General features: G+C 59.4%; 52 protein-coding genes (1 of these 52 only partly in view). 34 read left to right on the forward strand and 18 right to left on the reverse strand.

Going from position 1 to position 57030, the window contains the following annotated elements; all coding sequences use genetic code 11:
* Positions 1-29 precede the first annotated feature (29 nt).
* From CLV87_RS22505 to CLV87_RS22530, 6 genes are all read left to right on the forward strand, one after another.
* A complete protein-coding gene (locus CLV87_RS22505) occupies positions 30-371 on the forward strand; it encodes a hypothetical protein (RefSeq protein WP_133840884.1) in 342 nt (113 codons plus the stop codon).
* A 30-nt stretch (positions 372-401) separates the two neighbouring features.
* Complete coding sequence (locus tag CLV87_RS22510) at positions 402-1322, forward strand: alpha/beta fold hydrolase (protein ID WP_099249542.1); 921 nt, start codon at positions 402-404, stop codon at positions 1320-1322.
* Positions 1323-1537: 215 nt separating this feature from the next.
* On the forward strand, positions 1538-2755 hold the full coding sequence (locus CLV87_RS22515; protein WP_099249544.1) for a type II secretion system F family protein: 1218 nt from the start codon (positions 1538-1540) through the stop codon (positions 2753-2755).
* Positions 2739-3128: a pilus assembly FimT family protein gene (locus CLV87_RS22520; RefSeq protein WP_099249546.1), complete on the forward strand. Its 390-nt coding sequence runs from the start codon at positions 2739-2741 to the stop codon at positions 3126-3128. Before CLV87_RS22515 ends, CLV87_RS22520 begins: the two co-directional genes overlap by 17 nt.
* Positions 3125-3505: a hypothetical protein gene (locus CLV87_RS22525; RefSeq protein ID WP_099249548.1), complete on the forward strand. Its 381-nt coding sequence runs from the start codon at positions 3125-3127 to the stop codon at positions 3503-3505. The genes CLV87_RS22520 and CLV87_RS22525 overlap by 4 nt, the downstream gene beginning before the upstream one ends.
* The gene (locus CLV87_RS22530; RefSeq protein ID WP_099249550.1) at positions 3502-4125 is read left to right on the forward strand and encodes a type II secretion system protein GspJ; all 624 of its coding nucleotides are present in this window, start codon (positions 3502-3504) and stop codon (positions 4123-4125) included. The genes CLV87_RS22525 and CLV87_RS22530 overlap by 4 nt, the downstream gene beginning before the upstream one ends.
* Positions 4126-4318: 193 nt before the next feature.
* Here CLV87_RS22530 and CLV87_RS22535 read toward each other — a convergent pair whose 3' ends face one another.
* The 3 genes from CLV87_RS22535 to CLV87_RS22545 all read right to left on the reverse strand — a co-directional run bounded on the left by CLV87_RS22535 (position 4319) and on the right by CLV87_RS22545 (position 5787).
* Positions 4319-4735, reverse strand: a complete 417-nt coding sequence (locus tag CLV87_RS22535) for a VOC family protein (protein ID WP_099249552.1) — start codon at positions 4733-4735, stop codon at positions 4319-4321.
* 20 nt (positions 4736-4755) lie between these two features.
* Complete coding sequence (gene gspG, locus CLV87_RS22540; protein WP_099249554.1) at positions 4756-5190, reverse strand: type II secretion system major pseudopilin GspG; 435 nt, start codon at positions 5188-5190, stop codon at positions 4756-4758.
* Positions 5191-5268: 78 nt separating this feature from the next.
* The gene (locus tag CLV87_RS22545) at positions 5269-5787 is read right to left on the reverse strand and encodes a prepilin peptidase (protein WP_099249556.1); all 519 of its coding nucleotides are present in this window, start codon (positions 5785-5787) and stop codon (positions 5269-5271) included.
* 239 nt (positions 5788-6026) lie between these two features.
* On the opposite strand from CLV87_RS22545, the gene repA reads away from it, so the two are divergent.
* The 4 genes from repA to CLV87_RS22565 all read left to right on the forward strand — a co-directional run bounded on the left by repA (position 6027) and on the right by CLV87_RS22565 (position 9929).
* Complete coding sequence (repA, locus tag CLV87_RS22550; RefSeq protein WP_099249558.1) at positions 6027-7205, forward strand: plasmid partitioning protein RepA; 1179 nt, start codon at positions 6027-6029, stop codon at positions 7203-7205.
* Position 7206: 1 nt separating this feature from the next.
* Positions 7207-8253 carry a plasmid partitioning protein RepB gene (repB, locus tag CLV87_RS22555; RefSeq protein WP_099249560.1) on the forward strand — a complete coding sequence of 349 codons (1047 nt, stop codon included), beginning with the start codon at positions 7207-7209 and terminating at the stop codon, positions 8251-8253.
* A 179-nt stretch (positions 8254-8432) separates the two neighbouring features.
* A complete protein-coding gene (gene repC / locus CLV87_RS22560) occupies positions 8433-9635 on the forward strand; it encodes a plasmid replication protein RepC (protein WP_099249562.1) in 1203 nt (400 codons plus the stop codon).
* A 51-nt stretch (positions 9636-9686) separates the two neighbouring features.
* Positions 9687-9929 (forward strand): hypothetical protein, encoded by a 243-nt coding sequence (locus CLV87_RS22565; RefSeq protein ID WP_133840885.1) that lies wholly within the window; start codon positions 9687-9689, stop codon positions 9927-9929.
* Here the strand turns inward: CLV87_RS22565 and CLV87_RS22570 are convergent.
* Positions 9891-11132, reverse strand: coding sequence for a urate hydroxylase PuuD (locus CLV87_RS22570; RefSeq protein ID WP_099249564.1), 1242 nt, complete (start codon positions 11130-11132; stop codon positions 9891-9893). The genes CLV87_RS22565 and CLV87_RS22570 overlap by 39 nt on opposite strands.
* A gap of 109 nt (positions 11133-11241) precedes the next feature.
* On the opposite strand from CLV87_RS22570, the gene CLV87_RS22575 reads away from it, so the two are divergent.
* A complete protein-coding gene (locus tag CLV87_RS22575) occupies positions 11242-12147 on the forward strand; it encodes a LysR family transcriptional regulator (RefSeq protein WP_099249566.1) in 906 nt (301 codons plus the stop codon).
* 10 nt (positions 12148-12157) lie between these two features.
* Here CLV87_RS22575 and CLV87_RS22580 read toward each other — a convergent pair whose 3' ends face one another.
* Complete coding sequence (locus CLV87_RS22580) at positions 12158-12385, reverse strand: helix-turn-helix domain-containing protein (RefSeq protein WP_099249568.1); 228 nt, start codon at positions 12383-12385, stop codon at positions 12158-12160.
* 195 nt (positions 12386-12580) lie between these two features.
* Here CLV87_RS22580 and CLV87_RS22585 point away from each other — a divergent pair, with 195 nt between their 5' ends.
* The 3 genes from CLV87_RS22585 (at position 12581) to CLV87_RS22595 (ending at position 15552) form a co-directional block, all read left to right on the forward strand.
* Positions 12581-13459, forward strand: coding sequence for a helix-turn-helix domain-containing protein (locus CLV87_RS22585; RefSeq protein ID WP_133840886.1), 879 nt, complete (start codon positions 12581-12583; stop codon positions 13457-13459).
* A gap of 93 nt (positions 13460-13552) precedes the next feature.
* On the forward strand, positions 13553-14308 hold the full coding sequence (locus CLV87_RS22590) for a hypothetical protein (RefSeq protein ID WP_133840887.1): 756 nt from the start codon (positions 13553-13555) through the stop codon (positions 14306-14308).
* 104 nt (positions 14309-14412) lie between these two features.
* Positions 14413-15552, forward strand: coding sequence for an MFS transporter (locus CLV87_RS22595; RefSeq protein ID WP_166652830.1), 1140 nt, complete (start codon positions 14413-14415; stop codon positions 15550-15552).
* Between the two features lie 337 nt (positions 15553-15889).
* Here CLV87_RS22595 and CLV87_RS22600 read toward each other — a convergent pair whose 3' ends face one another.
* Positions 15890-17146 carry a hypothetical protein gene (locus CLV87_RS22600; RefSeq protein ID WP_133840888.1) on the reverse strand — a complete coding sequence of 419 codons (1257 nt, stop codon included), beginning with the start codon at positions 17144-17146 and terminating at the stop codon, positions 15890-15892.
* Positions 17147-17281: 135 nt separating this feature from the next.
* Complete coding sequence (locus tag CLV87_RS22605; protein WP_099249578.1) at positions 17282-17632, reverse strand: hypothetical protein; 351 nt, start codon at positions 17630-17632, stop codon at positions 17282-17284.
* Between the two features lie 353 nt (positions 17633-17985).
* Between CLV87_RS22605 and CLV87_RS22610 the strand changes: the two genes are divergently transcribed.
* The 4 genes from CLV87_RS22610 to CLV87_RS22625 are packed head-to-tail and all read left to right on the forward strand — an operon-like array spanning position 17986 to position 23981.
* Positions 17986-18612: a hypothetical protein gene (locus CLV87_RS22610; RefSeq protein WP_099249580.1), complete on the forward strand. Its 627-nt coding sequence runs from the start codon at positions 17986-17988 to the stop codon at positions 18610-18612.
* Positions 18609-20732: a winged helix-turn-helix domain-containing tetratricopeptide repeat protein gene (locus CLV87_RS22615; protein WP_099249582.1), complete on the forward strand. Its 2124-nt coding sequence runs from the start codon at positions 18609-18611 to the stop codon at positions 20730-20732. Before CLV87_RS22610 ends, CLV87_RS22615 begins: the two co-directional genes overlap by 4 nt.
* 18 nt (positions 20733-20750) lie before the next feature.
* On the forward strand, positions 20751-21953 hold the full coding sequence (locus tag CLV87_RS22620; protein WP_099249584.1) for a phosphatase PAP2 family protein: 1203 nt from the start codon (positions 20751-20753) through the stop codon (positions 21951-21953).
* Between the two features lie 12 nt (positions 21954-21965).
* Positions 21966-23981, forward strand: coding sequence for a S8 family serine peptidase (locus CLV87_RS22625; protein ID WP_099249586.1), 2016 nt, complete (start codon positions 21966-21968; stop codon positions 23979-23981).
* Positions 23982-24470: 489 nt separating this feature from the next.
* Here CLV87_RS22625 and CLV87_RS22630 read toward each other — a convergent pair whose 3' ends face one another.
* From CLV87_RS22630 to CLV87_RS22645, 4 genes are all read right to left on the reverse strand, one after another.
* Complete coding sequence (locus tag CLV87_RS22630; protein ID WP_099249588.1) at positions 24471-25475, reverse strand: hypothetical protein; 1005 nt, start codon at positions 25473-25475, stop codon at positions 24471-24473.
* On the reverse strand, positions 25475-26794 hold the full coding sequence (locus CLV87_RS22635; RefSeq protein WP_099249590.1) for a hypothetical protein: 1320 nt from the start codon (positions 26792-26794) through the stop codon (positions 25475-25477). The genes CLV87_RS22630 and CLV87_RS22635 overlap by 1 nt, the downstream gene beginning before the upstream one ends.
* 3 nt (positions 26795-26797) lie before the next feature.
* Positions 26798-30214 (reverse strand): hypothetical protein, encoded by a 3417-nt coding sequence (locus CLV87_RS22640; protein ID WP_099249592.1) that lies wholly within the window; start codon positions 30212-30214, stop codon positions 26798-26800.
* 160 nt (positions 30215-30374) lie between these two features.
* Positions 30375-31397 carry an AraC family transcriptional regulator gene (locus tag CLV87_RS22645; RefSeq protein WP_099249594.1) on the reverse strand — a complete coding sequence of 341 codons (1023 nt, stop codon included), beginning with the start codon at positions 31395-31397 and terminating at the stop codon, positions 30375-30377.
* A 124-nt stretch (positions 31398-31521) separates the two neighbouring features.
* On the opposite strand from CLV87_RS22645, the gene CLV87_RS22650 reads away from it, so the two are divergent.
* The 5 genes from CLV87_RS22650 (at position 31522) to CLV87_RS22670 (ending at position 37108) form a co-directional block, all read left to right on the forward strand.
* Positions 31522-31986, forward strand: a complete 465-nt coding sequence (locus CLV87_RS22650) for a cupin domain-containing protein (RefSeq protein ID WP_099249596.1) — start codon at positions 31522-31524, stop codon at positions 31984-31986.
* 12 nt (positions 31987-31998) lie between these two features.
* Complete coding sequence (locus tag CLV87_RS22655; RefSeq protein WP_099249598.1) at positions 31999-33483, forward strand: flavin-containing monooxygenase; 1485 nt, start codon at positions 31999-32001, stop codon at positions 33481-33483.
* Between the two features lie 259 nt (positions 33484-33742).
* On the forward strand, positions 33743-35155 hold the full coding sequence (gene puuE, locus CLV87_RS22660; protein ID WP_235872040.1) for an allantoinase PuuE: 1413 nt from the start codon (positions 33743-33745) through the stop codon (positions 35153-35155).
* On the forward strand, positions 35152-35655 hold the full coding sequence (locus tag CLV87_RS22665) for an ureidoglycolate lyase (protein ID WP_099249602.1): 504 nt from the start codon (positions 35152-35154) through the stop codon (positions 35653-35655). Before puuE ends, CLV87_RS22665 begins: the two co-directional genes overlap by 4 nt.
* A gap of 34 nt (positions 35656-35689) precedes the next feature.
* The gene (locus CLV87_RS22670; RefSeq protein WP_099249604.1) at positions 35690-37108 is read left to right on the forward strand and encodes a uracil-xanthine permease family protein; all 1419 of its coding nucleotides are present in this window, start codon (positions 35690-35692) and stop codon (positions 37106-37108) included.
* A gap of 139 nt (positions 37109-37247) precedes the next feature.
* On the opposite strand, the gene CLV87_RS22675 is transcribed toward CLV87_RS22670, so the two are convergent.
* Entirely contained in the window at positions 37248-38483 is a 1236-nt protein-coding gene (locus tag CLV87_RS22675; RefSeq protein WP_099249606.1) for a calcium-binding protein, read from the reverse strand.
* A gap of 134 nt (positions 38484-38617) precedes the next feature.
* Complete coding sequence (locus CLV87_RS22680; RefSeq protein WP_099249608.1) at positions 38618-39526, reverse strand: LysR substrate-binding domain-containing protein; 909 nt, start codon at positions 39524-39526, stop codon at positions 38618-38620.
* A gap of 103 nt (positions 39527-39629) precedes the next feature.
* Between CLV87_RS22680 and CLV87_RS22685 the strand changes: the two genes are divergently transcribed.
* The 5 genes from CLV87_RS22685 to amaB are packed head-to-tail and all read left to right on the forward strand — an operon-like array spanning position 39630 to position 46594.
* Entirely contained in the window at positions 39630-40688 is a 1059-nt protein-coding gene (locus tag CLV87_RS22685; RefSeq protein WP_099249610.1) for a saccharopine dehydrogenase family protein, read from the forward strand.
* On the forward strand, positions 40678-41868 hold the full coding sequence (locus CLV87_RS22690) for a pyridoxal phosphate-dependent aminotransferase (protein WP_235872042.1): 1191 nt from the start codon (positions 40678-40680) through the stop codon (positions 41866-41868). Before CLV87_RS22685 ends, CLV87_RS22690 begins: the two co-directional genes overlap by 11 nt.
* Before the next feature lie 3 nt (positions 41869-41871).
* Complete coding sequence (locus CLV87_RS22695; RefSeq protein WP_133840889.1) at positions 41872-44061, forward strand: dehydrogenase E1 component subunit alpha/beta; 2190 nt, start codon at positions 41872-41874, stop codon at positions 44059-44061.
* Positions 44058-45080, forward strand: a complete 1023-nt coding sequence (locus CLV87_RS22700) for an ACP S-malonyltransferase (RefSeq protein WP_099249614.1) — start codon at positions 44058-44060, stop codon at positions 45078-45080. The genes CLV87_RS22695 and CLV87_RS22700 overlap by 4 nt, the downstream gene beginning before the upstream one ends.
* Positions 45081-45100: 20 nt before the next feature.
* Positions 45101-46594 (forward strand): L-piperidine-6-carboxylate dehydrogenase, encoded by a 1494-nt coding sequence (amaB, locus tag CLV87_RS22705; RefSeq protein WP_099249616.1) that lies wholly within the window; start codon positions 45101-45103, stop codon positions 46592-46594.
* A gap of 220 nt (positions 46595-46814) precedes the next feature.
* Here amaB and CLV87_RS22710 read toward each other — a convergent pair whose 3' ends face one another.
* The 5 genes from CLV87_RS22710 to CLV87_RS22730 form a co-directional block, all read right to left on the reverse strand.
* A complete protein-coding gene (locus CLV87_RS22710; protein ID WP_099249618.1) occupies positions 46815-47096 on the reverse strand; it encodes a type II toxin-antitoxin system RelE/ParE family toxin in 282 nt (93 codons plus the stop codon).
* A complete protein-coding gene (locus tag CLV87_RS22715; RefSeq protein WP_099249620.1) occupies positions 47093-47377 on the reverse strand; it encodes a CopG family ribbon-helix-helix protein in 285 nt (94 codons plus the stop codon). Before CLV87_RS22715 ends, CLV87_RS22710 begins: the two co-directional genes overlap by 4 nt.
* Before the next feature lie 94 nt (positions 47378-47471).
* Positions 47472-48290, reverse strand: a complete 819-nt coding sequence (locus CLV87_RS22720) for a bifunctional allantoicase/(S)-ureidoglycine aminohydrolase (protein WP_099249622.1) — start codon at positions 48288-48290, stop codon at positions 47472-47474.
* 305 nt (positions 48291-48595) lie between these two features.
* Entirely contained in the window at positions 48596-49615 is a 1020-nt protein-coding gene (locus CLV87_RS22725; protein WP_099249624.1) for a GlxA family transcriptional regulator, read from the reverse strand.
* An 8-nt stretch (positions 49616-49623) separates the two neighbouring features.
* A complete protein-coding gene (locus tag CLV87_RS22730) occupies positions 49624-50574 on the reverse strand; it encodes a GlxA family transcriptional regulator (protein WP_176556056.1) in 951 nt (316 codons plus the stop codon).
* Between the two features lie 99 nt (positions 50575-50673).
* Between CLV87_RS22730 and CLV87_RS22735 the strand changes: the two genes are divergently transcribed.
* The 6 genes from CLV87_RS22735 to CLV87_RS22760 form a co-directional block, all read left to right on the forward strand.
* Positions 50674-51609 (forward strand): GlxA family transcriptional regulator, encoded by a 936-nt coding sequence (locus CLV87_RS22735; RefSeq protein WP_235872043.1) that lies wholly within the window; start codon positions 50674-50676, stop codon positions 51607-51609.
* 368 nt (positions 51610-51977) lie between these two features.
* Positions 51978-53318: an NAD(P)/FAD-dependent oxidoreductase gene (locus tag CLV87_RS22740; protein WP_099249628.1), complete on the forward strand. Its 1341-nt coding sequence runs from the start codon at positions 51978-51980 to the stop codon at positions 53316-53318.
* 172 nt (positions 53319-53490) lie between these two features.
* A complete protein-coding gene (locus CLV87_RS22745) occupies positions 53491-54741 on the forward strand; it encodes a sarcosine oxidase subunit beta family protein (RefSeq protein WP_099249630.1) in 1251 nt (416 codons plus the stop codon).
* A gap of 10 nt (positions 54742-54751) precedes the next feature.
* Positions 54752-55237, forward strand: a complete 486-nt coding sequence (locus tag CLV87_RS22750; RefSeq protein WP_099249632.1) for a pyridoxamine 5'-phosphate oxidase family protein — start codon at positions 54752-54754, stop codon at positions 55235-55237.
* On the forward strand, positions 55231-55518 hold the full coding sequence (locus CLV87_RS22755; RefSeq protein ID WP_099249634.1) for a sarcosine oxidase subunit delta: 288 nt from the start codon (positions 55231-55233) through the stop codon (positions 55516-55518). Before CLV87_RS22750 ends, CLV87_RS22755 begins: the two co-directional genes overlap by 7 nt.
* A protein-coding gene (locus CLV87_RS22760) for a sarcosine oxidase subunit alpha family protein (RefSeq protein ID WP_099249636.1) crosses the window boundary here: on the forward strand, positions 55515-57030 show its 5' portion. Its footprint extends 1436 nt past the window's final position; the window shows 1516 of its 2952 coding nt (coding positions 1-1516); its start codon is at positions 55515-55517; its stop codon lies off the right edge, out of view. Before CLV87_RS22755 ends, CLV87_RS22760 begins: the two co-directional genes overlap by 4 nt.

Here is a 57030-nt window from a genome sequence, read left to right on the forward strand (position 1 = left end):
CATTTGACCCGATAGTGATGTAGCTAATCATGAATTCTCTCTTTTACATGAGCATATTGCGCGCCTCAAATTTAGACGCGAATTCAGAACCAAAGAATGGTTGTGTGGGAGAGGCTCAAGCAATCATGGTCATCCTGATAGCGACCAAAGGACAATGGGTCAACGGCAGCTTTGTCCGCACAGCCGACATTCGCTCTCCGTCTCTAACAGTACTTAACTGCGCCAATTTCAGCAAAAGCAAAGCCAACAAGCAACAAGGACGAAACCCCACAAGGCTCAAACAGCCCACAGTCTCTGAACTCCCCCAAAATCCACCTAATCGCAAAAACCCTCTTCCCAAAACTGAACCAATCGGTTTACAAGGCTTCTGAACTGTTCGGTTCACTTTGTGAGGAGAGAGTATGAAGCGCATTGTCCTAAGTGTGGTGATCCTGTTGGCGGGCCTGTTTGCCGCGTCCGAGATCTGGCCCTCCAAAGCTGCCAAAGTGATCCTGTCCGGCCTGCATCTCTTTACCGGGATGAGCCCGCAACAGGTCGAGACTCCCATCGGTCCGGTTGGTTATCTGCGCGGCGGGTCCGGCGAGACGGTCGTTTTGCTGCATGGCATCTTTGCCCGCAAGGAACACTGGCTCGACATGTCGCGCCAAGTGTCGGGCTATGATCTTGTCATGCTCGATCTGCCCGGTTTTGGCGATAATCCGGTGCTGGACGGGGCCGAATACGCCTATGACCGGCAGGTCGCCAATGTCTTTGCCACTCTGGATGCGCTGGGGATCAAGGACTTTCACCTTGTCGGCAATTCCATGGGGTCGCAGATCGCGACCATGATGGCCGCCGCGCGCCCCGATCAGATCAAGACGATTTCCTATATCGGCAGCCCGGTTGGCGTCACCGCCCCCACCCCGTCGGATATGGAGCGCGTCATTGCCGAGGGCACCGCGCCCCTGGTTGTGCGCACGGCGACCCAGTACCAAGACCGCATGGCCTGGCTCTTTCCCAAAGAGCCCTTCCTGCCCCGCCCTCTGGCGCGCGAATGGCGCGAGGCCGAGATCACCCGCGCCGATAGCAACCAGATGATCTGGGACCGGGTGAATGCCTCTCTGATCACCCCCACCGATCAAATCGCCCCGCAGCTGACCGTGCCGTCGCTGGTGATCTGGTGCCGCGATGATCGCATCTTTCACCCCACCGGCGCCGCAGTTCTGGATGCGGCCCTGCCCGATAACACCCTGATTACACCGTCCGGCTGTGGGCACCTGCCCATGCTCGACCGCCCCAAGGAAACCGGCCAGGAGCTGCGCGCCTTCCTCGACAAACACTGAGCTTTGCGACCTCCCTCGTCCCGTCTCCTGAGGTGTCGCAAAGAAAGGCAGGTGGCCCCCGGCCCCTGCCTTTTGTTTTTTGCACCGATGTTGCAGGTGAGACCGGCCATCAGGCCGGGCAAGCAGCGCCCGGAAACCCAGTGTTGCCGCACAAATCATTGACGCCCCCGCCCCCGCAGGCCACTCTATGCGTCGACCCGAATTTGTGAAATGACATGCCCCGCTTTGCCTACAGCGCCTATGACCCCTCCGGCAAGATCATCCACGGAGAGCTGACCTCGGCCAGTGAGCTTGAGGCGCTGGACAGTTTGGCGGCCAAGGGGCTGACTCCGGTGCAGGTTTCGGCGGGGGGCTCTGCGCTGCCCTGGTATCAGCGCGAGTTTTCCCTGTCGGGCACGTCCGGCGCGCTGAAACCTGCCGCGATCGAACGCTTTTTCAACGGGTTTTCCGCCCTGCTCTCCTCCAGCTTTCCGCTGGTCAATGCCTTGAAATACAGCGCCGAACAGGCGCAGGATCCGGCCACACGCCGCGCCCTGTCCCGCCTTGGCGACTCTATCGAAAACGGTGCCAGCCTGCAGGCCGCCATGGCCGAGATTGACCCGGCTTTCCCCCCGCGCCTGCAAACGCTGGTCGGGGTCGGCGAAAGCTCCAACACCCTGGCTGAGGTCAGCGCCCGCATCGCCGCCATGCTGGCCAGCCAGGCCCGCATGCGACGCGAGCTGCGCAGCGCCCTGATCTATCCGGCCATCCTGCTGGTCATGTCTGCCCTCGTGCTTGGCCTGATCGTCTTTTACCTTGTCCCAACCCTCGAACCGGTCTTTCGCAGCGCACAGGCCCCCCTGCCCTTGCCCCTGCAACTGATGTCGGGCTTTCGCCAAACGGTTCTAGACGCCTGGCCGCTGCTGTTAGGCCTTTTCGCCGCTTTGCTTGTGCTAGGCTTCGCCCTGCGCACACACATGCAACGGGGATTGGCAGCGCTGGCCACGCGCCTGCCGGTGATCGGCCCCTTTCTGCGCCAACGCGCGACGCTGGACATCTGCCAATCGCTCTCGCTCATGCTGGGCTCGGGCGCGACGCTCAGCCAGGCCCTGACCACCGCCGAGCAATCCAGCCTCAACCCGGCCTATACCGCCCTCCTCGCCCAAGCGAGCGAGCGGATCACCTCCGGCGGCACTCTGTCGCAAACCTTGCTTGGCAATCCCTTGATCGACCAAATGACTGCCACGCTCTTGCAGGCGGGCGAAGAGGCAGACCGCCTGCCCCAGGTGCTCGACACCGCCACCGCGGATCTCAGCGACCGCACCAGCCGCACCTTAGCGCAGCTGATCCAGATGCTGACCCCGGTTCTGACCCTGCTGATCGGCTTTAGCGTTGGCGCTGTGATCCTGTCGACCATTGCCGCGATCATGGATCTCAATGACATTGCGCTCTAAGCCCGCGCCGCGCCGCTCCCGCGCCGGCCTCACCCTGTTCGAGGCGCTCTTATCCCTCGCGCTGCTGTCCCTCATCACCGCCGTCGCCATTGCCGGTCTGCGTGGCCCCTCGCCAAGCGTGCGCCTGCACCGCGCCGCCGCCGAGCTGCAAACCCAAATCTCCGAGGCCCGCCTGCGCGCCATTGATCAAAACATCCTGCAGGTCCTCACCCTGTCCGAGGCCGCCTGTGACGCCATCGCGCCCAGTGTGACGCTCTACCCCGATGGCACCGTCCAAGGCGGGCCGTTTTGCCTGTTTGAGCTGGAACAGAGCCTGATTTTGCATCTCGACCCCGTCACAGGAAAGCTGAACAGGGACGAGGATCACCCATGATCCGCCGCTCCCCGCCCAAATCCCGCCGCGCCGGGTATTCCCTGTTTGAAACCCTGCTGGCCTTTGCGCTTTTGGCGGCGGTTCTGGCGGTGCTCTTGCCGGGGCAATCCCAGCTCTTGAAACGGTTCAGTCGCAGCTCCGAGGCGGTCCTGGCACAGGATTACACCCATTCCCTTTTGGACCTGATCGGCTTGGACGAGGCCCCGCAGCCGCGCGCCTCTCATTTCGCTTATCGGGATTGGACCATCAGCCAGGACATCACCGGCCATCCCGAGATTTCGGGGTTTTTGCGTGTCACAGTGACTGTTTTTGATGATCGCGGCCGGGTCTTGGCCGGGGGCAGCCGGGATGTGGCGCGGGGTGGGGTGTTGCAATGATCTTTCGCCGCTCTCACCCGCAGTCTGCCCCCCTGCCCCGCCGTTCCCGCGCCGGTCTCAGCCTTTTTGAGCTGCTCTTGTCCTTGGCTCTGCTTGCGGCGATTTCGGCGGCGATTGCCTCCAGTCTCGGCCTGTCCCTGCGGGTCTATGATCGCAGCCAAGAACTGGACAGTGCCAGCACGCCCATCACCGCTCGCCTGCATCTGCGCAGCTATCTGCACAAGGCCGCCGTGCCCTTTTTGATGTTGCCCTTTGAGACCGGATTTTCCGGACAGCCCGAGAGGTTCCGCTTTACTTCGCTGGCCACCTCCGGCCTTGCGCCTGACGCGGCCGGGCTGCGTGTTGCGGTGCGTCGAGACGGCGAAACCCTGGTGATGCAGGTCGATCAATTCAGCGATCTTGGCGCGGTGATGCGCAGCGAAACCCGTATTTTGGCCGAAACAGTGACTGATTTGCGCTTTGCCTATTACAACACTGCCGCCTCGCCCCCGGCTTGGCAAAGCACCTGGCCGACCTCAGACCCCAACCTCCCCCAAGCCATCCGCATCACCGCCGCCCCCGGCAGCACCCCGGACTGGCCGGATTTCGTGGTCCGCCTGCGTTTGGGGGTGCAGCCGTAATGGCTAAACTGGAATTCGAACGGAACAGAGGTTCGCGCCCGAGCCCGTGGGTGGGCCTTGCTCGGCTTCTGAACCACACAAAACACTTAAAACGTTACAAGGAAACGAGATGTGGCATCATTCGCGCCCGCCCTGGGGGGCGGGGTCGGGCGCGAACCGGATTGCAAGCAATCCGGTGCATCAATGCTTTTAGTTATCCTTCCCGCCCCGGTTCGTTCGGGTCACTGGAATACAGTGCGATCTTGTTGCCCTGCGGGTCGCGCAGATAGGCGACGTAGAAATACGCGCCGTAATCGGCGCGAAATCCCGGCGCGCCTTCGTCTTTGCCACCGGCCTTCAGCGCGGTGGCATATAAATCGCGCACCTGCTGCTGGCTTTGGGCCTCAAAGGCCACCATGGTGCCATTCCCGTTCGACGCCCTTTGCCCGTCAAAGGGCGGTTTCACGTAGAAATCTGGCGAAATGGGGCGCTCGCCCTCGGCCACGGGCAGGGCAAAGCTCAGCCCCTCGGGCCCTTCGCTGAATCCGTAGCCAAGCGCGGGAAGGAAGGCGTTATAAAACCGCTTGGCGGCCCCCAGATCATCCACTCCGACGGTCACATAGCCAATCATTCGCTTGCACTCCCCCAGGGTCAGCTCAGATCCGCATCCTCGCCACTACCGCCACGCACCCCGTCGCGCCCCAGGCTTTCGACCTTGAAATTGCCGTTGTCAGTGGGTGGTTCGTACAAATAGGCCCGTCCCCAAGGATCGCTCAGCGCCTCTTCGGCCTCCAGATAGGGGCCAGACCAGTCCGGGCTGGCCGCAGGCGCGGTGAACAGCACCGCCAGCCCCTCTTCGCGCGACGGATAGCGGCCCGTATCGATGTAAAACAACTGCAAAGCATTGCCGATCTGCTCGATCTGCAGCGCGGCGGTTTCCGATTTCGCCTTGCCGAGATACCCCACCAGACGCGGCCCCACCACGGCAGCAATCATGGCGATGATCGCCAGCACCACCAGCACCTCCAGAATGGTCGCCCCGCGGCGTTTTTGTCGGTCAACAATCTGGCGAGAAGTCATCATCATAAAATCGGTCCTTTATTCGCGCTGACCAAAGCGCAAACCCGCCCGCCGCGCAAGCCCCGCACCGCATTTACCCCGGTTCTACCCCAGTGCCAGCCAGACCGCCCAGCCCGAGGCAACCAGAAACGGCCCCAACGCCAAAGCCTGGTTTTCGACCCTATCACGGCGCAAAACCCCGTTGACCCCCATCAACAGCACCCCGGCCAGCGAGGCGATCAGCACCACATGCACGCTCGCCAAAGCGCCACATAGCAGGCCTATCGGCAGCATCAGTTTCACATCACCAAAGCCCAGGCCCACCTCACCGCGCGCCCGTTCAAACAGCGCCGCGATGCCCCAGAACAGCAGCGGCCAGATCACGCCCCCGGCGATATGGTCCCAGATCATCACGGGCCGCGCGAACCAAAGCCAGGCCGCCGCCAGCAGCGCCAACATGGCCGTCGCACTATCAGGGATCTCAAATGTCAGCATGTCCCAGACGCTGATCCAGATCATCACGCTCCCAATTCCCAGCGCAAAACCCAGCTCGTGATAGGGGAACAGCCAAAACAAGCCGGTATAGAGACTGATATGTATCGCAATCAGCAATCCCAGCTTCATCCCGGCCCCCTTTTCCCGCCAAAACACCCTATCGGCTCTTGTGCTATAGGCCAAGTCATCCACAAGCTGTGGAAAACCTCTTGCCAGAATCGCAATTTTGCGCGACTTATTTACGGAGAAAAGTGAATAAAACGCCCTAGAGCGTAACTTTGCAGTGGTCAGGCCCGGCCAGATCGCGCAAAACACCAAGATAAAGACCCCGAAAACGGGGCCATAAACAGAGGCAAGGCGGTGGCCAGATGAAGGATACAACCCTTCGCATTGATACCCTTGTGGGGGATCATGCACAAAAACTTTCCGAACGGCTGCAGGCGCATCGCGCCCAGCTCTTCCCCCCCAATGCGCAACGCACCCTGCGCACCTTCACCTCCGGTGAGGTTGCGACCCTTTTGGGGGTCAAGGATGCCTATCTGCGCAAGCTCCATCTTGAGGGGCGCGGCCCGCAGCCGGAAATCCGCGCTGGCGGGCGGCGCTATTACAGCCCGCAAGACATTCAGGCCCTGCGCACCCTTCTCGAACAAGGCGCAAAATCCCCCGGCACCTATCTGCCCGGGCGCCGCGAGGGGGATAAGCTTCAGGTGATCACCGTCATCAACTTCAAGGGCGGGTCGGGCAAAACCACCACCTCCGCCCATCTGGCGCAGAAAATGGCGCTGGATGGTTATCGCGTGTTGGCGATTGACCTTGACCCGCAGGCCAGTTTCTCGGCCCTGCACGGGTTTCAGCCGGAATTTGATCTGCTGGACGGCGGCACGCTGTATGATGCGATCCGCTATGACGACCCGGTGCCGCTGCGCGACATCATTCACAAGACCTATTTCACCAATCTCGACATTGTCCCTGGCAATCTCGACCTGATGGAATTTGAACACGAAACCCCGCGTGCTCTGGTCGACCGCGAGGGGTCGCTGTTCTTTACCCGCGTGGGCGAAGCCTTGGCCTCGGCCGAGGCCGATTATGATGTGGTGGTCATGGATTGTCCGCCGCAGCTGGGCTTTCTCACCATGTCGGCTTTGTCTGCTGCCACTGCCGTATTAGTCACTGTTCATCCCCAAATGCTTGATGTGATGTCCATGTGCCAGTTCCTGCTCATGACATCCAACCTGCTCGGAGTCGTGGCCGAGGCCGGGGGCGACATGTCTTATGATTGGCTGCGCTATGTGGTGACGCGCTACGAGCCCGGTGATGGCCCGCAGAACCAGATGGTGTCTTTCATGCGCTCGATGTTTGGCGAACATGTGCTGAATAACACGGTGCTGAAATCCACCGCCATATCTGATGCGGGGATCACCAAACAGACACTTTATGAGGTCGAAAAAACCGCCTTTACCCGGTCCACCTATGAACGGGCTATAGAATCGATCAATGCGGTGAATGGCGAAATCACTGATCTTATGCAACAGGCATGGGGGCGCTGATATGGCACGCAAGAACCTGCTTCAGGGATTGATGGGCGAAGAAAGCCCAGCCAAGGATGAGTCCAAGGCCCCCTCCCCTACCCCAGATGCCAAGGCCAAAACAGTCTCTAACTCTGCCAAAGGCGGCGATCAGATCGATCCGGCCCGCCCGCGTCGGTCTACCGGAGCGATTGGGGCGGTCAGCCAGTCCATTGCGCAACTCAAAAGCCGCTCAGTGCTTGAGATTGATCCGTTTGAGATCACCAATGGTGGTCTGTCCGATCGTCTGGAGCATGACGAGGCCGAACATCAGGCCCTGATGGCCTCGATCCAGGAATATGGCCAACAGGTCCCGGTTCTGGTCCGCCCGCATTCCGATGGCAAACATTCCTATCAGATCGTCTATGGCCGTCGCCGGGTTCTGGCGCTGCGTGATCTTGGTATCCCGGTCAAGGCGCTGGTGCGCGAGCTGGATGATGACGCGCTGGTCATGGCGCAGGGTCAGGAAAACTCCGCCCGGCGCGACCTGACCTTTATCGAAAAGTGTCATTTCGCCCATCAGATGCGCGAGGCCGGGTATAAACGCAAGGTGATCTGCGACGCTCTGTCTATAGATAAGACATTGATTTCACGTATGTTTTCCATTGTTGATAGGATCGGAATCCCCCTTGTGCGCACGATCGGATCAGCCCCTGGTATCGGACGCGATCGTTGGGCGGTTCTTGCGGATGAAATGGAGGAACGCTTTCTAACCTCTGACCGGCTCGCTAATGAGGTCGAGCTTTTGGCCGGAGGTCAGAGCTCGGCGGAAAAGTTTGAAATGGCGTTGAAAATGTGTGGTGTCGGCGATGGCCCAAAACCGGCCAAGCCCCCTGCCCCGCGTGGCCGCACAACGCATATCACCAGCAGCAACGGCTTTGAAATTGCCAAGGCGCTGCAAAAGGAATCCGAGGTCGTGCTGACCGTGCCCCGCACCGGCGAGGGCAAGTTTGGCGATTGGTTGGTGGAGAACCTCGAAGAGATCTATCGCGACTGGATCAGCCAGAGCGATGATGAGGCGGGTCAATAATGGCCCAAGAGCATAAAAAAAGGAGGCACAGCCCGCGTAAAAAGAAAGAGCCCCCCAGGAAGCAAATCCCAGAAGGCCCGTTCGTTCTCTAGACAATTACGAATCTAGGTCTTTCACTGTCCGGCTGTCAACTGCCGAACGCCCTTGGGCGACCAGATTTTTGCGCTTTGTGAAAATAAATGACCTATCATGCAACGACGCCTTTCGGGCAGCGGCCGGTGACGGCTGGCCTGCTGGAAAATGCCCGCGCCGCACGCGCGCCTGCCCCGGTTCCACGGGTGGATAAATGGCAACTCTTTCGTCAACTTTGCACCGGGCGTCTGGCCTTTGGTGTGACGGATCGCGAGCTGGGGGTTTTGAACGCTTTGCTCAGTTTTCTGCCGGAACAGTCTCTGGATTCTGGTGAAACGCTGACTGTTTTTCCTTCCAATCGTGCCCTCTCAGAGCGTGCCTATGGCATGGCCGAAAGCACCCTGCGCCGGCACCTCGCTGCCTTGGTGCGGTCCGGTCTGATCACACGGCAGGACAGCCCTAACGGCAAGCGTTACGCTCGCCGGGATCGCGGCGGCGAGATCACCCAGGCCTTCGGCTTTGACCTGCGCCCCCTGCTCTTGCGCGCGCGTGAGATTGCCGAGGCTGCGCAGGCCGCCGAGGACGCCGCCGCGCGGCTGAAATCTCTGCGCGAAACCGTGATGCTGAAAAAGCGCGATGCTTATAAGCTGGCGGAATATGGCGTGGCTGAGGGGTTGCCCGGCAATTGGGAGGAGATCCTGGATCAACTGGCTCTGTTACACCGCAACTCGCGTCGAAAACTGGATTTTGCGAGCTGGGAAGAGTTGCATACTGATGTGGATAATCTGCTGATCAAGGTGCTCGGGCTTGTGTCTGAAACAGAGGATATGAGCGGCAATGACGTCAATTCTGAGCGCCAGTTTCAGAATTCAAAACAGGATACTCTTGTATCTGAGCATTGCTTGGAAACAAGCGATGGGGCGAGCGAGCGTTCAGGTAATGAAGTTGTAAAGGATGAGAGCGAAATTCAGCATTCCCCTGCTTCGATCCGCGTTCCTTTGGCTTTGGTTCTCAAAGCTTGCCCGGATGTCATTCCTTATGCCAAAGACCCCATTCGCGATTGGCGGGATCTGTGTAAGACCACGCAGGTCGTGTCGGGCATGATGGGTATCAGCCGATCAGCACTGGATGAAGCGCGGGCGGCCATGGGCTCGGAATGCGCGGCGTCGGTCGTGGCTGGGATGTTGCAGCGGGTGGATGAGATCCGCAATCCCGGAGGATATTTGCGCAGCCTGACGGCCAAGGCGCAGCTGGGCAAATTCTCACCCGGGCCGATGATCATGTCATTGCTGAATCGTGAGACGTCTTAAAAGTTGACAGCTGTCAACTTTTTGCAGGGATCGGGTTTTGAGGAACGGAAAATGGGTGAAACGGCTCAAACGGTCAGAAAGTTGACAGCTGTCAACTTTTTGCAGGGATCGGGTTTTGAGGAACGGAAAATGGGTGAAACGGCTCAAACGGTCAGAAAGTTGACAGCTGTCAACTTTTTGCAGGGATCGGGTTTTGAGGAACGGAAAATGGGTGAAACGGCTCAAACGGTCAGAAAGTTGACAGCTGTCAACTTTTTAACCCTCTCCCCCGTCACGCGCCGCATGGTACCATGAGACAATATTAAGACGTTGCTGCATGTCCATTTCAACCGCGCTGGGGGGCGGCATGGCGTGGCTCAGCCCGGCCTGGAGGTAAATCTGATCCGCATGACGCAAAACATCGGCCTCGGTTTCCAGCACCACGCCTTTGGGGGCCCAGTGCATTCCATCCCAAGCGGGTTCGCGGGAATGGCACATGGAGCAGTTGCTGATCACCGCGTCATAGGCATCCTCAAATCCCGGTGCGGCGGCGTAGCTTTGTTCCAACACGCTCAGCGCGCGGGCCTCAGATTCCTCATAGGTGTCGCCGCCGGGATAGGTCGAGAGCCAGGCGATCACCAGCATGATCACCACGGTCACCGGCCAGGTCCAATTTGGCCCCGCGCCTGTTGCATGCATGGTGTTGAAATAATGCCGGATGGTCACGCCAGTCAGGAAGACCAGGCAGGCAATGATCCAGCTGTATTCCGTGGCAAAGGCCAGCGGGTAATGATTGGCCAGCATCAGAAACACGACCGGCAAGGTCAGATAGTTGTTATGGGTCGAGCGCAGCTTGGCGATCTTGCCGTATTTTGCGTCGGGTGTGCGCCCCGCAATCAAGTCAGCCACAACCACCCGCTGGTTTGGCATGATCTGAAAGAACACGTTGCCGGTCATGATTGTCGCCGTAAACGCCCCCAGATGCAGCAGCGCCGCGCGGCCGGTAAAGATCTGGTTATAGCCCCAGCTCATCACCACCAGAATGACAAAGAGCAGCAGCATCAACAGCGTCGGCTTTTCCCCCAGCGGAGATTTGCAGAGGAAATCATAAGCCAGCCAACCTAGGGTTAACGAACCGCCCGAAATCAAAATCCCTTGCCAAAGGGTTAAATCCGCCTTGCTGGGATCGAGCAGGAACAGCTCACCCCCAACCCAATAGACCACCATCAAAAGGGCAGCGCCGCTGACCCATGTGATATAGCTTTGCCATTTGTGCCAGATCAGATGTTCGGGCATGTTTTCCGGCGCGACCAGATATTTCTGGATGTGATAAAACCCGCCGCCATGAACCTGCCATTCCTCGCCATGCGCGCCTTTGGGCATATTTGGTGCCTGTTTCAGCCCCAGATCGAGGGCGATGAAAAAGAACGAAGCCCCGATCCAAGCCATGGCGCAAATCACATGCAGCCAACGGATGGAAAAGGCGATCCAATCCCAGAGGATGGCGAAATCATACATGCGGGCTCTCCTATATCGGTGCGGCGGTCGGTTTTGGCGCAGTCTAGTCGTGGCGTTTTTCTTCTGCTATTGCAGTTAAACCCCTAGCAGCATCAAAAAAATCCGAAGAATGTCCTATTTCGATAATATCCGTACCTTTGTCCGTGTCTATGAGCTGGGCAGCATGTCGGCGGCTGGACGGGATTTGCGGGTGTCGCCTGCTGTGACATCGTCCAGAATTTCACAGCTTGAGGATCATTTGGGCGTTCGGTTGTTCCAGCGCACCACGCGCAGCCTGACCCCGACGGAACAGGGCAAGACGTTTTACCAAGGGGCGAGCGAGATCCTGGAGGCGGTGGAGGCGGCCGAGGCGCAGATTGTCAATTTCACCGACAACCCCAAGGGCACGCTTTATGTGGCGGCTCCGCTTGGGGTGGGGCGGCGGTTGATCGCGCCGAAAGTGCCGGAGTTTCTGGAGCGCTACCCGGATATCAGCCTGCGCCTGCGCCTGACCGATCGCAAAGTGGATCTGACCACCGAGGGGCTGGATCTGGCGTTTTTCCTGGGCCAGCCCGCGGATAGCACGCTGCGGATGCGCAAGATTGCCGATGTGGAGCGCGTGCTTTGCGCGGCCCCGGATTATGTGGCGCGGCGTGGGATGCCCAAAGGCGGCGAGGATCTGGTGGACGATGGGCATGACTGCCTGAACCTGCGTTTTCCCGGCGCAACAGAGTTCCAATGGCCGTTGATGACGGGGCAGGGGGTGAAACGGTTCCGCGTGGCGGGGCGTTATGAATCTGATGACGGGGATGTGTTGACGGATTGGGCCTTGGCCGGGCAGGGGATAGCGCTAAAGCCGGTCTTTGAGGTGGCGGATCATCTGGCATCCGGGGCTTTGGTCGCCGTGGCGCAAGAGACGCCGCCAGAGCCGATCCAGATGGCCTGTCTTTACACCCATCGCCGCGGCCAGGACCCCAAGGCGCGGCTGTTCATGGATTTCATGGTGGCTCATATTGGGGCGGTGATAGCGGGGTAGGGCAGGGGGCTTAATCCTGACCCTTTAGAAAATCACTGGGCGGAATGCCAAAGAGTTCGCTAAGCTTGCAAAGGTCGCTCGCCGAAATTTGTTCGGTGCCGCGTTCGAAATTTCGAATCTGTTGCGGGTGCAGACCGGTGGCGATGGCCAGAGCGGTTTGCGACATGCCCGAGGCTTCACGCAGCTTTTGCAACGTTCGTCCCAGTTTTTCGTCGATATTATCGTGCGCAAGCGCCATTCATGAACCTTTGATACTCACTGATGCCCCGCCGTAATCGATACAGGGATTGACAGGGGGCGCGGGATTTACATTCCCGCAAGAGTTGTCTTTATTCAGGTGGAGACACTTTGAAAATTGTCTATTTTTGGTAAGGTTTTGAGGATAACTTGTCCATCAGCTGGATGATTTATCACCCACTAAGGGAGGGCGGCAGTGCGAGTAAAACGGGAAGCTGAGATTGCGACGGTCGATATGCTGCGCGCCTTTGTGTCTTTGTCCGAAAGTCAGAACCTGACCCGCACCTCTGAGGAGCTGGGGGTCACCCGTCAAACCATCCGCCGCCACATCAAGGATCTGGAAACGATCAAGGGTGAGATGCTGTTTGATGTCGGGCCGGGCGGCTATGCCTTGACCCAGTTTGGCACGACCAAGCTGGGCAGTGCGAAAAAGATCCTGCGCGATATCAAGGTCTGGTCACGGGATCAGGGGGTGATCCGGCGCAATGTTGGTGGGCTGGATGCGGTGCGGGTGCAAACCGAGTGCGGGCGGCTTTATGTGTCGCACCAGCACCCGATCAACAAAATCGCCGCCTCGGGACTGCCGCTGATGCAGGCGGGGCTGGCTTCTTGGGGGCAGGGGCAGACGCATATTGAACACCCGGCCATGGCGACGATCCGCCCCTATCTGCTGCTGTATCGGCGGATTGAAACCGGGTGGATCTGTGTCGAGGTCGGCGAGAAATCGGCCTATGCGCGCTGGTTCGGCTGGGCCTGGTCCAAAAGCGCGATTGGGCGGCTGTCAGAGGATGACAAGGTCGGGGATGATTTCAACGGGTTCATTGCTGATGCCTATGCGGAAATTCATGCCCATGGTGGCGTGCGGCTGGATCATCTCTATGCGCATTTGCCGCGCGGGTCAGAGGATCAGATCGCGCCGGTCAGTTTCCAGCGGCTGCTGATGGGCTGCGTGTTTCCCGATGGCACGCCCGCCTTGGCGGTGCTGGCGGTGATCACGGATCAGGTGGATTTGGGCGCGTTTGAGTTTGAACGGGAGCCCATGCCCAAGGAGATGATCATGGATGATGAGACCTAAGTTTGACTTAGGTCTGTGCAAAGAAGGGTGCGTTGAGTTGCGTTTGGTTGTTTTCTTGCTGTGGTTGTTAACCCCCTCAAGAAAGGAAAACCAATGTCTGCACGTAACCTGTATTCGATGATCGTCAATGTCGCCAATATCACCAATGAGCTGGGTGAGGTCGGGATGCGCCTGGAGATCGGGGATGATTTCTCGGTCTTTCGTGATCTGCGCAATGGGCAGGCGGATCGCTCGGGGATTTATCCAATGTTTGATGTCGCCTGTTCCTATGTCGACAAAAGCAATGCGTTTTGGGTCTGTGGCTATGATGCCAAGGGCGAGCTTGTCCATACGCAGGCGATCCGGCGGCTGGATCTGGGGACCGAGACGTTGGGCGAGCATCTGTTTGTGCATCGCCACAAATACATCACCCCAAACTCGACCCCCGACATGAACAAAACCCGGTATTCGGCCTTGCCCGCACTGGATCGCATCCATGGGCAGGTGTGTTATCACGGCGAGTTCTGGTTGAAGGGCGGCAAGGATGGCTATCGCAGTCAGGGGATGACGGCGCTGCTGTCGCGGGTGGTGTTTGAAATCGCGCTCAATATCTGGTCGCCGGATTTCGTTTTTGGTCTGGTGGAAACGGTGCTGGCCGAAAAAGGCGCGCCGGTGCGCTATGGCTACACCCATTGCGAACCCGGAGTTTGGCGCGGCCCGAATGACGAGGTGACGGCCGAGGAAGTTCTGGTCTGGATGAGCCGGGAGGATATGGTGCAATTCCTTGCCACCCCGCCCAAAGCCCTGTCCTGCGAGCGTCGCCTGCCCATGCGCGGAGAGCTTGGCGGCCCTGTGGCCGTTGTCGCCTGAAATCTGAACCGTGGCCAGAACGTCAACCCGGGTTGGCCACGGAGTTTGCCAGTTGGATTGGAGTAAATATGTCAGTAAATTCAGAATTTTACAGGGGCGATATTATGGCCCCCATTGTGGCGGGCGTCACCTTTGCGCTGGAAATTGTGTTGGTGCCTATGGTGTTGATCGCCCTCAGGGAAGATCTGCAGCTGACCGAGGCACAATTGCCCTGGGTCTATAACGCCTATTCCATTGCCGTCGCCCTGGCTGTGCTGGTTGGCGGCTGGTTGGGCGATCGGTTGGGGGTGCGGCAGGTCTTTGCGGCGGGGGTCAGCCTGTTTGCGCTGGGGGGCGTGATTGTCGCCCTGTCCGGGCAGTTTGAAACCTTTCTTTTGGGGCGCGTGTTGCAGGGGATTGGCGGGGGGCTGTTTTCGCCGCTGGTGCCGATCTTGCTGACCTCGGCGAGGTCAGAAAAACCCGGTAAGATTCTGATGATCTGGGGCAGCATTGCGGGCTATGTCGTCGCGCTTGTCCCGCTTTTAGGGGCGCAGGTTATTGCCGGGCTGGGCTGGAAACTGGTTTTTGTGGCGCTGGCTGTCATGGCTTTGCTGGCTTTTGCCGTTTCGCTGACGGTTTCAGCGGGGGCAGGGGCCAAGGCACCGGGCAGCCGTCCCGATCTAAGGGCCTTTGCAAGGCTGCTGGCCTCGCGCAGCTTGATGCAGGTTTATACCTATATCTTTTGCACCTATGGCTGCATCACCTTCTTTCTGTTCCATCTGCCGCTGGCTTTGGATGATGCCGGGGCGACAGCCGGGTTTGCCGGGGTGGTTCTGTGTGCTTTGTGGCTGAGTTTCGCCATGGCCAGCACGATGCTGAGCAATGCGGTGGATGGAAAGTGGATTGGTCCGATCAGTGTTGCAGCGCCGATTTGCCTGTTGCTTGGCGTGGCCTTGCTGGTTCACCTGCCGAGCAGTGCCGGTTTCCTCGCGGCGGCGATTGCCATCGGGGTTGGCTTTGCCTGTAGCAATGCGCCCTCGACCCAGCTGGTGCTGAAACATGCGCCGGAGGGTCTGCGCAGTTTGGCGAGCAGTCTGGACATCACGCTGGCCCGGCTGGGTGGTGTGGCGCTGGTGGCGGCATTGGCGGGGCGTGACGGGGCAGTTGTGCTGGGCTCTGTCGCGGTTTTGGTGCTGCTGTCGGTTCTGTGTATCTGGACCCTGACGCGGGGCAGGGGGCAGACCCCCCTGCGCGAAGGGGCGTGACAGAACAAGGCCCGCGAGACCGGAATGGTCCTGCGGGCCTTGCCTAATCAGAGCTTAAGTCAGGCGAACCAGTGGCGACCAGTCAACTCAACCTGATCCTAATCACTCGGAACTGAAATTCTTGCCATAGAGTTCATACCCCCGGATCGCTTGTGATCCGGTTCGCGCCCGACCCCGCCCCCAGGGCGGGCGCGAATTCGTCTCAACGTTTCAACAAGTTGTACGGTTATTTGATGCCACAACTCGTTTGCCAAGATTAGACGCGCCCACCCTCGGTGCCGGGCGCGAACCTGTGTGGTGACGAATGATCTACGTCGTGGATTTCAATTCCAAGTGCCTAGCTTTGCGCGCCGACAAAGTGGGTGTCACCCAACACAACCAGCGTCTCGTCACCGTCTTCGGTGGCATAGCCATCCTGTAGCAGGCGGGTCAGGCCAGCTTTGGCCGGGTTGCCGGAGTCAACGACCCACACCAGCGAATATGAGATCGACGCGTTGTCCGGCAGAACCGGGAAGTTCACGTCCAGCGTGCCCTCATAGTTGGCGGGCACTTCGACCTCGCCGACAAATTCCTGATCATCTGCGGTGACTTTGGCCACATGGGCAAAGTCCAGATCGGCAACGCGCATGGCGATTTCAGAGCCGGCTGGCACATTGCGGGTGCGGGCGACAAAGCGGAATTTGGCCGGGATGTCATCGTTGTTGTAGAAGACCAGAGGCTCTTCGCCCGTCATCGAGACATTGACATTATGCCAGCCCGCCGCGCCGTTATAGGTGATCCAGTGGGTGGAGCTGCTGTTATTCCACTGCACGCCGCTGATCGAGGCCGGGTCATTGGTGAAATACTCGGTCTGGGCGCAGACGATCAGGCAGTAATGCCCGGCACCGGTAGGTTCAAAGCCAAAGGAGGTGTCACAGGCCGAACGTTCGCCGGGGCGGATGACCTTTTGGTTGTTGATATTCACCAGATCGGCGGTCTGCTTGGTGCCGTCATAGGTGAAAAGCTGCGTCCAGGAACTGGGCGGTTGGTTGAAGCCGTTGGAGGTGTAGTAGATCTTGATCTCCCCCTGTTTGATCGGCACCTGAAGGTTTTTGTTCTGACCGCGCCCATAGGTGTTGTTCTTGAGCCCTGGCGCCGGGCCCCAGGTGGTCTGATCCCATTTGGTGATCATGTCATAGGGGTCAAGCGTGGTGACACCGTTCAGCAGCACATCGGGGCTGGCGGTATAAGAGCCGGTTTTCGGGATAAGCCCGTCATTGGAGGTGTTGCAGCGCACCAGCAGCCCATACCACAGGCGATAGGCGGAGTTGGCGGCCTTGAGGCAGTCGGAATGGTTGATACCGGTGGCGGCGTTCATATAGGTGGCCAGCAGATCAGCATCCATTTGCAGCTTTTGATCGCTCCAGAAGGTATCGCCATAGAGGTTGCCAACAATGGCGGCCAAAAGGTTGAGATCACCAGGAGGCGGCAGACGGCGCCAGATGGTTTTCAGCGCGGTTTGGGCATTGTCGTTCTGGGTAAAGCATTTCAAGCCCAGATCCCAATATTGCTGATTGGGGCCTGCAGCGACTTCGGGGACGGCATACATATTCATGAGTTCTCTCCTGAAAAGGGTCCGGTATTGGCCAGTGACCAATACCGGAGGTGAGCCCGAGGGCTCTGGGATAGGGAAGACAGTCATCTGACCCGATAGGGTGGGGGCTGACCGGATCAGATTTGGTTTATGTGATCAGCACTTGCCGAAGGATTTCGACACGATGACCTTGCCCGCCACGCTGATGGTGACGCGTACACCGGTGGGGATGCCCCAGGTGGTGCAGATATGCAGACAGGCTTCGGCTGCGGTGCCGTTTGGAATGATGCTGGGGATCGGGAAGCAGTATTTGCCAAAGCCCAACGGCAGGTTCAGGCAGACCTTGCCATTTTCCACGGTGACGGAAATACAGCCCGCCGCCATGGCCAAATGGCCGTCTTCGGCCGAGTTGATGGCCGTGGCCTGGATCTTGTCATCATAGTGACCGCGTGCGGCCTCCAATGCGGCTTCGATATGCTTGTCGTCAAAGCTGTGAAAATCAGCCATTTGGTTTCTCCTTGTCAGTCAGGTTTGCCCGGCTCAGCCCGGGCGTTTTGGTGCAGTGCGAAACGCTTGCTGCACCCTCAGTCTTGGCCAAACCGCCCGCCGGGTCCTGAAAGCCGCGCGAAACTGTTCCGAAACTGTTCCGAAGGCGTTTCGGAACGGGGATCGGGCGAATTTAAGAAAGATTTCAGAAAGAATTCAGGACTTCGTTGCCAATCGCCCCCAAGGTCAAATGAGCAAATCCTTTGGCCCTGAAATCAATAGCTTGCCGGATTTGTCAGAGGTTGGTTTCGCGTGCGGCGTTTTCCCTGAGGCAGTGTGGATCGTTGGATAGAATGGAGCCGAGTATCGCTAGAATGACTGATATCCAGGTCTTTCCCTTTTTCAGCTCGGTGTCGCTTGAGGTGTTTCCCTGCGTGACGGCGATGGCGGCGCTTTATACCTCGGGCAATGTTCAGGGCATGGCCTATGAGGCCTTGGAGATCGAGGATGCCCGGCTGACCAGCGAGCTCAGGATTGGGGCCACCTATATTGCGGTTGGTCAGGATGAGGACGGCAAGCAGGTGCAGACCCATTGGATGTATTGCACGCAAGTTGCCCCGCATCCGACCTTTGGCATCTCGCGCAATCACCGCATTCCGGGCGTTTATGGCCCGGCACCGTTTCTGTGCTCATCGCTTTTTGTTGAACTGGAGCAGCTGACCAATATCGTTGGTCGGGCCGCTGAACCGGCGGCCAATATTGATGTGGCCGAGTTTCGGCTGGGCGAAGAGGGCATGCTGATTGCCACCGCCTTTGGCACGCCGCATGTCATGGGCATTCAGGTGCAGCTGCCGTTTCTGCCGCCGCATTTCCTGACAGGTGCGCGCAATCTGGTGATCACAGCGCAATCGGTGCGCACGGGGCAGACGGTTGTCTTGCCCAAACTGACCTGCCTGCGCGCCAGTTCACCGGCGGTTTTCCTACAGGAAGACCCGCTATGACAGCCGCTTTGACCCCATATTCGCCGCCTCCAAGCGATCCGGGCGTTATGGCCCAAGCGGCCATGCCCGCCCGGTCGCGACGTGGCGTTAACTTTTTTGTTGAACGTTTTCCCCCTTTGTTCAATCTTAGGGGTAAGAGCGAGGCCGCAGGTCCGGGGGGAATGTTCTGCGTGGAGGCCGATGAAGAACCAACTGAGCGTATTGCCCTCGGGGAGACGTTTTACGTCCCCGTGCATGATCAGTTGATTGCGCAGGATAACACGCCGGTCTATCTGCGCGCGCAATCCTCCAAGGTGTTGCGATATCTCACCAAAAGGCTGGGGCGCGTGGTGACGCGCGAGGAATTGGTCAACCATGTCTGGCCCAATCTGGCCGTGACCGATGACAGCCTGACGCAATGCATTTCTGATCTGCGCCGCGCTCTGGGGGATAAGGAGCGCAAGGTGCTCAAGACCATCCCCAAGCGCGGCTTTGTCCTGCATGGCGAGGTGATCGCGCCGCCGGTGACGGCTGTGCCGGTATTTGCGCCGAGCGAAACGTCCCAAGAGCCGGTGGACGCCTTTGCGTTGCAAATGGATGGGCCGATTATTGCGCATATCCTTGACGGGCAGATGGGTCTGACCCTTGGCGCGGGGCGGCAGATGCAGTTTGGCGATATCGCCGAGGCCGTGTCAGCCGCCAAACCCCTGGCCCATGGGCAAGGAATGGCGGTGGTTCTGAGCATGGGACAGGCGGCGACACCTGATTTGCTGGCCGCCGCGCAACCCGGTCGCATTCTGGCCGATGTCAGCGTGCGTGAATTGGCCCATCAGCATCCGGGCCTGTTTTTCGAAGATCTGGGCCATGTGGGAGGATTGAGCAATCCGCGCGCCTATCGCCTGTCAGAATTTGGGGTTGAGGGCGGGCTTGTGCCGGTATCGCTGGATCAACCCATGCTGCCCAGCGTCGCGATTCTGCCCTTGCAAAATATCCAATCCGACGCGCCGGATGTATTGGGCACGGTCTTTGCCGATCTGATTTCCGGCACGCTGAGCGCTGCGGAAGAGATCAACGTGATTTCGCGCCTGTCCACGGCGGCCTTTGCCAAAGGCGCGCAGAACCTGGCTGACATTCAGAAATACCTGAATGCCGAGTTTGTCCTGTCGGGGTTTTTCATTCGCCGGGGCGAGCGGCTGCAGCTGAACCTGGAATTTGCCGATGTAACCAGCCAGCGCTTGCTGTGGTCTTATCGTGTTGAAATTGCCATGGCGGATCTGTTGGGGGATTTTGAGGCCGCGCATGAGATCGTCGCCAAGATCCGTCGCGCCATCATGATCAACGAGATCCGCCGCGCCAGCATCAGGCCGCTGGAAAGCCTGCAGACTTATACTCTGATTCTGGCCGCTGTCGGGTTGATGCATCGCCTGTCGCCGCAGGAATTTTCCAAGGCGCGTGGCTTGCTGGATCATCTGAAGGATCGCGCGCCCCGCCATCCGGTGCCGCTGGCCTGGACGGCGCGCTGGCATCTGTTGCGGGTGGTGCAAGGCTGGTCTGACGATCCGTATGAGGATGCGCAGGCGGCCTTGGGCTGTACGGGGCGGGCCCTGGATATGGATCCGGAAAACGTGCTGGCGCTGGCCTGCGAAGGGCATGTGCTGACCAACCTGTTGCATCGCCTTGACGATGCCGAGGATCGCTATGATCTGGCGCTGGAAACCAACCCGAGTGACGCCAATGCGCGGGCGCTGCGTGGCATGTTGCTGGCGTTTCAGGATCGCGGCGATGAGGGCGTTCCAGACACGGAACGCGCCCTGCGCCTGGCACCGCTGGACCCGCACAGGTTCTTTTATTTGGCGATGGCGGCAGGGGCCTGGTTGACCCCTGGAAATTTCGAAAAGGCCGAAGAATATGCCCGTGCCTCGCTGAGGTTGAACCGCACGCATCTGTCATCTCTGCGCATGCTGGCCGTCGCGCAGCAGAAGTCGGGCAAATACGAAGCCGCCCGTGAAACGGTCGCGGATTTGATGCGTTTACAGCCGGGATTGCGTGTCAATTCCTGGCTCAAGTCATCGCCAAGCGCTGACTTTGAAACCGGACGCCGCTTTGCGCAGGCTTTGCGCGATGCCGGTGTTCCTGATTGACAAGAAGGAAGGTTGCTCATGACCGCAGAATTTTTCGGAACCCCTCAGGGGGCATATGGAGCCTATGGCGCATACGGAGCATATGGGGCCTATGGCGGGGCCGGGGCGTATGGTGCCTATGGGGCTTATGGGGCCTACGGAGCGTATGGCATTCCTGAATCCCCGGTCTCGGCCGAGGCTTTTGTGACCAATCGTGACGGGATTGTCGGCGCGCCGCTTGAGCATATCCCATCGGCCCGGCCCGGTGTTCCTGATGATGTGCAAAACCTCAAGCGTCTCTCGCGCGAGGTGCGGGCGGCGATCTTTTCCTTTGCGCTGAATTCCAAGGTTGAGATGACGGTTTCGGTCGAGGAAACCGCCACCGCAACCCTGTGGCGGCGCGACGGATTTGAGGTGGTGCAGGCGGGGGAACGGCCCAAGTTCAAATACCGCGAATTGGTCGAAATGACCTGCCCGCGTCAGGAATTGTTTGAAAAGCAACTCGGGTTTTTGACCGGTTATGCGGATATTCGTCAGGACCGGGGGGCCGAGATCCTGTCGCAGATCGGCGCACCGGTGCCGTTTTACCAGACGATTTCCTTCATCGATCCGGCCCGCACGCCTTATACGCTGGAACTGTTGGCCACGGCGCTGCGCTTTACCAATTATTGCGAACAACAGATGAAATACGCGCTGGCGGTGAAGCGCCCGATCGAGCTGTCGCCACAGGTGCAGCCGATGATCCAGACGCCGACCCATGGCTCTCTGCCCAGCGGCCACGCGACCGAGGCGTTCATGATGGCGCGGCTGATCTGGAAGCTGATGCTGCATTCTGGTGCTCCGCAATATGAAAGCGGCGGGCATTGGGGCGAGATGTTGATGCGTCTGGCCGCACGCATCGCCACCAACCGGACCGTGGCCGGGGTGCATTACCCGGTCGACAGCTCAGCCGGGGCGGTTTTGGGCCTGACTTTGGCGGAGTTTGTCTATGGGCAATGCACGGCGGGCAGCTGGTCGTCGTCCAAATTCAACGGGCTGAATTACAGCGCGTCGAGCGATCTGGACTGGCACGCGCTGTACGTGGCGGCGGATGATCAGCAAAAGCCGGTCAGCGAAGGGCCGGATGGCGTTTGGGCCAAATCCAAGATGCACGAAGAGGACCGGGGTGGCTCGGACGTGCTGGCCTGGCTTTGGGACAAGGCGCAAGAGGAATGGGCCGATTTTGATCCCTGCATTCGATAGGAGCGCCGCAAGATGTCCTATAATTGGAAACCCGCGCCGATTAATGGCCCTGCCCCGATTGACGCGCTGACCTATACGCGGCTGAGCTCGACAACGTTTCCGGTGGCAGACGAGGCCTGGTGGTCAGCGATGATCGAGCTGGAAGAGACCAGCATAGCCGCCTTTGAACAGTTGGTTGCCCAGGCGTTCCCGCAGGAATTGCTTGTGCCGGCGGCCTATGATCTGGGCGACAGGGCGGCGCTGAAACATCGGCAATTCGTGGCAATCTTTGCCCGCAAGCCTCTGCTATCGGTGTTGAACCGCAAGGATAACGGCTTTGGCGTTGTTAATGTGCATCTGGGTATGGTGACACCCGAGGCATGGTTGAACTTTGCCGCGATGCCGGGGGAGGATACCGTTGAAGAGGTCGGCCCGGACACCGTTTTGACCGGCATGATTGATGACGGGCTGGGCATCGCGCATGAGCTGTTCCGCACCGGGCCTGAAACGACGCGGGTCGCCTATTGCGCGGTGCTGCCATCGCCGCCGCAAGAGGGCGACACAGAGACCACGCAGGGCCGGGTGCTGAACGCCAAGCAGATTGATTCCTATCTCAAGGAATTCACCTGGTCGGATCTTTTGGATGAGGATCTGTTCTATAGCCAGACCGGGCAGGTCGAGCTGGCAGAGGGCAAGTTTTCGCCCGTCTCTCTGCGGCGGTCCCATGGCACCCATGTGATGGGGCTGAGCGCGGGATATGCCCAAGGCGCCGATGTCACATCGCGCCCGATCATCTGTGCGGTGCTGCCGCCGCGCGTGGTCGAGGATACGTCGGGTATCAGCCTGCTGCCCTCGTTGTGTCTGGCGCTGCAGATGCTGAGCAAACGCGCCTCCCGCTATCGTGTTGCCGGCAAACCGGTGCCCTTTGTGCTGAACTTTTCCTATGGCAATTTCTCGGGCCCGCATGATGGTACCGATGAGGTGTCGCGCCTGTTTGAGCAATTCCTGAGCGCCGATCCCCAGCAGAAACGCTGGATGACCCTGCCCGCCGGGAATGGCAATCTGGCGCGGGCGCATGGGGTGCTGCGCTTTGGTGAGGATCTGCCAGAAGAGGCGGAGCTGTTCCTGCGCGTGCTGCCGGATGACAACACCGCCAGCCATGTGGAATTCTGGATGCCCTATTCCAAGGCGGTAACGCCGCCGGATTATGTGTCATTGACCGTGACGCCCCCCTTTGGCGGCGAAAGCCTGACGGTAAACGCGCGCGAGGGGCAAAAGCAGGTGCTGTGTGACAGTCAGGGGCGGGTTGTCGCCACCTTGATGTATACGTTTGAACCGGCACCAACTGCGCGCGGGGTGATCACCCTGGCGATTGAACCTACTGCGTCGCTGAAACAGGGGCAGGCCCTTGCCCCATCAGGGCGGTGGAAGATCCGCGCCAAGCCCAAAGAGATCTATCCCGATCAACAGGTCGAGGTCTGGATCCGGCGGGATCAGACCTTGCCCGGGTACCGTCCGGGTGGTCGGCAATCGTTTTTTGATAACGGGGATTATCAGCGCTTTGGCCCGTTTGGCAGGCCGCTGCCGGTTGATCCGGTGGATGATGTCAGCCCGGTGCGCCGCTCTGGCACGTTAAGCGGCTTTGCCGATGGGTCTTCGCCCATGGTGATCGCGGCGTTTACCCGGCAATCGCATGAAGTGTCGGATTATTCCGCCGCGGGGCCGTTGACGGTGACGCCCATGTCACCCTCGCCGTTTCGCAGCGGGCCGGATGCGGTGGCCGAGGCGGACCAGTCGCCGGTTGTCTGGGGTGTGCTGAGTGCTGGGTCGCGCTGCGGGTCTTATGTGCGGCTGAATGGCACCAGCGTGGCGGCGCCACGGGTTGCCCGGCTGGCCAGTGATCACATTGCGGATTGCGATGACCCGGCGCGGGGCTGGCTGATGCAGGCGGTGAATGCGGCGCGGTTTGAGCTCTATCCCGGCACCGACAAGGACCGGATTGGACAGGGGGGCATCGACATTCCCGTGGATTGGAATACCGGGCCCTAGGTTCAACAGATTTTAAAGCGTTTCGAGACATGATTGAGACAAACGGATCGCAAATGTCCTGAGACCGCGAAGCGTGGCAAGGTATTTGCGATTCAACGTTTTCGCGAAACGCTACAGCAGTCCCTCGGGTCGCTTGCGATCCGTTTCACGCCCGACCCTCCCACCAGGGCGGGCGTGAGTTTTTATGACGCGGCCTAGTCACATGGAACCGAAATCCGCTTTATAGCGCTAAAGTTCCCGGATCGCATGCGATCCGGTTCGCGCTCATGCCAGAGGCATGCTTTCAGCATGACCCCGCCCGTCAAACCAAAGGTTTGCCTTCGGCAAAGCGACGGGCGCGAATTCGCCTCAACGTTTCAACAAGATGCACAGTTACCTGATGCCACCACCCAGACACCAAGGTTAGACGCGCCCACCCTCGGTGCCGGGCGCGAACCTGTGTGGTGGGTCTTTGTTAGAGTAGCAGACTTCAATTCCTGCTGACTAGGATCACTTGCCGCTGAGGATGCGCAGGAGTTCTTTGGCCAGCACGCGGATGGCTTCGTCGGGGATGGTTTGCTCCACTTGGCGAAAGTTCTTCCAGATCTTTTGCAACGCATCAACATCCCCATCGATAAGCATTTTCCCCTTGGGCATGACGCCGACAAAATGGGTGATGTCAGGGTCGAATTTCAGGCGGCCCTCCAGAATTTCCACCCCGTCGACAAACAAATCCGCCTCGGCCAAGCGTTCGACATCACGAGAGATTTGCCCCTCGCGCGCTGTCAAAAGCCTGACGACTCCGTCCACATCTTCCTCCACAGCAGCAAGCTTTTCGGCGGTGTCCACCGGCCCTTTCAACAGATGACGGCGGTTGCTGGGGGATTTCATTTCGAACACGGTGAGCACATAGAGGATGTCGTCATGTTCAAAGCCTAAAATGCCATCGCCCAGGGCTTCGTTTGACACTTTACCCGCGCCATCCACGGTTCGGGCAATCACATCGTCATAGCGCCGCAGATTGAATAAGTCGTCAGGGACCTCCAATTTGTCTGCCAGATCCTGCGCCCGGGTGAAGGCGGTGGCAACCTCGTCGCGATAGGTCTTGGTGGCAAAGAAAAGCAGTTCGTTGATGAACCCCTTGAGCGCATTGATCGCGCCACTTCGCGACAGTCCGGTGCGCGGCCAGATAAAGGTCTGCACATAGCGCATGGAGAGCAGGATGATCTCGCGCCATTGCGCCTGGGTCAGGTCCGAAAACAGTTTCACCGCCTCTTTGCCCATGCGGGTTTCAAGAGCCTGATAAAACCGTTTCAGGATATAGCGGGTTTGATCGGTGGCCTCGATCACCTCTTTGAGCAGCTCATCACCCTGTTTGATCAGCGCCCGCCCGCCATCTTTGGCGAAATCGTCAATCGCCTTGGCCCAGAGTACAAAGAGACTCGCCAGATCATCGGGCAGGGGGCTGCCCTTGGGGCGGTTTTTGAGCACATCGGCAAGGCGTTTCCTGGGCATCAGGCCAGCACCTGGCGAAAGAATTTCATGCTGGCCAGGCGGCGGGCGTTTTTCAGCAGAGACGACGCCTTGAGCGGCGGCAAGAAGAATTCGATCACCATATAGACGATGTAGCCAAAGTAATATCCCGACTGGGCCGAGTTGCTGATCACCTTGTCAAAAGCCCATTCAGCGCGGGTCCAGGCGGCGTTCCACAGGATGGGCCAGGCCCGTTGAACCCAATCCCAAAGCGCGTCGAAATCGATCTTTTCCAGCGCGTCAAAGGTGGTTTCGAGGAATTCCAGAACGGTCTGAAACACAGTGCTGAAATCCTTGTTCAGCCGCAAATCCGCCGCGACCAGTTTGAAACCCAGCGACAGCATTTCAAGAAAGCCGATCACGGCATCCATGATCCCATCCCACAGGCCCGAGACAAAGCCCAGAACCGCCGCGCCGGTTTCCTCAAGATCGGGTTTCATGTCGCGCAACAGGTCGATACAGCCCCGGATCGTGCCAAAGAGCCAGTTCCACATCTTGCTCAATCGCCCCAGCATCGCTTGCAGGCGGTTGGGGAGAAAGCGGCCCATTCCGGCAAAGCGCTTTAGGAACCCGGACTGGAGTGCAATTACTTTTTTTTCGACTCTATCCAGGATGGGGGTCTGTTCGGCTTTCAACCCGTCGAGAAAATCCGCCCAATCCTTGGGTTGCTGGCGCGGGTCCCAAAGGCCGGGGGGCATACGGGAATTGGTTTCCAGAAAGGTCGCAAACTCTTTCGCGGTTTTGTCCGCCAGGTCAAAGGCCTCTGCCAGACCTTCGTGGATGGCATCAAAACCTCGGCCAAGGATGGAAGGGTATTCGTCAGATAGGGCACCGTCTATTCGATCGTAGAACTCATCATGCGACATGCCCAAAGCTCTGGGCAATCCGGGTAAGGCCCGCCGCATGTCTCGAATCCATTCTTCGGCCAAAGATTCTTCGACATCCGGAAGAGCAACCACTTTGACAACCCGGTGGGCCAAAGCCCCAGCCCCGGCCTGAATCTCCACAAAAATCCAGACGAACCCAAGAGTCAGAGCCGAATAGCGATCTGCCTCAAAAGCCTTGCGCCGCTCGGAGGCGAATTTCAGCAATTCTAGGCCGGAGCTACCGAGGAATAGACTGACATTCGGAATTTCAAAATTATCTGCAAAGCTATGATAGATTTCTCTGGCCCGGATATGGCCAATGGATTCTGTCCCTGCCAGTCCTTCGCTGACAACAAAATTAGGATTGTTTTCGGTTGGCAGAACCGCATCAAGAATACGCCGAACAGCCGGGTCCTCAAGTTGTACTGGTGCCATGGCTCAGCCCGTCGGGGTGTCGGTTGTGGGCAGGACCGGGGCGAGGCGGCTGGCACCGCGTCCGATCCGATGCTCGTCGATCCGGCAGGGAAGGCCGTCTTCGATCAGGGCAGAGCTGGCCGATTGCAGGATGGTCAGGTTGGTGGGCAGACGGGTTTCCCATTCGGCCTCGACAACCTCTTCGCGGGTTTTATTGGCTGATAGTTCGTCGGCGATAGAGACAAAGTGATTGTCCCCGGCCTCAAGCGCAAAGCCGCTGCCAAACCAGACCTCACCGGTGGCAAAGAAATAGTTCACCGCATCCTGCATCCCCTCGCGCACGGGCAACATCACCCGCGCCATGCCGCTGGACAGGAAGGCCGCGAAGAGCTGGTTGCGGGTCGCTTCGAGAGAAAGCTTGGCCGACCAATCCTTTTTCGGACCGTAGAAATACGGGTAAAAGATGTAGGACATGATCCCCCAATCAAAGGCGGTCTCAAAAAAGCGTACCACTTCGGCATGGCGATCCAGTTTCGGCTTTTGCTTGAGCTTGGGGAAACTGTCTGCATCTTGTTGTTTGTAGTGATTGGCGCTGATCTTGAGCTCGGGGAAGGGTTTGGTCATCATTTCGATGCAGATCCGCTTGATCTCGCGCTCCATATGGCGGCGCTTGAAACGCGGGTTGAGATCGGCGCGGGCGGCGTCTTCTTCCTGTTCTTCGACCTCTTCGTCATAGGTGGCTTTGAGGGCGCGATAGGCCTCCATCAGAGCGGTATAGGCCTGCACCTGCCAGTCACGATAGGTTTTGCGCCGTCGTTTGCATACGACCTCGACGGTCAGGGCATAGGCGGACACGGCCGATACCGCGACAGCGATGGGAACGGTGCCCTGAATGTTAGGCAGGGGGCCGGAAAAGGTCAGCGGGCCGCCGCGGAGGACTTCGGGGGTCTCGCTTTCGGCGCTGCGTTCGTCAAGAAATGGTGCGTTGATGCCGCGAATAGTGACACCGATCCAAGGCCAATTGATTTCGTCACCTACTTGTGCCCACCCTCTATATTCCATCAAGGCGCGGGCGCGTTTGGCGACATAGCCATCGGGCACAACGATCTCGTTGTAGCTTTTGCCAAAGCCTGGCCGTTGGCTGGGACCTGCGGAGGTGTCGGGATCGGGTGGTTCCTGAATAACCGTCACGGATTCGGCAAAGCTGCGGCTGAGCACGATTTTGCGCGGCGGGGGCGGGGGCAGTTCGATCTCGTATTTAGAGGCAAAATCGCGCCATGTCGCGCCTGTGACGCTAGAGGCGTCGTGCAGCCCGATGGATTTCGGGCGCGGAGGTTTGCGCGATTTGACCTTGTCATCCTCTTCGACCTCGGCATTCAGGGCAAAAATAAAGGCGCGGGCCGGTTCGGGAATGTTGAGCTCGATCACCTCTTTCTGGCCCAGATTGACCAGCCGATGGCTATAGATCATGTCGAGACGGCGATAGACGCCAACCACATGTTCGGGGTTGTTGCGATTGTCAAAACCGTTCTTGGTGATGTCCTCGAACTCGCGCCGCGACAGAGAGCGGCGGCGGCTGGTGGCCTTTTGCATCAGCTTGCTCTGGACGCTGCGCGTGACGGATTTGGCGATCTCGATGGCTTCGCTGGTGCTTTGTTCGCCCGCGCTGACCGTGTTAAAGGAAAACCCGGTATCGGCGGAGAATTTGTTGGAGTTGCCAAAGCCGGTTGTGACCGAGGCCCCGACCTCGAACTGGGTTTCCATTTCGTTGCGCAAGACCTCGCTGGCTTCGGTCTGCATTTGCAGGGTTTCGCTGGTTTCGGTCTCGCTCTGATATTCCGAGGCACGTTCCTGGGTGACCTCTTGTTCGCTTTCGATCATCGACAGGCTGCGCGACACCCGTTCCTTGAAAGCCGAGGCAAGGATGTTTTCCACATGCGAGATTTCGCCGGTGACATAGCAGCTCAGCTCTTGTTCGACGCGGCGGTAATCGATCAGGCCCAGACGGGTGACGCCGTGGATGGGCGGTTCGGGATCGTCATCGGTGTCGACGATCTCGGACAGGGTTTCGATTGCACTAAAGGGCTGGTCCGGGAACAGGCGGAATCGGTCGAGCGTGTGGGGCGTGGCGCCAAGGGCGGCGGATTGCAGGGTCAGGTCTATATCGACAAAGGGTTCGCTGATCGGGGTGGTGCTGAGGCGGAAGGTTTCAAAACCTTGTGTGGCATCTGCCAGGGGGGCGGCGGTGATGGTCTGCCGGTCCTGCCGGGCGGAGAGTGTGCCGGCGATGACATCCAGCGGTGCCAGTGAGGAATCGCGAAAACGGGTCAGATAGACATGATGCCCACCGCCACTGGCCGGGCGCAGGGCGATGAGGATGGCCCCGGCGGGCAGGCGTTCTTCAATTGTGAACTGCGCACCAAAGGCGGCAAAGGCGCTGTGAGAGACATAAAGGATGCGGGGCGGGGCAGTGTCGGTGAGTGTGGCAATCTCATCTTCGATCTTGTCCAGCGTGTCCTCGGGCTCATCGGTGCCGGTGCGGAACTGGTCAAAGACCTCACGAGTGGGGGCGTCGCTGAGCCGGTCATGAATATCGGTGATCAGCAGTTTGCGCCGCTCGATCAGGCTAAGCGTTTTGCGGCGGCGCGGGGTGGTCAGATCCGGGTCATCATCGCTGCGAAAGGGCAAGTCGGGCCGTCTTGGTTCCCGTGACTCCGGCGGTGGTGTTTGGACCAGGTTTTCCTCGGCCAGCGACAGCGCATCCTCGATCTGCGAGCGCGCGTCTTCCAGACGGTCAATGCGGCTATTGGTGACAATGCTGGTCTGGGCATTGTCGAGCAGGCGGAATTGACCGGGGCTGAGGCTATCCCCCTCCGGGTCGTCAACCGCGCGACGCTGGTTGAGGGGCAGGACAACGCGGGCCTGCAGGATCCGGCGCAGGTCGCTTTCCTGATCGAGGGAAAGCGTGCCATCACCCGCCGTTGCCACGCGCCAGAAATTCAACGCTTTGTCGGCGACCATAATCGCCAGAATGGTATCAACCGCCTCGCGCCAATGGGTGGCCCAAAGATGCATCGCCAATCCATCCCACAGCGCCGCCCGTTCCGATTGCGACAGGGGCGAGAGGGCGTTGGCGTTAAGCCAGTCAGCAAGCGCTAGAAAAGAGGCGCGGTTTTGTTCGCTGTGGAGCTGGCGGTAGAATTCCAGCAGCTCAGCATGGGTGTTTTTCAGCGCGGCAAGCCCCGGCGGGGTCAGGTTGCCCGAGCGCACAGCACTGCGGGAGGCCAGCGAGATGGAGTCGAAATTCGCATGGGCCCCCGACCAGATCCGGGTTTGCGCGCGATCATTCTCGCTCAGCTGGATATGGAACTGGTTCAGTGTGGCGGGGGCGATGGCGGAAGGGTTTCGCGTTGTGGAAAACCCGAACAGGAATTGTGGCATCGCAAAACTCCTTTGAAAATAGCATTGAGGGTGGTCAGTCAGGCTGACCGCGAAAAATATCGTTTGGGTAATGCGGAAAGATTAGGCGGGGGTTTGGGGTCTAGCAACTATAGCTTGTGCCCGGTTGACGCAGAGAATCGTCAAGCGCGCAAGAATCTGCTTAGTGTTGTTCCAGCCCTGCCGCTTGCATCTGCGTGGCGCGCAGCTTGGTGTCGCGGGGGGCTTCGTTGAACTGTTGACGATAGGCGATGGAAAACCGCCCGAAATGGGAAAATCCGGCGCGGTCAGCGATGTCGCCAAGCGCTTCGCCGCCCTGGGTTTCAAGGATCAGACGCCGCGCAAGGGCCAGCCGTTCTTGACGCAGATAGCGCATCGGGGTCAGGCCAAATTCGGCCTGGAATTGCAGTTGCAGATTGCGCGGCGTGGTATTGGCGGCGCTGGCGATATCGGCGACCGATAAAGGCAGGGACAGATTGGCATGAATGAACTGAACCGCGCGGCGCAGATAGAGATTGGCCTGCGCGCCCGGAGCGCTGGCGATCAGGTTTGAGATATTGCTGGGCTGGCTGGCCAGAAAATCACCGATCAGCTCGCGTTCGACCCGCATTTGCGTGCCCGGATTGCTGTCGCCAAAAACCACATTCTGTTCCGCCAAGCCAAAGCAGGTCTTGAGCTTGCGCACCCAATTGGCGGTCGCGGGGCGGGTTTCGTCCACGGCGGTTTCAAAGGTCACGGGGGCATTTAGCGACGTGCCTAACAGGGTTTCAGCCTCCTGTTGCAGGGTCCTGGTGTCGATCTGCAACAAAAGCTGGGTACAACCCTCGCGCCAACGCATCCGGGTTTCGCGATGGGGATTCAGCACGCTGCCGCGGCCCTGGTGGGTCAGAACATTACCGCCGTGATTGTCGATCTCCGCCGCCCCGGCCAGCGGAATCTGAATCAGATAGAAAGAGTGTAATTCGCCCGGCGCAATCCGCACATCCGCCCCGTAGCGGATATAGTTGAGCGAGGTGGCGCGCCCTTCGGCCCGGTGATGACAGGCATCAAACCGGTCAGCTTGCGCGGCGATATCGAGCCGATGATCGCAGAACTTATCCGCCACAATGGCGCGCGCCTCGTCCAGCTGGGTGGTCTGAAAAAGGCGGCGCTGGGATAGGGGTTCGTTGGGCTCGCGCGCGGTCATTGGCGTGAGCTTAGCACAGAATCACGCGAATCCAGAAATGCGCGAAAATGATTTCGTTTTTTGGATAAAGGCTTTGCCGATGCATGTTTTAGGCTTGAAACAATAACAACAAGGAGGTCTGAAAATGAAAGATGGAGCCGGAGTAACCGGAGCGAGCGATGGGCTCGACGGGATTGCCTGGAATGTTGTGGGGCATACCTACACGCCGAAACTTTTGTCAAACAACGCCTTTATCTGGCATGCGGTGATCCCGGCAGAGACGTTTGTGCCGCCCCATATTCACCCGACACAGGATGAATGGATCACCGTTCTGACCGGCGAATTGGAGGTCGAATTTGGTCATACCAAAGGCGCGCCTTCGGTGCATAAGGCCGGGCCGGGTGATGTGATCCGCATGCCGATGGGCGAAGAGCACGGGATTTTCAACCGGTCCGGGGCCGAGGCGACCTGCGTCTTTGGTGTTGCCCCCTCGCGCAAATTGTTTGACCTGTTCGGTGCCTTGGACGGGGTGACGGACCCCGAGGAATTGGTGCGCCTTTCCGCCATGCATGAGGTGGATTTTCTGCCGCCCCCGCCTGACGCGCAGTAAGGGGACACATCCATGGTTAAACGCAAAACTGTCGCCGTGATCGGCGGCGGGGTCTCGGGGCTTGCCGCCGCCAAGGCCTTTGATGAACGTGGGCATCGGGTGCTGGGCTTTGAGCGCAGTCATGATTTTGGCGGGGTGTGGGAGCTGTCGCGCAGCTATCCCGATGTGCAGACGCAATCCCCCAAGGATCTGTACTGTTTCACCGATCACCCCATGCCCGAGGAGTATCCGGAATGGCCCAAAGGCCCGCAGGTGCATGCCTATCTGCACAGCTATGCGGCCAAGCATAATCTGGCGCGGCTGTTCAAGCTGAACACCACGATCAAAGGCATGGATCGCCGCACTGATGGTGGCTGGACCCTGACGATTGATGAGGCGGGGCAGGAATACACGCAGGACGTGGATTTTGTCGCCGTCTGCACGGGCCAGTTCTCGGACAAGAACATCATCTCGCATCCCGGCCAAGAGGGCTTTGTCCAGGCGGGGGGCGAGGTGATGCATTCCTCGGAATATACCGATCCGTCGATGATCAAAGGCAAACGGGTTGTTGTGCTGGGCGGGTCGAAATCGGCGACCGATATTGCGGTGAACGCGGCCAATAGCGGCGCGCGCTCGGTGCATTGGGTCTATCTGGAGCCGGTCTGGCGCATCCCGTATTTTGTGGGCGGCATCAACTTTAAGCGGCTGCTTTACATGCGGGCGCAGGAACAGCAGTTCAACGCCTGGGGCAAATCGCCCTTGCAACGCGTGGTGGCGGCGGTGCTGAAACCCTTGGTCTGGGCCAATTTCCGTGGGCTTGAGGCGCTGCTGAAGACTCAGCTGGGGCTCAAAAAATACGGGATGGTTCCCAAGATCCCGATTGAAAAGGATGTGTCCTGTTCGGTGCCCATCGTGACGCCGGGCCTGTTTGAGGCGCTGAAGGCGGGCAAGATCAAGAATATTCAGGGCACGTTTGAGCGCTATGACGGCAAGACCATCATCATGACCGGTGGTGAGCGGGTCGAGGCGGATACCTCGATTTTGGCCGTGGGGTGGAAGCTGGGCGTGCCTTACTTGCCGGATGAATACCAGCAAAAGCTGGTCGAGCCGGACGGGCAATATCGGGTCTATCGCATCGCGGTGAATCCGGATCTGCCGGATATGGGCTTTGTCGGGTTCAATTCGTCCTTTTGCACCGTGCTCAGCGCCGAGATGATCGCCAATTGGCTGGTGCGCTACATGGATGGGCAGTTGGAACGCCAGCCCTCTGAGGCCGAGATGACCGACAATATCGAGATGATGTTGAACTGGAAACGCAAAGAGCGCCCGGCGGCGCAGATCTATGGCGGGCTGTGCTCGGCCCCGTTCCATTTCAAACATTTCGACGAGCTGCTGGCCGATATGGGTGCAAGCAAACGCAAAAGGGGCAACCCGCTTGCGGAACAGTTCAGCTATCCCAGTCATAAGGCCTATGGCGAGTTTCTGGCCTCTTGCCCGCAATATCAGGCCGGGGCGTGACTTTCCGGGCCCTTGCTTGCAGGGGCCCGGTTCTAAGCCTGTTCTGAACCGGTTTTGACGCTGGCGACTGATGCGCCGCGTTTCCGGATTTGCTGAAAATTTCAGTCACTTGCCGAAGTTTTAAGCAATGGCAACGGGTGGCATACCTGCCTGATCGGTCAGGCCACGATTATCCACCTCAGAAATTCCTTTCGGAATTATTTGAAAATGGGGGAGGGTCTTTCGGTATACTGCCGAAAAAGACCAGAAGGATAAGCGCTTGTCCAATTACCCTAGAAATATGACGGGCTATGGGGCCACGCCCCCCCATGCCAATTGGCCCAACGGGGCCAAGATCGCCGTGCAGATCGTGCTGAATTACGAAGAAGGTGGCGAAAATAACATCCTGCATGGGGATGCGGCATCCGAGGCGTTTTTGTCCGAGATCACCGGTGCGCAGCCCTGGCCGGGGCAGCGGCATTGGAACATGGAAACGATCTATGAATACGGGTCGCGGGCCGGGTTTTGGCGCTTGCATCGGTTGATGAGCGACCTGCCGGTTACGGTCTACGGGGTGACCACGGCCCTTGCGCGTGCGCCCCAGCAGGTGGCGGCGATGAAGGCGGCGGGCTGGGAGATTGCCAGCCACGGGCTGAAATGGATCGAGCACAAGGATATGTCGCCCGAAGAGGAGCGCGCCCAGATCCGGGAGGCGATCTGCCTGCATGCTGAAGTGACCGGCAGCGCGCCGCGCGGCTGGTACACAGGGCGCTGTTCGATGAACACCGTCGATCTGGCCGCAGAAGAGGGCGATTTCGCCTATATCGCGGATAGTTACGGCGATGATCTGCCCTATTGGGTCAAGGCCGGGGGCAAGGATCAGTTGATCGTGCCTTATACCATGGATTGCAACGATATGCGCTTTGCCATCCAGGCCGGGTTTACCACTGGTGACCAGTTTGAAAGCTATCTGAAGGACAGTTTTGACTGTCTTTATGCCGAAGGGGTTGAGGGCGCGCCCAAGATGCTGTCGATTGGCCTGCATTGCCGGTTGATGGGGCGGCCCGGTCGGGCGCAGGCGCTGAAACGGGTGCTGGATTATATGCGCGGGCATGAGGGCGTTTGGTTTGCCACCCGCGAGCAGATCGCCGATCACTGGGCGGCAGAACATCCGCCCTTAGCGGGGATGATGCCGTCGGAGATGAGTTCGGCTGAGTTTGTCGCTGAATTCGGCGGGATCTTTGAACATAGTGCTTGGGTGGCCGAAGGGGCCTGCGCTCTGGAAAAGGGGCCGACCCATGATTGTGCCGCCGGGGTGCATAACCTGATGTGCCGGGTGTTCCGGTCTGCGGATGAAGCGCAGCGGCTGGCGGTGTTAAACGCACACCCGGATTTGGCGGGCAAGCTGGCGCAGGCCAAGCGGTTGACCGATGAAAGCACAGCCGAGCAGGCCTCGGCGGGGCTTGATGCGCTGACCGATGCGGAACGGGCGCGCTTTACCCAGCTTAACGATGATTACACCGCCAAATTCGGCTTCCCTTTCATCATTGCGGTGCGCGATCATGACAAGGCGTCGATCCTGGCCGCCTTTGAGCGCCGGATTGACCAGAGCCGCGAGACCGAGTTTGCCGAGGCCTGCCGCCAGGTGGAACGCATCGCCGAACTGCGCCTGCAAGAGAAGCTGGGCGCATGAGCGAGGTCGTGATCAAACCACTCACCGCGCGCGATTTCGCCCCGTTTGGCGATGTGCTTGAGGCCAAGGGCGCGGCGGATAAGATCATCAATCAGGGCCTATGCGGGCGGTTCCACGATCTGGCGCAGTTGGATTTTGCCGATGGTCATGCCGGGATCAGCCTGTTTCAGGCCGAACCCCGCGCGCTGCCTTTGCAACTGGATATGATGGAGCGTCACCCCGACGGCTCGCAAGCCTTTCTGCCCATGAGCCATGACCCGTTTCTGGTCATCGTGGCCGAGGACGCGGGCGGTGTGCCGGGGCAACCGCAAGCCTTTCTAACCGCGCCGGGGCAAGGGGTGAATTACCACCGAAACACCTGGCACGGGGTGCTGACCCCGCTACACGCGCCCGGCCTGTTCGCCGTGGTTGACCGCATTGGCGCGGGTCCGAACCTGCAAGAACACTGGTTCGACGCGCCCTACACGATCTCACCAAGTGACGAGGTGCCGGAACGTTAGCTGGCAAATAATAAACAACAGGGAAGGGACAAACATGTCTGATACATCCATCGGGACGCCAGAGCAGCTGCGCGACCCCAATTACACCCCACCCATCGCCAAGGCGGTGCCGCTTGGCATCCAGCATATTCTGGCGATGTTCGTGTCAAACGTGACCCCGGCGATCATCGTCTGTGGCGCGGCGGGCTTTGGGTTCGGCTCGAACAGCCCGGACTTCCCTCAGATGATCTATATGATCCAGATGTCGATGTTCTTTGCCGGTATCGCGACCTTGTTTCAGACCATTGGCTTTGGCCCCGTGGGCGCGCGCTTGCCGATTGTGCAGGGCACGTCTTTTGCCTTTTTGCCGGTGATGATCCCGCTTGTCGCCGGGAAAGGCGTTGATGCGGTGGCGGTGCTGATGGGCGGCATTCTGGTCGGCGGGATTTTCCACGCCATTCTGGGCCTGTTCATCGGCAAGATCCGCTTTGCACTGCCGCCGCTGGTCACGGGCCTTGTGGTGACGATGATTGGTCTGGCGCTGGTCAAGGTCGGCATCCAATATGCCGCCGGGGGCGTGCCCGCGATTGGCAAGCCGGAATATGGCTCGCTGATCAACTGGGCGATGGCCGCAGTGGTGATCCTGGTGACACTGGGCCTGAAATTCTATGCCAAGGGGATGTTGTCGGTCTCTGCCGTGCTGATCGGTTTGATCGCCGGTTATGCCTTTGCCTTTGTGCTGGGCGAGGTCAATCTGGGCAATGTCGGTCGCGCGGCCAGCTTTGCCCTGCCAAACCCGCTGCATTTCGGTCTGGAATTCTCGGTCGCGGCGATCATCGGTTTCTGCCTGATGTCCTTTGTCTCGGCGGTTGAGACCGTGGGCGACGTGTCGGGCATCACCAAAGGGGGCGCCGGGCGTGAGGCCACGGATAAAGAGATCCAGGGCGCGACCTTTGCCGATGGTATCGGCACGGCGGTGTCGGGTTTGTTTGGTGCGCTGCCCAATACCTCGTTCAGCCAGAATGTCGGATTGATCGCCATGACCGGCGTGATGAGCCGCCATGTGGTGACCATTGGTGCGGTGTTCCTGATCATCTGCGGGCTGATCCCCAAGGTTGGCGCGGTGATCTCCTCGATCCCGATCGAAGTGCTGGGCGGCGGTGTGATCGTCATGTTCGGCATGGTGGTCGCGGCCGGTATCTCAATGCTGAGCGACGTGGATTGGAACCGCCGCAACATGGTGATCTTTGCGATTTCGCTGTCGCTGGGTCTGGGCCTTCAGCTTGAGCCGGGCGCGTTGCAGCACCTGCCAGGCACGATCAAGGTGCTGGCGACCTCGGGCATCCTGCCCGCCGCCTTTATCGCCATCGTGCTGAACCTGATCCTGCCCGAAGAGTTGGCTGGTGAGGCGACCGAAGAAGTGTCAGGCGGAATGGCCGGGCATGGCCATGGCTCTTTGCCTGAGGCTGATTGAGAAGGATAGGCCCCCCGGCTTTGGCTGGGGGGCTTTTTGTTAATGTATAAATAGTGATTTAACCTGGGATTATAATGTGAAGAGGAACGCACGTTAGATCGGTGCACAATGGGCAGACATCTTTCAGAAGTATTGGTTCCTAAAAAACAAAGTCGTTCGCGTTTAGGTCTGCGATTGAAGCGTCATAGATGTACACAAGGTTTCCGCCACCAAAGTCGATTTTGACGTGACCGTTGGATGTATTTGAGGCGGCTGCAAGCACATCTGAGAAATTGTTCAAGCTCGAAACATCACTCAAGTCGATTCTGTCTATGCCTGTTTCAAAGTCCAGTATCCTATCTCTCCCAGTTGTATTAGAGAAAAGGAAAGTGTCTGCTCCAGCACCCCCGATGAGGTAATCGATATCTAAGTCATTTCCTCCGAACATAACATCGTCCCCGTCATCTCCGTATAGGCGGTCAGAGCCAGTCCCACCGTGAAGAGTATCATTCTCGTCTCCGCCTCTGAGGGTATCCAGGCCAGAGCCGCCATCTAAGCTGTCGTATCCGGCATCTCCGCGAAGTAGATCATTTCCGACGCCTCCAAAGATTGTGTCGTCGCCGTTTTCCCCATAAAGGGTATCGTCATCGCCTAAAACTGAATCGACTTCATTTCCTCCAACAATACTGTCATCCCCATCTCCTCCGTAGATAACGTCCTTGCCCCTTCCTCCAAAAAGGTAATCATTTCCGCCATGACCATCTAAAATGTTGTCATTTAGATCTGCGGCAATCCAATCTGAGTTTTGTGTCCCGTCGACGTCAACTACACCGATCATTCGGACGGAGGAAGCTCCAGCGTCAACGGCTTGTTCCATAAAAAGCCTATTTGTGTGGCCAAGCACCGTGACGTGCGTTTCGGTGAAAGTTGTCATAACTGCGTTCACGGAACTATGGCCAAGATTAACGATGACACCCACTCCATTGGAAGCTTCAGTTGCCAACTCAAAGTCAATCTTGCCATTCGTTGTAAAGAACTCGTCATTTCCGGAAATGTGGAAAAAGGTATCTCCACCAAGCCATCCTTCTACTTTATCATTGTAGCTGCTGCCTATTACAGCCTCAATTTCTTGTAGATAATCGCCTTCTGCCGTTCCGCCGCTGCCGGTGGCCCACCCGTGGGGTGAGAATTGAATTGTTATACCTGAAGTGCTGTCGCGGTAGTCCGCGCGATCAAAACCGTCACCGCCAATCAACCAATCGGCACCGATTCCACCCCGTAAGTTGTCGTTTCCGTCGCCACCATTTATTGTGTCGTTACCTTCGTAGCCCAAGATGAAATCAGACGTGTCTTCACCAAGAATGACGTCATTACCATTAGTTCCAGGAATAATCATTGGATCCTCTTTAAGGTTTCTGGTGAATTGGGGTTTTACGAATAGAAATTTTCTATAAACTACTTAAGCAAGAATTGCTGGCAATCAAAGTAGATTTTTTGTGTCAAGAAAATAGCGCAGTATCCGAAGTAAACCTACCCCCGAAACTGCATCCGTTTGCGCGTTGAGGCGCGGGCCTCGGCCACCAGCCAGTCTCGGAATTGCGCGGCGAGCGGGTTGGCGACGCCGCGTGGGGTGACGACGTAATAACGATCATCCTCGCAGGCGGGGCGGCCCAGAATGACCAGCGTGCCCTGGGCCAGTTCGGCCTCGATCAGATAACTGGGCACAATGGCTGCGCCCAGCCCGTGGATCGCGGCGGAAATCATCGCTGAAAACTGATCGAACAAGGTGCCCTGGCGGACCGTATCCAAGGGCAGGCCAAGCGCGTCGAAATAGACCCGCCAGGCATTGGGCCGGGTCGAGAGATGCAAGAGCGGCAGGCGGGCAAGGCCCGTGGGCTGCGTGACCTCGTGGCGATCCGCCATAAGGGGCGAGGCGACGGCGACCAGATCTTCGGGGCAGAGCTCGGTCAGGGTGCCGTCAACCCATTCCTTGCGGCCAAAATGGATGGCGATATCAACCCCTTCGCCAATCAGATCAAAGGGGGCCGGGTGGCTGTGCAGGGCAAATTCCACCTGCGGGTGGCTGGCGCGAAACCGGGTCAGGCGCGGGGCCAGCCAGCGTGAGCCAAAGGTCGGCAGGGTCCCGATCGAAAGCAAACGCCTTGTATCCCCCGCTGCGCTGGCATTGCGGATCGTACCGCGCAGCCGGTCAAGATCGCCATGCAGCTGATCCGCCAGCGCGCGCCCGGCATCGGTCAGCGCCACACCGCGCCCGGCGGGGCGAAATAGGGTGACGCCGATGGTGGCTTCAAGCTCGCGCACCATGCGGCTGATCGCGCTTTGTGTCATGTGCAGCTCTTCCGCGGCAAGCGTAAAGCTTTGATGTTTGGCAGCCGCTTCGAAACTGCGCAGGGATGACAGCGAGGGGAGATGTTCCATTCATGACCTCAAGGCACAAGTTAATGCCTAAATTGCCCGTTTTTTAGCATGAGTCAAATCGCTACGCTTTTGCCAAAGCAATGCGACCAAAAAGGGAGAGGTCATGCAATCTGTAGCGGTTCTGGGTCTGGGCAAAGTTGGCGCATTGGCGGCGGAGTTGCTGAGCGAGGCAGGGTTCACCGTCACTGGCTATGACATGAATCCCAAGCTTGAAGGGGTGGGTTTTGCCACAGCGGCGCTGGATGTCTCGGACGAGGCGGCGCTAAAGGGCGCGCTTGGCAAGGCGGATGCGGTTCTGTCCTGCCTGCCCTATTTCCTCAACTCTGCTGTGGCGCGTATCGCCCATGGGTTGGGGATCCACTATTTCGACCTGACCGAGGATGTGCCAACCACCAAGGAGATCCTCGAACTCGCCAAAACCTCCAAAGGGTTGATGGCCCCGCAATGTGGCCTGGCCCCCGGTTTTGTCGGCATCGTGGCCGCTGATCTGATCGCACAATTTGAGGATTGCCGATCCTGCAAGTTGCGCGTTGGCGCGCTGCCGCAGCACCCGACCGGGTTGATGGGCTATTCTTTCAACTGGTCGCCCGAAGGGGTGGTGAACGAATATCTCAACGATTGCGAAGTGCTGGAGAATGGCGAACATAAATGGGTGTCGCCAATGGAATGGATCGAAAAGATCGTGATCGGCGGGATCGAGCTGGAGGCCTTTACCACCTCGGGCGGGCTGGGCACCATGTGCGAGACCTATCTGGGGAAAGTGCCCAATATCGATTACAAAACCATGCGCTATCCCGGTCATGTCGACCTGATGAACTTTTTCTTTCACGAGCTGCTGATGCGCGAGCGCAAGAAAGAGGCGGGCGAGATTTTAGTCAATGCCAAGCCGCCGGTTCAGGATGATGTGGTCTATATTCATGTGGCGGCTGAGGGCACCAAGGATGGCGCTTTGGGGCGGCGTGAATTTGTCCGCGCGCTGATGCCGCTGGAGATTGCCGGCAAACACCGCACGGCGATTGCCTGGACAACGGCGTCCAGCGTGGTGGCGGTGATCGAAATGGTACGCGCGGGCACGTTGCCGGGGCAGGGTTTCCTCAAACAAGAGGACATCCCGCTGGCGGCCTTCTTTGAAACCAAGAACGGCGCACGTTATGCCGGATGACGCTTTGGCCATGGACCCAAGCGCGTTTCGTGCGGCGGATCGGCTGGGCGGCATCGAGCTGTCCGAGATCGTGCGCATTTCGGAACGCGCCAAGGTTCTGCGCGATCAGGGGCGCGATGTGGTCGCGCTGTCGACCGGAGAGCCGGATTTCCCGACACCTGATTTTGTTATTGAGGCGGCGCATCAGGCCGCCTTGGCCGGAGAGACCCGCTATACCGCAACCGTTGGCACACCCGCCCTGCGCGAAGCGATAGCCCAGGAACATGGTCGCCAGATGGCCGAGGTGATCGTGTCGACCGGCGCCAAGCAAGTGTTGGCCAATGCCCTCATGGCGACGCTGAACCCCGGCGACGAGGTAATCTTGCCCACGCCATTCTGGACCAGCTACGCCGATATGGTTGTGGTGGCCGGGGGCAGGCCGGTGACGGTGCCTTGCCCGATGGAGGCCGGGTTTAAACTGTCGCCCGCGGCGCTAGAGGCGGCGATCACGCCAAAAACCCGTTGGCTGATGCTCAATTCACCCTCAAACCCAAGCGGCGCGATTTACAGCGCTCGTGAAATTGCCGCTTTGGCCGAGGTGTTGGAACGGTACCCGCAGGTCTGGGTGATCTCGGACGAAATTTACGCGCATCTCAGCTTTTCCCCCTTTGTCAGCTTTACCGCCGCCGCGCCTGCGCTGGCCCCACGTACCCTGATCGTGTCGGGCGTGTCCAAGGCCTGGGCGATGACTGGCTGGCGTATTGGTTGGGGCATTGGCCCGGCCCCGCTGATCAAGGCGATGGTGTCCTTGCAGGGGCAATCGACTTCGGGTGCCTGTTCGGTGGCGCAGGCGGCGGCCCTGGCGGCGTTGAACGGGCCACGCGATCTGTTGCGCGACCGCTGCGCCATTTTCCAGACGCGGCGTGACAAGGTGGTGGCGGGGTTGAACGCGCTGCCGGGGATCGCCTGCCCGGTGCCGGATGGGGCGTTTTACGTTTTTCCCTCGTGCAAAGACGCGCTGCGCAAAGGCGAGAGTGACGGGGATTTCTGCGCCCGGTTGCTGGATGAAACTGATGTGGCGGTGGTTCCGGGCCGTGCCTTTGGCCTGTCCGGCCATTTCCGACTGAGCTTTGCCTATTCCGACGACGCCCTGGACGCAGGGCTGGCGCGGCTGGGTGATTATTTGAACAAAGAGGCGTAAACCATGGATCGCGCTGTTATCGTCGAAGAGAATTTTCGCGAAAAAGTCACAACCGGCAATTTGCCCAAGGGCAAACCCCCCGCTGGCCCGCTGAGCAAGGAACAGGCGGTGGGCCTGTTTCGCGCGCAATGCCTGAGCCGGGCTTTGGATCTGACCAGCCGGGTGATGCAGAAAGAGGGCAAAGGGTTTTACACCATCGGCTCATCAGGTCACGAGGGCATGGCAGCCGTGGCCGAGGCCTTGCGCCCGACTGATCCGGCCTTTTTGCATTATCGCGATGCCGGGTTTCAGATCGCGCGGGGCGCGCAGGTGCCGGGCCAGAACATGGCCTGGGACATGCTGCTGTCTTTTGCCTGTTCCTCCGAGGATCCGACCTCGGGCGGGCGGCATAAGGTGCTGGGCTCAAAGGCGCTGAATATCCCGCCGCAAACCTCGACCATTGCCTCGCACCTGCCCAAAGCGGTGGGGGCGGCCTATGCCATTGGCGCGGCGCGCCGCCATGCGCCGGAACATAGGGAATACCCCGAAGACGCGATTGTCATGTGTTCCTTTGGTGACGCCTCGGCCAATCATTCCACCGCGCAAGGGGCGTTTAACACCGCGGGTTGGACCAGCTATCAATCAGTGCCTTTGCCGCTGCTCTTTGTTTGCGAAGACAATGGGATCGGGATTTCGACCAAGACGCCCAAGGGTTGGATCGCCGACGGATTCCGCGCCCGTCCGGGGATCAAGTATTTCCATGCGGATGGCCTGGATATGTTTGACACTTACCGCGTGGCGCAAGAGGCGGCGGATTATGTGCGCAACCGGCGCAAACCGGCGTTTTTGCACCTGCGCACCGTGCGGCTTTATGGCCATGCCGGGGCGGATGTGGCGACGTCTTATCTGTCGCGGGCCGAGGTTGAACAGGATGAGGCCAATGATCCGCTGCTGCACAGCGCCCGCCTGCTGCAAGAGGCTGGCGCGCTGAGCGGCGATGAAGCGCTGTCCATCTATGAAGAGACCCGCGCCCGCGTGAACCGCGTCGCCGCCGAGGCCGCGACTCGCCCGCATCTGAAAACTGCGCGCGATGTGATGGCCAGCATCATCCCGCCCAAACGCGACTGCGCGCCAACCAATGGCCCAAGTGATGAGGATCGTGCCAAGGCCTTTGGCGCTGACCTTAAGGCGCATGACACTCCGCAACCGATGAGCCGCATCCTGAACTGGGCGCTGACCGATCTGATGCTGGATCACGGTGAAATCGTCATGATGGGCGAGGATGTCGGGCGCAAGGGCGGCGTCTATGGCGTGACGCAAAAGCTGATCAACCGCTTTGGATCAGATCGGATGATCGACACGCTGCTGGATGAACAATCCATCCTCGGGCTGGCGATTGGCATGGCGCAGAACGGGTTTATCCCGATGCCGGAAATTCAGTTCCTGGCCTATCTGCACAATGCCGAAGACCAGCTGCGCGGCGAGGCGGCGACCCTGCCGTTTTTCTCGCGCGGGCAATTCACCAATCCGATGGTCGTGCGCATTGCCGGGCTTGGCTATCAAAAGGGGTTTGGCGGGCATTTCCACAATGACAACTCGGTTGCGGTGCTGCGCGATATTCCGGGGCTCATTCTGGCTTGCCCGTCAAACGGCGCGGATGGCGCGCGGATGCTGCGCGAATGCGTGCGGTTGGCACGCGAAGAACAACGGTTGGTGGTGTTCCTGGAACCCATCGCGCTTTACCCGATGCGCGATCTGCACGCGGCGGGCGATGGCGGTTGGATGACCACCTATCCGGCGCGGGATGAACGCATTGGTTTTGGCGAGGTTGGCGTGGCCGGGGAGGGCGATGATCTGGCCATCGTGAGCTTTGCCAATGGCTATTACCTGTCGTTGCAAGCCCAGGCGCGGCTTGAGGCCGAAGGGGTCAAGGCACGTGTGATCGACACGCGCTGGCTGTCCCCCTTGCCCGAAGAAGGTTTGGTCGATGCGGTTGCCGGGGCGAAACGCATTCTGGTGGTTGACGAAACCCGCCGTACCGGCGGGGTGTCCGAGGCGCTGATGACCCTCTTTACCGAGCGTTGCAATGTGCCGGTGTCGCGCCTTGCGGCCGAGGATAGCTTTATCGCCACGGGCCCCGCCTATGGCGCGACCATGCCCTCGGCGGACAGCATCTATGAGGCGGCGAAATCGGCTGTGGAGGGCAAAGCATGACCACCGCTGTTTTGATCTGCCCCGGTCGCGGGACCTATAACAAGGCTGAGCTGGGCACGCTGGCGCGGCATTTCCCTGATGCGGGATTGCTGCGGCACTTCGATGAAAAACGCCGCGCTTTGGGGCAGGATAGCCTGAGCGATCTGGACAGCGCGCAACGCTTTTCCAATGCGCGGCACACGCGGGGCGACAATGCCTCGGCGCTGATTTACGCGGCGAGCTATGGCGATGCCTGTTCTATCCGCGATGACATCGAGATTGTCGCCGTGACCGGCAATTCCATGGGCTGGTATTCAACGCTGGCCTGCGGCGGCGCGCTGACGCCCGAGGCTGGGTTTGATGTGGTCAACACCATGGGCACCCTGATGCAAGAGGCGCTGATTGGCGGGCAGTTGGTCTATCCCCATTGCGGCGATGACTGGCAGCCCGATCCAGCGCGCAAGGCCGCGTTGCTGGCGCAACTTGATGAGATCAATGCCCGCCCGGATCATGTGCTGACCCTGTCGATTGATCTGGGTGGAATGCTGGTATTGGCGGGCAATGAGGCCGGGCTGACCGCGTTCGAAACCGCTGTTCCAAAGCAAGAGCAATTTCCGCTGCGCCTGCCCAATCACGCCGCCTTTCATTCGGCAATGATGCAGCCGATCAGTGATCAGGGGCGCGCGCGCCTGTCGCCGGACCTGTTTGACCAGCCCAAATTGCCGTTGATTGACGGGCGCGGGGCGATCTGGTGGCCGGGGGCCTGTGATCGTCAGGCGCTTTGGGATTACACGCTGGGGCATCAGGTGGTTGAAACCTATGATTTTACCCGCGCCATTCAGGTGGCGGCGCGTGAATTTGCCCCCGATCTGTTCATCATCACCGGCCCCGGCACCACGCTGGGCGGCGCGGTGGCGCAATCGCTGATCACCGCGCAATGGCGCGGCATGACCAGCAAAGCCGAGTTTCAAACACAGCAAGCGGAAAGCCCGCTTTTGATTTCCATGGGTCGCGCCGATCAGCGCGGCCTTGTGACCTGACTTCGCAAAGGAGACATCCGATGAGCCATTCTGACGTATTGAAAGCCGCTGGCTTTGCCGATGCTGAATTGACGGGCGGCAGCCTGGCGGTTCGCTCGCCCATTGACGGGGCCATCGTTGCCCATGTGGCCGAAACCCCGGCCAGCGACATGCCCGGCGTTATCGCCAAGGCGCAAGAGGCATTCAAAGCCTGGCGCAGCGTTCCCGCCCCGCGCCGCGGCGAGCTGGTCCGCCTGCTCGGCGAAGAGCTGCGCGCCGCCAAGGATGAGCTGGGCGCGGTTGTGACGCTTGAGGCCGGCAAGATCATTTCCGAAGGTCTGGGCGAAGTGCAGGAGATGATCGATATCTGCGATTTCGCCGTGGGTCAGTCGCGCCAGCTTTATGGTCTGACCATTGCCTCGGAACGTCCGGGCCATCGCATGATGGAAACCTGGCACCCGATGGGGCCATGCGGCGTGATCACCGCGTTTAACTTCCCTGTCGCGGTTTGGTCCTGGAACAGCGCGCTGGCGCTGGTTTGCGGCGATCCGGTGATCTGGAAACCGTCCGAGAAAACCCCGCTGACCGCTTTGACCTGCATGAAGATCATGGCCCGCGCGTTGGAGCGCTTTGGCGATGCGCCCGAGGGGCTGGTGCAATTGGTCATTGGCGGGCCGGAGATTGGCGAAGTGCTGGTCAATTCCAGCGATGTGCCAATTGTTTCTGCCACCGGTTCGACCCGGATGGGCGGTATTGTTGGCCCGAAAGTCTCGGCGCGCTGGGGACGTCCGATTTTGGAACTGGGCGGCAACAACGCCATGATCGTCGCGCCGTCGGCGGATCTGGATATGGCCATTCGCGCCATCGTCTTCTCGGCTGTGGGCACGGCGGGTCAGCGCTGCACCAGCTTGCGGCGCTTGATTGTGCATCATTCGATCAAGGATGATCTGGTCGCCAAACTGGCCGCCGCTTATGCCAGCCTGCCCATCGGTGATCCGCGTGACAGCGGCACCTTGATCGGGCCGCTGATCGACCAGGCCAGCGCCGACCGTATGGCGGCGATGCTGGAGCAAGCCAAGGGCGAAGGCGGCACCGTGCATGGGGGCGGCGCAGCTTCGGGTGTGGGCGAGGGGGCTTATGTCCACCCGGCCATCGTTGAAATGCCCGGCCAAACCGACACGGTAAAGACCGAGACCTTTGCCCCGATCCTTTACGTCATGGGCTATGACACGCTGGACGAGGCGATTGCGCTGCAAAATGGCGTGCCGCAGGGGCTGTCGTCGTGCATTTTCACCCTGAACATGCGCGAGGCCGAGACCTTTCTTTCGGCGGGCGGTTCGGATTGCGGCATTGCCAATGTCAATATCGGCCCATCCGGTGCCGAGATTGGCGGGGCCTTTGGCGGCGAGAAAGAGACCGGCGGCGGGCGCGAAAGCGGCTCGGATGCGTGGAAAGGTTACATGCGCCGTCAGACCAACACGATCAACTACTCGGCCGAGCTGCCTTTGGCGCAAGGGGTGAAGTTCGATATTTAGAGCGTTTAGATCTTAATCTGAAACATCAAGCCGCATTTAAAGCGCTGAAATCTATACTTTCAGTTCCCGGATCGCCCGCGATCCGGTTCGCACCCGACCCCGCCCCCAGGGCGGGTGCGAAATTTGAACGGTGAGCGCGCCGTCGCTGCTCGGCTTTTACTTTCGCTGATCAGTTCCTTTTTCTCCGCCCTCGGGCTCGGGTGCGAACCGCTGTTCCACGTCAAAACCCGCCGCCCTGGCGGTCGTCCCATAGGCGCAGCACTTCGATTTGGGTCTGGGTGACGCGATAGATCAGGGTAAAGGGCGTGCGCGGGATCGATAGCTCGCGCAGGTCCGGGCGGATCTCCGACGGGTGGCCAGCATAAGGATTGGCGGCCAGCGTCTGTTGTATCGCCTTCAGATGGGCGCGGGCCTTGGCGCTGCCTTCGGGAAAGACCGAACGATAATAATAGCGAAACCACGCGATATCCTGCGCGGCCTCTTCGAGATAGACAAGTTTCATGAGCGGCTGGGCGTGATATCCGCGACGGGCATGGGCAATTCATCCTCGCTGTCCCAACTGTCGATCCAGTCAGTCATCGCCTCAGCGGAAATGAACCGCCCTTCATCCGCCTGCTGCAGGGCGGTTTCGATGGCTTCACGCTTGGCGGCCTTGGCCTCGAGCATGGAGCGGATGGCGCGCACCGCCAGTTGCGCGGGCGGACGATCTTCGATCTCGGCCTCGCGTTCCAGCGATTTGCGCAGCTCGTCATCAAGACGGATGGAATAAGGAGAGGTGCCCAAAGCGTGCTCCTGCGTCGGTTTGTGTCATACAGTGTATGACATAGTGCGCCTTCCGTAAAGAGGGACGCATTCCGAGGGGCACCCCCCCTGTTTCCTACAGCCCCAGTGGCGCGTGGCGGTTCACGTCTTTGTAGAGCAGATAGCGGAACTTGCCCGGCCCCCCGGCATAGCAGGCCTGCGGGCAAAAGGCGCGCAGCCACATGAAATCGCCGGCTTCGACCTCGACCCAATCATTGTTCAGGCGATAGGCGGCCTTACCCTCGAGCACATAAAGCCCGTGTTCCATCACATGGGTTTCCAGAAACGGGATCACTCCGCCGGGTTCAAAGGTCACAACAGTGACATGCATATCATGGCGCAGATCGCTGGGATCGACAAAGCGGGTGGTGGCCCATTTGCCATCAGTGTCGGGCATTGGTATGGGTGCGATGTCTTGTTCGTTGAGGATCAGAACATCGGGCATGTCCAGACCGTCAACCGCCTGATAGGCTTTGCGAATCCAGTGAAAGCGCGCCGGGGCATCGCCCGTATTGCGCAGGGTCCAGCCGGAATTGGGCGGCAGATAGGCATACCCGCCGGGTTCCAGCACATGGGTGTCGCCGTTGACGCTGAGGCTGATCGCGCCCTCGACCACAAACAGCACCGCCTGCGCGCGCGCATCGGTTTCCGGGCGGTCCGAGCCGCCGCCGGGCGCGACCTCCATGATATATTGCGAAAAGGTTTCGGCAAAGCCGGTCATCGGGCGGGCAATCACCCAAAGGCGCGTGTCCTCCCAGAAAGGCAGGAAACTGGTGGTGATGTCGCGCATCGTACCCTTGGGGATCACCGCATAGGCATCGGTGAAAATGGCACGGTCGGTCAGCAATTGATCCTGACCAGGCAGGCCGCCCTTGGGGGCGTAATAGGTGGACATGGGGGGCGCTCCTGCCGCGAATGGGTTTCCTTGTTTATGACCGGGGCCGGGGGGCGGGGCCAGTCATAATGGGGTGACAGGAGCTTTTGTTCTGATTTGAAAATCGCGTGGGTTTGGCTTGCAGGTTTTTGGAAGGATTTCCCGGATTGCTTTGCAATCCGGTTCGCACCCGACCCGCCCCCCAGGGCGGGTGCGAATTTGCAACGTGGGGAAAGCCGTCGCTGGCGTGGAGGCTAAACAAGTATCTTAATCTTGCGAGCCGCCCTCGGGATCGGGTGCGAACCTCTGTAGTCAAAAGTCGCTACCTATGCCGCCCGACCGCGGCGGATTTGCCCCGGGGCCTGGCCGAAATGCGCGCGGAACTTCTTGGAAAACGTGCTTGAGGTGCCAAAGCCGATGGCCACCGCGACCTCCATCACGCTCATTTCGGTTTTCAGCAGCAGGTTGCGCGCGCGTTCCAGCCGCAGATGCAGAAAGTAACGTTTGGGCGGCAGGCCCAGATGCTCTTGGAACAGCCGCTCTAGCTGGCGCCCGGAAATCCCGGCGAAATCGGCGAAATACTGGGCGGTGGGCACGTCTTCGATACAGCGCTCCATCTCGGCCACCACGCTGCGGATCTTGTCATTGTCGATATGGGACAGCGCCGGATGAGCGTCGCTGGACAGGGTTTGCACCTTGTATTGCGCGGTATAATTCAGCTCATCCACACATTTGCGCGCCAGGTCGGGCCCGGCATTCTTGTCAATCGCCCACAGCGCCAAATCAACCCCGGCCGTCGCCCCGATGGCCGAGGCGCAGCGTTCGCCGATATTCAACGCCGAGCGGCTGAATTCCAGCTCTGGATAGGTCTCGCGCAGAAAGTCGAGATTGCGCCAATGTACCGAATAGGTTGCCGATTGCGTCAGGCATCCTGATTGCGCCAGGGCTTCGGTCGAGGCCCCCATGATCGCCGCGGATTTACAATGGCGAAAGGCGGATTTGATCCAGGTCTTGGCCGATGCGCTGAGCTGCGCCAGCGAATCCACCGGCGCGCCCATGTTAAAGATCACATTGTCAGAGCCCTTGGGCTGGTTCATCGCCGCCTCAACCGGGATCATCACACCGCAAGAGGCGCGCACTCGTGACCCGTCTTCGGAACAGAGCGCGCAATGAAACGCCTCGCGCCCGAGCAAGCGATTGGCCAGATCCAGAGCTTCGAGAAAGCCGCTCATGTTCAGCAGGGAAAAGCCCGGCGTGAGGAACATGACAAAGCGATGGGTTGGGGTCGCGGGGACGCTGCGAAGCGAGACTTTGCGGGCTGAACTGGCAAAAGTTTGATGAAGCATGGGAAACCCTAACTGGCGGCTTTGCGGAATTGTTTCGGTGACAGCCCGTAGGCGGATTTGAACAGGCTCGAAAAATAGGACGCGGTGGGAAAGCCGGTGCTTAGGGCCACGTCCAGAATCGAGATATTGGAATAGCGCAGCAGGCCGCGGGCCTGTTCCAGCCGCCTCGCCCGGTAGAATTCGGCGACGGTGCTTTGGGTGAATTCCTGAAACCGTCGGTCCAGGGTGCGGCGCGAGGTGCCGATCTGGTCAGCCAGAGAATCCGGTGACAATGGCGCGGCCAGGGTCTGGTCGATCACGGCCAGCGCTTTGTGCATCATGCGCGGCGCGGTAACGGGCAGGCGAAACTGGCCTGCGCTTTGGCGATCACTGCCGCTGCGCGCCTGCCCGATCTGCAACTGGTTTGACACTGCCTGCACCAACCAGCTTTCCTGATCCCGTTTCAGGATGTCCAGAAACAGATCCAGCATGGCCAATCCGCCGCTAGAGGTGATGACCCGCCCGTCGATTTCGAACAGCCCGTTCAGAATTTCCACATGCGGGAATTCTTCGACAAAGGCGCCCAGCCCCTCCCAATGGATCACGCAGCGCTTGTCTTTTAACAGCCCGGCTCGCGCCAGAATGGCCGGGGCCAATGACACCGCGCCCACGGTTCTGCCCGCCGCGTATCGGCGGTTCAAAAGCGCGTATAGCCGGGTGGCATCGCGGGGATGGGTATGCATCCCGGCACAAAGAAAGGTGTAATCGACCGCCACATCATCGGGCTGGATCGGCTGCGTGGGCAGGCTCAACCCGTTTGAGGCTTCGGGTGGGGCCCCGGCCTCTTGGGTGACATACCAGACATAGCGCTCTTCGCCCAAAATCCGATTGGCCACGCGCAAGGGTTCGATGGCCGTCACAACGGACACCATGGAAAAGGCGTCAATCAGGATGAATTCGAAGGTCGTTTGACGGGTCACCGCGTCGGCTCCGGTTGGGTTTCTGTCGATTATGCGCTGGACCGGTGCCAGGTGTGGTTCTAATCTGGTCATAGGTTTGACGAAATAGGACATGCGCCAATGCAGACCTTTCGGTTTTTGCTGACTCCGAATTTCGCGATGATGTCAGCCGCCTCGGCGATCGAACCGCTGCGGGCGGCGAATTATATTTCGGGGGAAACCCTGTATGAGCCGCTCTATGTCTCTGGCTCTGGTGGTCCGGTGTCCTCTTCTTGTGGGGCATATTTCGACACCCAGCCGATGGGTGATCATCAGGAGGATGTCGAAAACCTGTTTGTCATTGCCGGTGGCAATCCCTTTGCTCTTGAGATTGACGAGATCAGCGCGCAATTGCGTCGGTTGGATCGTCACGGCACATTGATAGGCGGCATTTCTGGCGGCGCGGTGGTGTTGGCACGGGCGGGATTGCTCAAGAATCGCCGTTTTACGGTGCATTGGGAACATATGGAGGCGCTGCGCGAAGAGTTTCCCATGCTGACCCCGGAAAAGCGCCTGTTTGTGCTGGATCGCGACCGGGCGACCTGCGCCGGGGGCGTGGCACCTTTGGACATGATGTATGCGCTGATCCAGGCGCGCCATGGGCTGGAGCTGGCCACAGAGGTCAGCAATTGGTTCATCCACACCCATGTCAGACCCGCCGAGGATGAACAGCGCCTGATCGATTCCGATGGCATCATGCTACATCCCAAGGTGCTGGTGGCCATTCGCCTGATGGAGGATCACATCGCCGAGCCGCTGTCGCTGGAACAGTTGGCACGGATTTGCGGCATCAGCCCGCGCCAGTTGCAGCGTCATTTTCATTCCGATCTCGACCGTTCGGTGGTGCAACATTACCTGCGCATCCGCCTCAGCAAGGCCGAAGAGCTGCTGCGCCAGTCGCGGCTCAGCATCACCGAGATTGCCTTTGCCACCGGCTTTGCCAGCCAGTCCAATTTCGCCCGCGCCTTTCGCAACGCCTATGGGGAATCGCCCAGTCAGCGGCGGGCGGAGGGGTGAGCCGTCAAAACTTGGTGGGTCACTAAGATTCGTCGTAACGGAGGTTCGCACCCGAACCCGAGGGCGGAGAAAAAGGAACTGATCGGCGCAAATAAAAGCCGAACGGCACCGGGGCGCTCACCGTCCAGATTTCGCACCCGCCCTGGGGGGCGGGGTCGGGTGCGAACCGGATTGCAAGGCAATCCGGGGTTGTTTGACGATATGTCTTTCCCAGTTGGTATGGCACCTTTTGTCCAGATTTCGCAAAAACCTGTCCGTTGGCTCCGCGAAACTGGTCACGGCTTGGCTAAGATCATTCCCCGAACAACAGGCGAAACCCACAAACCCATTCCAAACCCCAGCGCCTGATCGCAACGGAGACAAGTTCCATGGTCAAATCGGCCCCCTATCTCATCATCGGCGCAGGCATTCACGGCCTCTCGACTGCGCTGCATCTTGCCAAAAAGCTCAAGGCGACAGGCAAAGGCTCGGGCGCGGATATTCTTGTCATCGACAAGACCGGCATCGCCGCCGGGGCCTCGGGGATCGCCTGTGGCGTGGTGCGTAACAACTATTTCCAGCCCGCCATGCGCGAATTGATGGCCCATTCTGTCCAGCATTGGGAGGCCCATGCCGAGGCGTTCCAGTACAACCCCGTCGGCTATATGCAGATCTCGGCGGAGTCCATGCGCGAGGATGTGGCGCAGATCCATCAGGAACAGGCGGCGATTGGCTATGAATCCGTCTTTATCGACGGGGCCAAAGACTCGGACACCTATATGAAAGGCATATTTGACGATTGGACCGCGCAGGGTATCACCTCGGTCCTGCATGAAAAGCGCGGTGGCTTTGCCCATAACGCCCCGGCCATGTATGCGCTGGCCACCATGGCCGAGGCAGAAGGCGTGCGCATTCAAACCGGCATCACGGTGACCGGCATGAAATTCGCCAATGGGGCCAATTCAGCCGTGACCGGGGTTGAGACCGACAAGGGCGACATTGAGTGTGATTACCTTGTCGTCGCCACCGGCCCTTGGGTGCGCGATTTCTGGCATATGGCCGATCTGCCCTCCAAAATCTCGATCAAGGGATCGGATGGCACGATGCATGATAACCAATCCATGTGGACCTTTTGGCAACTCGAAGAGGGCGTGCTGCGCGTCGATCCAGAAAGCTTTAAGACCAATGAGGGTAAGCTGCCACCGGTGATCCATGTAGATACGGATGCGCCGCTGATCTCGGATGTGGATGGTTCTACCATCACCGAAGAGATGTGGGGCATCTATTACAAGCCTGACACCAATTTCGGCGGCATTCAGGGCGGGGCCATGCCCTATCCGGTCAACACACCCGTCGATGAGGTGGCGATTGACCCCTATGGGCCCTCATCGCCGGAATTTGTCAGCTCGCCGGAATTTGCCCATATGTGGGTGTCGGCGCTGGCCCATTGCAACGCTCGGTTCAAAGGCACCATGCCGAAATACCACAAGGAAGCCTCGGGCGGGATTGGCTGCTTTACCGCTGACAGTTTCCCGGTCTTCGACGCCATGCGCGAAAACCTCTACATCATCGCCGATAGCAACCATGGCTATAAAATGATCGGTGTCGGCGAGCTGGTCGCGGATGAGATCATCGGGCGCAACAGCACCTTGCTGGAACCGTTCCGCTTTTCGCGCTTTGCCGAGGGTAAATTGCACCCGGTTTCCAACAGCCCCTATCCCTGGAGCTGACCCAATCCCATAGCTTTCAAAACCCCGCCAGACCAAGCGTTTGGCGGGGTTTTTGTATTAATGGGGAGGATTCTGCGCCATGGCCATTTTCAGCAATGATATGGCCGAAAAAGAAAAGTGAACGTCGCCTCCGCGCCTTAGCTGTTTTCAAAACGGCTTTGGAGAACCTGTTATGCGATATTCAGCGGCCCGATTGCTTTGGGAAGGGCTGAAAGGCCACAAGGGCTGGGGGCGGGCCTGGCGCGACCCGGAGCCAAAACCGTCTTATGATGTTGTGATCATCGGCGGTGGTGGTCATGGCTTGGCCACGGCGCATTACCTCTCCAAGGTTTACGGGGTTCGCGATGTTGCGGTGCTGGAAAAGGGCTGGATAGGCGGCGGGAATGTTGGCCGCAACACCACGATCATCCGCTCGAACTACCTGCTGGATGGCAACGAGCCGTTTTACGAATTCTCGATGAAGCTCTGGGAAAACCTCGAACAGGATCTGAACTATAACGCCATGGTGTCGCAGCGTGGGATCATGAACTTGATCCACACCGATGCGCAGCGCGATGCCTTTCGCCGGCGCGGCAATGCCATGCGCTTGTACGGGGCCGGATCCGAATTGCTGGACGCCGACCAGGTGCGCAAAGAGGTGCCGTTTCTCAACTTTGACAATGCGCGTTTCCCGATCAAAGGCGCGTTGGTGCAGCGTCGCGGTGGCACGGTGCGCCATGATGCGGTGGCCTGGGGCTATGCACGCTCGGCGGATCAACATGGCGTCGACATCATCCAGAATTGCGAAGTCACCGGCTTTCGCATCGAAAACGGCAAGGTTCTGGGGATCGAAACCACGCGCGGCTATATCGGCGCGGGCAAGGTGGGCGTCGCAGTTGCGGGCAATTCGTCCCGGGTGATGGCCAAGGCCGGGATGCGCCTGCCCATCGAAAGCCATGTCTTGCAGGCCTTTGTCTCTGAGGGGCTAAAACCGGTCATTCCCGGCGTGATCACCTTTGGCGCCGGGCATTTCTATGTCAGCCAGTCCGATAAGGGCGGGCTGGTCTTTGGTGGCGATATTGACGGCTATAACACCTATGCGCAGCGCGGCAACATGCCGGTGGTCGAAGACGTGGCCGAAGGCGGTGTCGCCCTGATGCCCATCATCGGCCGCGCGCGGCTGCTGCGCATGTGGGGCGGCATTATGGATATGTCGATGGATGGCTCCCCCTTTATCGACAAGACCCATATTGACGGGCTCTATTTCAACGGTGGCTGGTGTTATGGCGGGTTCAAGGCGACCCCGGCCTCGGGTTATGCCTTTGCCCATCTTTTGGCCACCGACACCCCGCATGACACCGCCACTGCCTACCGGCTCGATCGGTTCCGCAGCGGTGCGATGATCGACGAAAAAGGCATGGGCGCACAGCCCAACCTGCATTGAGGGGGACCAGATGCTGAACAGATTTGCCAAAGAGCTGATTGAAAACTGGCGGCTGGGTCTGGTGGCCTCGACCAATGCGGATGGCACGCCCAACCTGTCGCCCAAGGGCACCTTTGTGGTGCATGACGATACGACCATCGGTTTTGCTGATCTCCGCTCGCCCGGAACGGTTGAGAACATCTCAGAGCGTCCTGTGATCGAAGTGAACTTTGTGGATCAATTGACCCGGCAAGGTGTGCGTCTGCGCGGGCAGGCGCGGATCGTCAGCCCAGACATGCCCGAATTTGCCAAGCTCAAGAAACCCTATATCGCGGGTTGGCCGGATCTGGCCGACATGATCAACGCCATCGTCTTGATTGATCTCAGCGAGGTCAAACCCATCTGCACCCCGGCCTATGATGCCGGGGCCGAATGCGATGCCCTGCGCCAATCCTGGATGGAGCGCATCCGCGACATCAATATCAAACATTCCGTTTCGGAGGCAGGCGAATGCTGATCCCTCACCCTTTGCTTGGGCTGCGTGACGCCCAGGAATTCACCTATCTCGGCGATGCCAGCTTGCTCAACCGTCCCGATGGCATGGCGGAGGGCGCGGCAGAGGCCTTACACGACTACCTTTATCTGCGCGACAACCCGGCGGGCGAACATCGCGAGCTTTGGTTTCATGAACAGGGCGACCGATCCTGGCTGGTGGTGACGCGCAACACGCTGACGCATGAGATCACTCAGGTCGAATTTGCTGCTGATGTGGCGCGCCAAAAGGGGGCGGATCAATGACGCAAAGCAACCGCATATCCGGCGGTCTGATTGATCGCGATTTGCCCATCTCCTTTTCCTTTGAGGGTGAGAGCCTGCAAGGGTTCGCCGGGGACACGCTGGCTTCGGCCCTGCTGGCCAATGGCAAACGCCTGATGGGGCGCAGTTTCAAATACCACCGTCCGCGCGGTGTGATTTCCTCGGGCTCCGAAGAGCCCAATGCGCTGATGCATATCGGCGAAGGGGCCTATCGCACGCCCAATACCCGCGCCACCGTGGCTGAGCTCTATGATGGCATGGTCGCGCAGAGCCAGAACGCCTGGCCGTCGCTGGCCTTTGACGCCATGGGCATCAATGATCTGTTTTCAAACTTCCTCACCGCCGGGTTCTATTACAAGACCTTCATGTGGCCGCGCGCCTTTTGGGAAAAGCTGTACGAGCCGATAATCCGCAAGGCCGCTGGGCTTGGGTCGCTGTCGATGCAGGATGACCCGGATGTCTATGACAAAGGGTTCTTGCATTGCGACCTTTTGGTGATTGGCGCCGGGCCTGCCGGGCTGATGGCGGCGCTGACCGCCGGCCGGGCAGGGGCGCAGGTCATTCTGGCGGACGAAGATTTCGTGATGGGTGGTCGGCTCAACAGCGAAGTGATCGAGATTGGTGGGCAATCCGGCTCTGATTGGGCCAAAGCCAGCTTGGCCGAACTGGCCAGCCTGCCCAATGTGCGCCTGATGGCGCGGACAACGGTGCTGGGGGCCTTTGATCACGGTATCTTTAGCGCGGTCGAGCGGGTCAGCGATCATCTACCCTTGTCGCAACGCGCGGGCCGCGCGCGCGAAACCCTGTGGCGCATCTATGCCAAACGCTCGCTGCTTTGCGCCGGGGCCACGGAGCGCATGATTGCCTTTTCCAACAATGACCGCCCCGGCATTATGCAGGCCGGGGCCATGCGCGCCTATGCCAATCGCTGGGCGGTCAGCGCCGGTCAAAAAGTTGCGGTTTTTGCCAATAATGACGACGCCTATCGCACCGCGCGCGATTTGACCGCCAAAGGGGTTGAGGTCGTCGCGGTGATCGACCCGCGCGAGGGCGTGCCAGACAGCCCGGTTCAGGTGATCCGGGGGCAGGTGATTCATAGCAAGGGGCGTCTTGGCCTCAAATCAGTGCGGGTGCGCAAGGCGGATGGTGGGGTTGAAACCCTCGCGGTTGACGCTTTGGCCGTGTCGGGTGGTTGGAACCCCAACCTGTCCCTGACAAGCCATCAACGCGGCCGCCCTGATTGGCGCGACGACATTGCCGCCTTTGTGCCGGGCGCAAACCTGCCCGTCGGCATGGCGGTGGCCGGTGCCGCGGCGGGTGATTTTTCCACCCATGCGGCGTTGCACTCCGGGGCGGAGATGGCCTGTCAAAGCCTCGAAGCTCTGGGCCAACCCGTCACCCCCGCAAACCTGCCCGAGGCTGAGGATGCGCCCACCCAAATCACTCCGTTTTGGTATGTGGGCGAGGGCAAGGCGCGCAAATGGCTGGATTTCC

Source organism: Pelagimonas phthalicica (assembly GCF_004364805.1).
GTDB lineage: Bacteria > Pseudomonadota > Alphaproteobacteria > Rhodobacterales > Rhodobacteraceae > Pelagimonas > Pelagimonas phthalicica.

What these genes read in the sequence shown, in the direction of transcription:
- CLV87_RS22505 (WP_133840884.1), top strand. Translation starts at nt 30, where the DNA reads ATGAATTCTCTCTTTTACATGAGCATATTGCGCGCCTCAAATTTAGAC.
- CLV87_RS22510 (WP_099249542.1), top strand. Translation starts at nt 402, where the DNA reads ATGAAGCGCATTGTCCTAAGTGTGGTGATCCTGTTGGCGGGCCTGTTT.
- CLV87_RS22515 (WP_099249544.1), top strand. Translation starts at nt 1,538, where the DNA reads ATGCCCCGCTTTGCCTACAGCGCCTATGACCCCTCCGGCAAGATCATC.
- CLV87_RS22520 (WP_099249546.1), top strand. Translation starts at nt 2,739, where the DNA reads ATGACATTGCGCTCTAAGCCCGCGCCGCGCCGCTCCCGCGCCGGCCTC.
- CLV87_RS22525 (WP_099249548.1), top strand. Translation starts at nt 3,125, where the DNA reads ATGATCCGCCGCTCCCCGCCCAAATCCCGCCGCGCCGGGTATTCCCTG.
- CLV87_RS22530 (WP_099249550.1), top strand. Translation starts at nt 3,502, where the DNA reads ATGATCTTTCGCCGCTCTCACCCGCAGTCTGCCCCCCTGCCCCGCCGT.
- CLV87_RS22535 (WP_099249552.1), bottom strand. Translation starts at nt 4,735, where the DNA reads ATGATTGGCTATGTGACCGTCGGAGTGGATGATCTGGGGGCCGCCAAG.
- gspG (WP_099249554.1), bottom strand. Translation starts at nt 5,190, where the DNA reads ATGATGATGACTTCTCGCCAGATTGTTGACCGACAAAAACGCCGCGGG.
- CLV87_RS22545 (WP_099249556.1), bottom strand. Translation starts at nt 5,787, where the DNA reads ATGAAGCTGGGATTGCTGATTGCGATACATATCAGTCTCTATACCGGC.
- repA (WP_099249558.1), top strand. Translation starts at nt 6,027, where the DNA reads ATGAAGGATACAACCCTTCGCATTGATACCCTTGTGGGGGATCATGCA.
- repB (WP_099249560.1), top strand. Translation starts at nt 7,207, where the DNA reads ATGGCACGCAAGAACCTGCTTCAGGGATTGATGGGCGAAGAAAGCCCA.
- repC (WP_099249562.1), top strand. Translation starts at nt 8,433, where the DNA reads ATGACCTATCATGCAACGACGCCTTTCGGGCAGCGGCCGGTGACGGCT.
- CLV87_RS22565 (WP_133840885.1), top strand. Translation starts at nt 9,687, where the DNA reads ATGGGTGAAACGGCTCAAACGGTCAGAAAGTTGACAGCTGTCAACTTT.
- CLV87_RS22570 (WP_099249564.1), bottom strand. Translation starts at nt 11,132, where the DNA reads ATGTATGATTTCGCCATCCTCTGGGATTGGATCGCCTTTTCCATCCGT.
- CLV87_RS22575 (WP_099249566.1), top strand. Translation starts at nt 11,242, where the DNA reads ATGTCCTATTTCGATAATATCCGTACCTTTGTCCGTGTCTATGAGCTG.
- CLV87_RS22580 (WP_099249568.1), bottom strand. Translation starts at nt 12,385, where the DNA reads ATGGCGCTTGCGCACGATAATATCGACGAAAAACTGGGACGAACGTTG.
- CLV87_RS22590 (WP_133840887.1), top strand. Translation starts at nt 13,553, where the DNA reads ATGTCTGCACGTAACCTGTATTCGATGATCGTCAATGTCGCCAATATC.
- CLV87_RS22595 (WP_166652830.1), top strand. Translation starts at nt 14,413, where the DNA reads ATGGCCCCCATTGTGGCGGGCGTCACCTTTGCGCTGGAAATTGTGTTG.
- CLV87_RS22600 (WP_133840888.1), bottom strand. Translation starts at nt 17,146, where the DNA reads ATGAATATGTATGCCGTCCCCGAAGTCGCTGCAGGCCCCAATCAGCAA.
- CLV87_RS22605 (WP_099249578.1), bottom strand. Translation starts at nt 17,632, where the DNA reads ATGGCTGATTTTCACAGCTTTGACGACAAGCATATCGAAGCCGCATTG.
- CLV87_RS22610 (WP_099249580.1), top strand. Translation starts at nt 17,986, where the DNA reads ATGACTGATATCCAGGTCTTTCCCTTTTTCAGCTCGGTGTCGCTTGAG.
- CLV87_RS22615 (WP_099249582.1), top strand. Translation starts at nt 18,609, where the DNA reads ATGACAGCCGCTTTGACCCCATATTCGCCGCCTCCAAGCGATCCGGGC.
- CLV87_RS22620 (WP_099249584.1), top strand. Translation starts at nt 20,751, where the DNA reads ATGACCGCAGAATTTTTCGGAACCCCTCAGGGGGCATATGGAGCCTAT.
- CLV87_RS22625 (WP_099249586.1), top strand. Translation starts at nt 21,966, where the DNA reads ATGTCCTATAATTGGAAACCCGCGCCGATTAATGGCCCTGCCCCGATT.
- CLV87_RS22630 (WP_099249588.1), bottom strand. Translation starts at nt 25,475, where the DNA reads ATGCCCAGGAAACGCCTTGCCGATGTGCTCAAAAACCGCCCCAAGGGC.
- CLV87_RS22635 (WP_099249590.1), bottom strand. Translation starts at nt 26,794, where the DNA reads ATGGCACCAGTACAACTTGAGGACCCGGCTGTTCGGCGTATTCTTGAT.
- CLV87_RS22640 (WP_099249592.1), bottom strand. Translation starts at nt 30,214, where the DNA reads ATGCCACAATTCCTGTTCGGGTTTTCCACAACGCGAAACCCTTCCGCC.
- CLV87_RS22645 (WP_099249594.1), bottom strand. Translation starts at nt 31,397, where the DNA reads ATGACCGCGCGCGAGCCCAACGAACCCCTATCCCAGCGCCGCCTTTTT.
- CLV87_RS22650 (WP_099249596.1), top strand. Translation starts at nt 31,522, where the DNA reads ATGAAAGATGGAGCCGGAGTAACCGGAGCGAGCGATGGGCTCGACGGG.
- CLV87_RS22655 (WP_099249598.1), top strand. Translation starts at nt 31,999, where the DNA reads ATGGTTAAACGCAAAACTGTCGCCGTGATCGGCGGCGGGGTCTCGGGG.
- CLV87_RS22665 (WP_099249602.1), top strand. Translation starts at nt 35,152, where the DNA reads ATGAGCGAGGTCGTGATCAAACCACTCACCGCGCGCGATTTCGCCCCG.
- CLV87_RS22670 (WP_099249604.1), top strand. Translation starts at nt 35,690, where the DNA reads ATGTCTGATACATCCATCGGGACGCCAGAGCAGCTGCGCGACCCCAAT.
- CLV87_RS22675 (WP_099249606.1), bottom strand. Translation starts at nt 38,483, where the DNA reads ATGATTATTCCTGGAACTAATGGTAATGACGTCATTCTTGGTGAAGAC.
- CLV87_RS22680 (WP_099249608.1), bottom strand. Translation starts at nt 39,526, where the DNA reads ATGGAACATCTCCCCTCGCTGTCATCCCTGCGCAGTTTCGAAGCGGCT.
- CLV87_RS22685 (WP_099249610.1), top strand. Translation starts at nt 39,630, where the DNA reads ATGCAATCTGTAGCGGTTCTGGGTCTGGGCAAAGTTGGCGCATTGGCG.
- CLV87_RS22690 (WP_235872042.1), top strand. Translation starts at nt 40,678, where the DNA reads ATGCCGGATGACGCTTTGGCCATGGACCCAAGCGCGTTTCGTGCGGCG.
- CLV87_RS22695 (WP_133840889.1), top strand. Translation starts at nt 41,872, where the DNA reads ATGGATCGCGCTGTTATCGTCGAAGAGAATTTTCGCGAAAAAGTCACA.
- CLV87_RS22700 (WP_099249614.1), top strand. Translation starts at nt 44,058, where the DNA reads ATGACCACCGCTGTTTTGATCTGCCCCGGTCGCGGGACCTATAACAAG.
- amaB (WP_099249616.1), top strand. Translation starts at nt 45,101, where the DNA reads ATGAGCCATTCTGACGTATTGAAAGCCGCTGGCTTTGCCGATGCTGAA.
- CLV87_RS22710 (WP_099249618.1), bottom strand. Translation starts at nt 47,096, where the DNA reads ATGAAACTTGTCTATCTCGAAGAGGCCGCGCAGGATATCGCGTGGTTT.
- CLV87_RS22720 (WP_099249622.1), bottom strand. Translation starts at nt 48,290, where the DNA reads ATGTCCACCTATTACGCCCCCAAGGGCGGCCTGCCTGGTCAGGATCAA.
- CLV87_RS22725 (WP_099249624.1), bottom strand. Translation starts at nt 49,615, where the DNA reads ATGCTTCATCAAACTTTTGCCAGTTCAGCCCGCAAAGTCTCGCTTCGC.
- CLV87_RS22735 (WP_235872043.1), top strand. Translation starts at nt 50,674, where the DNA reads ATGCAGACCTTTCGGTTTTTGCTGACTCCGAATTTCGCGATGATGTCA.
- CLV87_RS22740 (WP_099249628.1), top strand. Translation starts at nt 51,978, where the DNA reads ATGGTCAAATCGGCCCCCTATCTCATCATCGGCGCAGGCATTCACGGC.
- CLV87_RS22745 (WP_099249630.1), top strand. Translation starts at nt 53,491, where the DNA reads ATGCGATATTCAGCGGCCCGATTGCTTTGGGAAGGGCTGAAAGGCCAC.
- CLV87_RS22750 (WP_099249632.1), top strand. Translation starts at nt 54,752, where the DNA reads ATGCTGAACAGATTTGCCAAAGAGCTGATTGAAAACTGGCGGCTGGGT.
- CLV87_RS22755 (WP_099249634.1), top strand. Translation starts at nt 55,231, where the DNA reads ATGCTGATCCCTCACCCTTTGCTTGGGCTGCGTGACGCCCAGGAATTC.